The organism is Enterovirga sp. CN4-39, assembly GCF_049446235.1.
GTDB lineage: Bacteria > Pseudomonadota > Alphaproteobacteria > Rhizobiales > Beijerinckiaceae > Enterovirga.
Genome location: NZ_JBMSEF010000012.1, coordinates 110,068 through 163,315 on the forward strand (window position 1 = coordinate 110,068; position 53,248 = coordinate 163,315).

The window sequence follows — 53,248 nt, forward strand, 5'->3', positions numbered from 1 at the left end:
GTGGCCGCCGCCGCGACGCATGTCGCGTCCGAATGGACCGAGCACGCGGCCTTCTTCCCCGGCGCGGGGCGCGCGCCGGCCTGAGATCCGGCTAGCCGACCCCGCGCACGCGCGCGAAAAACTCCCCGACACCCTTCTGGAGATCGCCTGAGCCTACCGCCAGGCGGTCGGTCCATTGGACGATCGCCTCGACGGCGGCGAGATGCCGCCCCGTCGCGGCATCGACGGCGCTCATTTCCTCGCTCGCCCGCGTGGTCGTGCCGGCAACCGCCCGGATCCCCTCCGAGATGGACCGCGTTGCGGCCGCCTGCTCCTCCACCGAGGCCGCGATCGCGGTCGCGGAGACGGAGATTCCGGCCACGGCCTCCATCACGGCCCCGATCTGAGCCAGCGAACGCTGCGCCGCCCCGCGGATCGCGGCCGTCTGGCGCGAGATTTCGTGGGTCGCCTGCGCGGTCTCGTTGGCCAGCGCCTTGACCTCCTGCGCCACGACCGAGAACCCGCGACCGGCCTCGCCCGCCCGCGCCGCCTCGATCGTCGCATTGAGGGCGAGCAGGTTCGTCTGGGCCGCCACCTTGGAGATGAGCTCCACGACCGAGCCGATCTGATCGGCCGCGAGCGCGAGCTCCTCCAGGCCGTTCATGGACGTGCGGGCGTCGCCCGCCGCGTTGCGGGCCCGCACGAGGCTGTCGCCGCTCTGCTGCCCGATCTCCCCGATGGCGATCGCGAGCTGGTCGGTCGCCGCCGCGGCCGCCACGACCGTCTCCTGCGTCTCCGCCGCGGAACGCGAGGCCGAGCTCATGCGGGCCGAGGTCTCGTTGGCGACCTCCCGCATCTCGGCCGAGTTCGAGCGCAGCGCCTCGGCGGCCGAGGCGACCGCCATCACGACCTCGCGGATGGCCGGCTCGAACTCCCCGATCGCCCGCTCGACTGTCTCGCGGCGCAGCTCGGAGGCCTGGAGCGCCGCATCCTGCTGCAGCGCCATCGTCATGGCGACGTCGAAATCGAGGGCCGCCCCGACGAGGCGGGCCGCCCGGCCGAGCCTTGCCCCGCTGAACCGATGCCGTGCCTCGAGCACGCGGAGCATCGCCCCATAGACGATGTGGCGGGCGAAGAGGCGCGTCCGCGCGGAAACCTCCAGGCGCTCGTGCTCCGCCGTCATCCGGCGGCAGGATTCGACATAGGCCGCGTCGAGCCGGCCGGACAGGACGAGCGCGAGGTGATCCTGCTCCAGGCGCCGGATCGTCGGCCCGTGCCGCTCGAACAGCGCCCGGGTCGGCGGGTTGGCGAGTTCCAGCGCGACGAATTCGTCGAGGGAGGAGGCGAGAGCCGGCTCGAGCCGCGGCCAGAGGCCGGCGAGCGTGCGGAATTCGGCCTCCCCGAGCCGATAGAGCTTCAGCCGCGCGGCGAAGCTGGCAGGGAGCTCGCGCTTCTTGGCAACGTCCATGGGCAATAGGCTGCTCTCTTCGGACGACGGGGCCGCAGGGGCCCCGTCTGGGTTAGTGGCAGGGAATGGTTAATTCCGGGTGAGAGGCCTGGCGCGCACGCCGCGGTTGTGCCGGGCGCGTGCGCCTGCCAAACGGAAGCCATGCGGTTCCTCGGCATCGGCGACACCTGCGACCTCGGCGCCCTCTATGGCCGCCTGGTCGAGGATGGCCACGACGTTCGGGTCTCGATCGCGGAGCCGCTCGCGCGCGGCACCATGGCGGGGCTCGTGCCGCAGACGGAGGATTGGCGCGCCGAGCTCGACTGGGTGCGCGAGGCCGGCCCGGACGGGATCATCCTGTTCGAGAACGTCGCCAAGGGCCGCGGCGCCGTCCAGGACGAACTCCGCGCGGAAGGGTTCAACGTCATCGGCGGCTCGGCCTTCGGCGACCGGCTCGAGAAGGACCGCGCCTATGCCCAGGGCGTGCTCGCCCGGATCGGCCTGAAGGTCGCGGGCGTCTGGGATTTCGAGGCCGCCGAGCCCGCCCTCGCCTTCCTGGCCGAGCGGCCCGGACGCTACGTGCTGAAGTTCTCCGGCGAGGGGTTCGGGGCCTCCGACAACTATGTCGGGCGCCTCCGCGACGGCCGCGACGTCGCCGCCATGATCCGGGCGAGGCTGCTCGGGCGCAGCGAGGGGGCGCGCTTCATCCTCATGGAATACCTCGAGGGCGTGGAGATGGGCGTCGGCGCCTATTTCGACGGGGAGTGCTTCCTCGAGCCCGCCTGCCTGGACTGGGAGCACAAGCGCTTCTTCCCGGGCGACATGGGCGAGCTCACGGGCGAGATGGGGACGGTGGTCACCTATGACCGGACCGGGAGGTTCTTCGAGCGCACGCTGGCCCGCATGGCGCCGATCCTGCGGGAGAACGGCTATCTCGGCTACATCAACCTCAACACGATCGTGAACGACCGGGGCATCTGGCCGCTCGAATTCACCTGCCGGTTCGGCTATCCGGGCTTTGCCATCCTCGATCCGCTGCAGGAAACCTCCTGGGCCGAGCTCTTCCGCGCCATGGTGACCCGCTCCGGCACGCCGTTCCGGACGCGGCGGGGCTTTGCCGTTGGGATCGTGCTGACGACGCCCCCCTTCCCGTATATGCGCCGCGAGGTGGAGGCGCCCGTCGGCCTCCCCGTCCTGTTCGACGGCGAGCTGACGGATGCCGACCGGCGCCACTTCCACCATGGCGAGATCGGGCTCGATCCCTCGGGCAGTCTCGTGACGAGCGGCATCTACGGCTGGACGGCCGTGGTGACGGGAACGGGCGCGACGATCGCGGAAGCACGCGTCGAGGCCTACCGGCTGGCCGACCGCGTCCTGGTCCCGGACATGCGCTACCGGCGCGACATCGGCGAGAAGCTCATCGCGGGCCAGCTCGCGCAGGTGGAGGCGCTCGGCCTCCTCGATCCACCTGCCGCATAAACGGGCAGAATCGGGCGGAACCGAGTTCGCCCGGCCCGCTTATCTGGGCCGGCGCACCTGGCCCCGTGCCTTCCAGCCTCGACAGGCGCCGTCTCCTCCGGCCGGCGGCTCCGCCCGGCCTTCTGCAGGTCGAGCCAGAATGAATGCTCCTTTCGAGGCCATCGGCGTCCGGTCGAGCCAGCGGCTGCCGCTTCGCATCTCGCAGATGGGCCGGCGGGGCCGGGGCGTGATCGCGGAGGCCGACATACCGGCCGGCGCGCTCATCGAGCGCTCGCCCGTCCTGGTCATCCCGCCGGAGGACCGGAAGTCGGTCGATCCCACGATCGTGTTCACCTACGTGTTCATGTGGGAGCACGGCACGGTGGAGGAGGATCTCTACCGGCACGAGGGGCGGTCGGCCATCGCGCTCGGCTTCACGAGCCTGCTCAACCACTCCTACACGCCCAATTGCGACTTCGTCCGGCACATCGACGAACTCGCCATCGACCTCGTCGCCGCCCGCGACATCGCGGCTGGCGAGGAGCTGACGATCGACTACCAGATGACCCTCTGGTTCACGCCGGAATAGCCCAGCGCCTCGCCGCGATCAGGACTGCGCCGTCGGCCGGACGACGATGTCGCCGACATCGACCTCGGGGGGCTGCTCGATGGCAAACGCGATCGCCCGGGCGATCGCCTCCGGGGGAATCGCGATCTCCTCCATCCGGGCGCGGACCTGCGCCTTCAGGGCCGGGTCGCTCATGCTGTCGGCGAAGTCGGTTCGCACGAAGCCCGGCGAGATCCCCGTGACCCGTAGGGCGCCGCCCGCCTCCTGGCGCAGTCCCTCGCAGATCGTCCGGACGGCGTTCTTGGTCCCGGCATAGACGGCCTGCTGCGGCACGATCTTCAGCCCGGCGGTCGAGATCACGGTCACGAAATGGCCCGCGGCCTGGCGGCGGAACACCGGCAAGGCCGCCGCGATCCCATAGAGGAAACCCTTGATGTTGACGTCGATCATGGCGTCCCAATCCTCGACCCGCAGATCGTCGAGCGGCGAGATGGGACCGATGCCGGCATTGCCGACGAGCACGTCCAGCCTGCCGAAGCGCTCGCAAGCTAGGTCGACGAGGCCGGCCAGATCCTCGCGCCGCGTCACGTCGACAATCCTGTAGGCCGCATCGCCGCCTGCCTCCACGATGGCGGCAGCGAGCGCCGCCAGGCGCTCCTCGCGCCGTGCCCCGAGCACCACCTTGGCGCCTCTTGCCGCGAGCATCCGCGCGGTCGCCTCCCCGATGCCGCTGCTGGCGCCCGTGATCGCGACCACCTTGCCTGCGATGCCCGACATCGCCGCCTCCGCTTCGTTCGTCATGCCGGGATCTTGCGTCGCCACGGCCGGACGATCTATGCGCCAGACACCAGTTCTTCTGCGCGCACGTCCAGGATCGGCCATGGATCCTCTGTCCCAGGTCTTTTCCCTGCTGGATGTGCAGAGCCTCGCCACGGCGCGCCTCGAGGCCGGCGGAAGCTGGGCGCTTCGTTTCGCCGCCAAGCCCTATCTGAAGTTCAACGCGGTCCTCCGGGGACGCTGCTGGATCGAGCTGCCGGGCGTGGAGCCATGCCGGCTTGAGGAAGGAGATACGTTTCTCCTGGCGAACGCCCCGCCCTTCGTCCTCTCGACGGCGCCCGGCCTGCCGGCGATCGACGGAACGGCGCTCTTCGCCGGAAACCCCTCCGGCATCGTCCGTCACGGCGGGGACGACACGGTGCTGATCGGAGGCGGGTTCGTGTTCGGAAGCGAGGATGCGCGGCTCCTGCTCGATGCGCTGCCGCCCTTTCTCCACGTCCCGGCGCAGGAGCCCGCCGCCGCCATTCTCCGCCGCACGCTGCAGCTGCTGGACGACGAGCTCGACAGCGGCCGGATGGGCGAATCCCTGATGACGGGCCGCCTCGCCGACATCCTCCTCGTCCAGGCGCTCCGGGCGCATGTGGCCGTGAACGGGCCGGATGCGGCCGGCTGGATCGGGGCCCTGAGCGACCGCAGGATCGGCCGCGCGATCAGGCTGATGCATGAGGAGATCGGCCGACGGTGGACGGTGGACGCCCTGGCGAAGGCCGTCGGGATGTCCCGGTCCGGCTTCGCTCTCCTTTTCAGGGGCCTCGTGGGTGTTCCGCCGCTCGAATATCTCCTGCGCTGGCGGATGCAGGCCGCGCGCGCCGCCTTGAAGCGGGGCGACCAGTCTATCGCCGAGCTCGCGGCCAGCCTCGGCTACGCGTCAGAAAGCGCCTTCGGAAACGCCTTCAGGCGCGTTGTCGGCCACGCCCCGCGCCGCTACGGAGCGATGCGCCGCGCGGCGGCCGGCAGCTAAAGCGCCGGGGGCGCAAGCGCCTGAAAAAAGCCGGGAGAGCGCCCCCTCCCGGCCGGTCCGTCGGGCTGCCCGCGGCAGCCGATCCGATCAGTCGTTGTCGCGATCGCCGCGGTAATCGCCGCCGCCGCGATAGCCGCCGCGATCCCGATCCCAGTCCCGCCGACGGTCGCCATGCATGCTGCGGGTGCGCTCCAGGAGTTGCACCACGACGTCCATGCAGGCCCGGGTGGATTCGCCGTCGGCGCAACGGACCGCGATCTCCGCGCCTCCCGGCGCTTCCAGCTTGATGAAGGCGCCGCGTCCGGGGCGCCCGTCGCGTGGTCCCGGCGGGGGACCCTGGTTGTCCCCTGGCGGCGGCGGAGGCGCGCCCGGCCCTGGAGGAGGAGGCGCGGGCTGCGCCTGGGCGGCACCGGCCAGCAGGGCTGCGACCAACGCGGCGGCGAGGGTCTTCATGGGCGTCCTCCTCGAAGATGATGGCACGTCCATCAATCCCGCCGGGAGCCGGTCGTTCCGCCGGCGGATCGTCGCTCTCAACGCATGCCGACGCGCTTTTCGCGGCGGCGGTCGACCGACGATGGGATGCGCAGCGACTCCCGGTACTTCGCGACGGTACGGCGCGCGATGTCGATGCCTTCGCGCTGCAGGCGCTTCACGAGCGCGTCGTCCGACAGGATGTCCTCGGGGTTCTCGGCATCGACCAGCTGCCGGATCCGGTGGCGCACGGCCTCGGAGGAATGCGCCTCCGCGCCCGACGCGCTCGGGATGGACGCGGTGAAGAAGTACTTCATCTCGAAGGTGCCGCGGGCGGTACCGATCGCCTTGTTCGACGTGACCCGCGACACCGTCGATTCATGCATCCCGATCGCATCGGCGACCGTCTTCAGGTTCAGCGGCCGCAGGTGGGAGACGCCATGCGCAAAGAATCCGTCCTGCTGCCGGACGATCTCGGTCGCCACCTTGAGGATGGTCTTGGAGCGCTGCTCCAGCGAGCGGGTCAGCCAGTTCGCGCTCTGCAGGCATTCGCTGATGAAGCTCTTCTCCGCCTCCCCCTTCGCCTGGCGCGAGACCCGGGCATGGTAGGCTTGGTTCACCAGCACCTTCGGCAGCGTGTCGGGATTGAGCTCGATGATCCAGCTTCCATCGGGCGCGGCGCGGACGAACACGTCCGGCACGAGGGTTTGCACGGGGCCGCCGCCGAAGGCCCGCCCCGGCTTCGGATCGAGCTGGCGGATCTCGCCCAGCATCTCGGCGAGGTCGTCGTCATCGACGCCGCAGATGCGCCGGAGCGCCGCCATGTCGCGCTTGGCGACGAGGTCGAGCCGGCCGACCAGCGCCTCCATGGCCGGATCGAAACGGTTCCGCTCGCGCAGCTGGATCGCGAGGCACTCGGCGAGGTTCCTGGCCGCGATGCCGGAGGGGGAGAAGCCCTGGACGAGGCGGAGGACGCGCTCGACGTCGGCCGTCCTCACGCCGAGGTTGTCCGCCAATTGCTCGCAGGTCTCGCTCAGATAGCCGGCCTCGTCGACGGCATCGATGACGTGGCGGCCGATGAAGCGGTCGACCGCATTCGCCGTCGCCAGATCGAGCTGGCCGACGAGGTGCTCGTGCAGCGAGGGTTCGCTGGCGAGCCTCGTCGCGAAATCCGTATCCTCGCCGTCGAAGGATCCGCCCGATTTCTGCCAGGCCGGGGTAGAAAGCGTGAATGCGTCGAGCTGCTGCTCCTGCCCTCCGGGGGCGATGGGCTCGTCGAAAACGTTGTCCAGGGGCGGGGCATGGTCGCCCTCGATCTCGCCGCGGGTCAGGTCGATGTCGCCGGACCGGATGGTCTCGGCGACCTGCTGCCCGAGTTCCGCGAGGGCGAGGTCGCCGCCTCCGTCGCCGTCCCGCTCGCCGGCCTCCAGAAGCGGATTGCGCTCCAGTTCCGCCTCGACATAGCTGACGAGATCGAGATGGGAGAGTTGCAGCAGCTTGATCGCCTGCAGAAGCTGAGGCGTCATGACCAGGGATTGACCCTGGCGCATTTCGAGTCGCTGCATCAACGCCATACGTTGCCCCGACGCGCCTTTTCGGCACGGTTTTTGCTTACCTCGTTCGGTCTACTTCACGACAAACCTCAGGTCAAAGGGTCTGGAGCCCTGCCCGGCATGCGGCCCGCCGCCGCGGGCGAGCTTGCGGCGCCTCCGCCCCTCAACTAGCGCTGCGTTCCGGAAGCGCGAGGGAACGCGGACAATGCCTGAGAACATCCTTGTCGAGCGGGACGACCGGGTCGGCCGCATCACGCTGAACCGGCCGAAGGCCCTGAACGCCCTCAACTCGGCGCTGATCGGCGAACTGGTCGAGGCGCTGACGGCCTTCGATGCCGATCCGAAGATCGGCTGCATGATGATCACGGGCTCCGAGCGCGCCTTCGCGGCCGGCGCGGACATCGCCGAGATGTCCTCCCTCTCCTATCCGGCGACCTATCTGGACGACCTGTTCCGGCTGGCCGACCGGGTGGCCGAGCGCCGCAAGCCGATCGTCGCGGCGGTCGCGGGCTTCGCGCTCGGGGGCGGCTGCGAACTCGCCATGATGTGCGACGTCATCATCGCGGCCGACACGGCGAAATTCGGCCAGCCCGAGATCAAGCTCGGCGTCATGCCGGGGATCGGCGGCACGCAGCGCCTCACCCGCCTGGTGGGCCGCGCGAAGGCGATGGACCTCTGCCTCACGGGCCGCATGATGGATGCCACCGAGGCCGAGCGCTCAGGGCTCGTCTCGCGCGTCGTTCCGGCGGCCGAGCTCCTCGACGAAGCCATGAAGGCGGCCCGCACGATCGCCTCCATGTCCGTCCCCGTCGCCATGATGACCAAGGAGGCCATCAACCGGGCGGAGGAGACGAGCCTCGCTGAAGGCATCCGGTTCGAGCGGCGCGTGTTCCACGCCATGTTCGCGACCGCCGACCAGAAGGAGGGGATGGCCGCCTTCCTCGACAAGCGCCCGCCCGCCTTCAAGCACGGATGAATGCCATGAGCGCCGCCATGTCCCAGCCCGCGCCCGAGATCGCGCTCCCGACCTTCGCCGATGTCGAGACCGCCGCAAGGCGCATCGCCGGAATCGCCCACCGCACCCCCGTCATGACCTCCCGGATCGCGGACGGGAGGACCGGGGCGCAGCTTTTCTTCAAATGCGAGAACCTGCAGCGCTCCGGCGCCTTCAAGTTCCGCGGCGCCTACAACGCCATTTCCGCCCTGCCGGGCGAGCAGAAATCGCGCGGCGTCGTCGCCTTCTCGTCCGGCAACCACGCCCAGGCGATCGCCTATGCGGGCAGCCTGCTCGGGGTGGAGACGGTGATCGTGATGCCGTCGGACGCACCCGCCCTGAAGCTCGCGGCGACGAAGGGCTATGGCGGCGAGGTCGTCACCTATGACCGCTACAAGGACGACCGGGAGGCGATCGGGCGGCAGCTCGCCGCCGAGCGCGGCCTCACCATGATCCCGCCCTACGACCATTTCGACGTCATTGCCGGGCAAGGCACGGCCGCCCTGGAGCTGATCGAGGAGACGGGGCCGCTCGACCTCCTCTTCGTCTGCCTCGGCGGGGGCGGCCTCCTATCCGGCTGCGCGCTCGCGGCAGCCGCTCGCTCGCCGGGCTGCAAGGTCTATGGCGTCGAGCCCGAAGCCGGGAACGACGGCCAGCGCTCGTTCCGGGAGGGGCGCATCGTGACGATCCCCGTCCCGGTCTCGATCGCGGACGGCGCGCTCACGCCCCATCTCGGCCAGCGCACCTTCCCGATCATCCGCGAGCGCGTCACCGACATCCTCACGGTCTCCGACGAGATGCTCGTCGAGACGATGCGCTTCCTCATGGAGCGCCTGAAGATCGTCGTGGAGCCGACCGGCTGCCTCGCGGCCGCCGCGGCCCTGAACGGCCTCGTGCCCGTAGAGGGCAAGCGCGTGGGCATCATCCTGTCGGGCGGAAACGTGGACTCGCGCGTGCTGGCGCGGCTGCTGGGGTAGATCGGGCCGGGAGGGCGGAAGATGGGAAGTCCTAAGCGGCAGAATGTATCCGGAGGGCGAACCGAACTCGGCCTCTCGCTGGAGCAAGGCCTGCGAGAAGCGATCGCCCATGCCCGCGGGGAGATGCCGGCCATGCAGGTCGAGTATCCGCCCATGACGCCTGACCACATCAAGCGCGTCCGGCGGAGGCTCGCGCGTTCATCGAGGCCAATCCCGACGCGGCGGAGGCCACCCTGAGCCAGTCGCGCCACGCGGCCTGAACGATCAAAGCGCCGTCCGTCCTTGACGCTCCGCGCCGGCTTTCGTATATGGCCGGCCTTCACACCGAGATTGTGTCGATCCAGGCGCCGGGCTCGTCGGCTCGCGCGGGCTCGGCTTGAGACCATAGGATCAATCCCATGTCCCGTCGCTGCGAACTGACCGGCAAGGCCGTTCTCGTGGGCAACCTCGTCAGCCACTCGAACCGCAAGACGAAGACGCGGTTCCTGCCGAACCTCGTGAACGTCACGCTCATCTCGGACCGTCTCGGCCGCTCGGTGCGCCTGCGCATCACGGCGCATGCGCTGCGCTCGGTCGAGCATCGCGGCGGCCTCGATTCGTTCCTGGCCAAGGCGTCCGACAACGAGCTGTCGCTGCGCGCCCGCCGCCTGAAGCGCGAGATCTCCGAGAAGGCGGCCGCGGCGGCGTAACTCCGCTGCCCGATTCCGGCGCGGCGGCCAGTTCAGGCCTCGCCCGAGCGTCCCTCCAGCATCCGGCCGAATGGGCCGGCTTCCGGCTTCCGGCCTCGCGTGACTTCGAGGCCCTGAGGGCCGGGTTCCGCTGGGAGATCCCTGCCCGCTACAATATGGGCGTCGACGTCGCCGACCGCTGGGCGGCGGCCGATCCCGATCGCCCGGCCGTGATCGAGGTCCGGCCCGACGATTCGACCGACATCCTGACCTTCGGGCAGCTGCGCGAGCGATCCGATCGCCTCGCCAATGCCCTGCGCGCCCGCGGCATCGGCCCCGGCGACCGCGTCGCGGTTCTGCTGCAGCAGGGCATCGCCGTCCCGGTCGCGCATGTCGCGATCTACAAGCTCGGCGCGATCGCGCTGCCGCTCGCTTCCCTCTTCGGCGCGGACGCCCTCGCCTACCGGCTGTCGGATGCCGGCGCCAAGGCGCTGATCACGGGCAGCGCCGGGGCCGCCAAGGTCGCCACCATCCGGGACCGGCTGCCGGATCTCGGGACGACGCTCTCCATCCACGGCCCCGACGGCGCAATCGAGGGGTTCTGGGAGGCGATCGCGGCCGCCTCGCCCGATTTCGCGCCCCGCGACACCGGCGCCGACGACCCGGCGCTGATGATCTACACCTCCGGGACGACCGGGCCGCCCAAGGGCGCGCTGCATGGCCACCGGGTGCTGCTCGGCCATCTGCCCGGCATCGTGTTCACGCACGGCCTCTTTCCGCGGCCGGAGGACAGGTTCTGGACGCCGGCCGACTGGGCCTGGGCGGGCGGTCTCCTGAACTGCCTCCTGCCGAGCCTGCGCTACGGTGTGCCCGTGGTGGCCCGGAAGGTGGAGAAGTTCGACCCGGAACAGGCCTTCCGGCTGATCGCCGACCAGGGCATCCGCAACGCCTTCATCCCGCCGACGGCCCTGCGCATGCTGCGCGCCGTGCAGCGTCCGCGCGAGCGCTTCGCGTTGGAGATGCGCTCGGTCATGTCGGCCGGCGAGGCGCTGGGTGCGGAGACGGCCGCCTGGGGCCAGGACGCCTTCGGGATCCCGATCGACGAGGCGTATGGCCAGACGGAGTGCAACCTCGTCATCGGCACCTGCTCGGCGCTCGGCATCGGCAAGGGCGGCGCGACCGGAAAGCCGGTTCCCGGCCACGACGTCGCGATCATCCGGCCGGACGGGACGCCCTGCGAGCCGGGCGAGATCGGCCAGATCGCAGTGCGCCGGCCGAACCCGGTCATGTTCCTGCGCTACTGGAACAACGACGAGGCGACCGAACGGAAGTTCGTCCGCGACTGGATGACCACGGGCGACCAGGCGACCGTCGACCCGGAGGGCTACATCTCCTTCGTCGGGCGCGACGACGACGTGATCACGTCGGCCGGCTACCGCATCGGGCCTGGCGAGATCGAGGATTGCCTCCTGCGCCATCCCGCGGTGTCGCTCGCCGCCGCGGTGGGCAGGCCGGACGAGCTCCGCACGGAGATCGTGAAGGTCTTCGTGGTGCCGAAGGCCGGCTACGAGCCGTCGGAGGCCCTGGCTTCCGAGATCCAGAGCTTCGTCCGCGAGCGGCTCTCGGCGCATGCCTATCCGCGCGAGATCGTGTTCCGGCCCGACCTGCCCATCACGACGAGCGGCAAGATCATCCGCCGTATTCTGCGGGCGGAAGCCTAGCGGTTCACGACCCCGTGCCGGACCTGACCCAGTTCGCCCTGTACGCCGCCGCGGCCCTGGTGCTTGCGGTCACGCCCGGCCCCGGCATCTTCTACGTCGCTGCGCGCACGCTGGCCGGCGGTCGTGCGGAAGGCGTCGCGTCGAGCATCGGCACGGGTGTCGGCGGCCTGGTCCACGTCCTCGCGGGCAGCCTCGGCGTATCCGCCATCGTGCTCGCCAGCGCGGAGCTTTTCACCGCCTTGAAGCTGCTCGGCGCCGCCTATCTCGTCTGGCTCGGGCTTCGCACATTCCGTTCCGCCCGCCGGGAGGCCTCCACGCCTCTAGACGGCGCCCGCCCGGCCCCTGCGATCGGGCCGAAACGGGCCTTCCGCGAGGGCGTGCTCGTCGAGGCCCTGAACCCGAAGACGGCAGCCTTCTTCCTCGCCTTCGTGCCGCAATTCCTCGACCCGACCGAGGGTCACGTCGCGCTGCAATTCGTGGTGCTCGGCTTCGTCTCGGTTGCGCTGAATACGCTTGCCGACATTGCCGTCGCCTTCGCGGCGAGCGGGATCCGGGACAGCGCGTCCGCGCGTCCGGCCCTGGTCAGGCGGCTGCGGGAGGCTTCGGGCGCCGCGATGGTCGCGCTCGGCATCGGCCTCGCCTTCGCGAAGCGCCCGGCAGCCTGACCGCCAAGCGGCACCGCTCCCGGCGCGCCGCGATCCGCCAACATCGAGAGCGCCACCGCACGGCTTGACGCCCTGCGGCTCGCCGTGTATTTAACCGATCAGCTAATTAACTCATCGGTAAACTAGGTGCTCGCACAGGACCATCTCAGCTCGACCTTCTCGGCGCTCGCCGACCCGACCCGCCGCGCGATCCTGGCGCGGCTGTCGCGCGGGGAGACGAGCGTGACGGAATTGGCGGAGCCGTTCCGGATGAGCCTGCCGGCCATCTCCAAGCACCTGAAGGTGCTCGAGAAGGCCGGGCTCATCACGCGGGGGCGGGAGGCGCAGTGGCGTCCCTGCCGGCTCGAGCCGACGCCGCTGCGCGAGGTGGACGAGTGGCTCGCGCTCTACCGGCGCTTCTTCGACGACAGCTTTGACCGCCTGGGAGACTATCTCCGCGACGTCCAGGCCGCCGCGACCGACGAAACCGAAAAGGGTGGAGGGACACGATGAGTGCCGAGCTGAAGAGCGCCACGAAGCCGTTCGTTTTCTCACGCACGTTCGATGCGCCGCGCGAGCTGGTCTGGAGGGCCTGGACGGAAGCCGAACGGCTCCAGCGCTGGTGGGGCCCGAAGGGCTGCCCGGTGCAGGTCAAGCGGCTCGACCTTCGCCCGGGCGGCCTGTTTCTCTACAACATGGCCCTTCCGAACGGCGACGTGTGGTGGGGCCGCTTCGAATACCGGAGGATCGAGGCGCCCCATCGGCTCGTCTATGCGAGCGCGTTCTCCGACGAGGCGGGCAGCATCACGCGCGCGCCGTTCAGCCAGACATGGCCGCTCGAGGTCATGAGCGAGGTCACGCTCACCGAGGAGAACGGGCGCACGACGGTCCATATGCAGGGGAACCCTATCGACGCCACGGACGAAGAGATGGCCATGTTCGAGGGCTTCTTCGCCTCCATGGAGCAGGGCACTGCCGGCACGATGGACCAGCTCGCCGAGCACCTCCGGTCGGAAGCGGCCTGACGACCGCCCCAGCCTGTCGGCCATGGGGCCGGGCACCCGGCCCGGCCCAAGCGCCGCTCAGGCAGCGGCGGCTGCCGGGTTCGCGGCCTCTTCCGCGAGCTCGGACAGGAGCTGGTCGGTATTCTCCTCCTCGACCAGCGTCTCCTTCAGGAGATCGGCAACCTCGGAGAGCCCGAGCTGCTTCGCCCAGGCGAGAAGCGTCCCGTAGCGCGTGATCTCGTAATGCTCGACGGTCTGCGCGGCCGAGATCAGCCCGGCATCGATCGCCTCCGAACCGCCGAACTCCTCGATGACCTCGTCGCCTTCGGCGAGGATGCCCTGAATGGCCTGGCATTCGACGGCCTCCGGCTTCTCGCCGAGAACCCTGAAGATCTGGTCGAGCCGCTTCACCTGCTCCCGGGTCTCCTCCGCGTGCACCCGGAAGGCTCCCTTCACCTCGTCGCTTCGGGCGGCCTCCGCGAGCTTGGGCAGGCCTTTCAGGATCGCATTCTCGGCGAAATAGGTGTCCTTCAGCTGGTGCAGGAAGAGGGCTTTGAGGTCTTTGTCGGCCATGGCGGGTTTCCTTCTTTCCTGGCCAACGAAGCCTTCATCGCCACGTTCCTGCCGTCCGGTAACGGACAAAGCGCGCAAGTCGGCCGAGCATCCGGGCCGCGAACCCGTCGTCTCGAGCGGGCCTTGGCCGGAGGATCGTCATTCGGCCCCTTCGCCTACGACCCCCTCGTCCGTCCGGTCCGGGTCAGCCTCTTACTGCCGAGCCGAGTCTGCTCCAGGTCGCGGCCCATCTCGGCCCTGATCCGCTTCGCATTCCAGATCGCGGCGTCGGCACGAGCCAGCAGGTCCCCGCTCGACCATGTTCGCACGGAGGCGTTCCATCTGCCCTGAAGAACCGTCTCGGTCACATCCAGAACGTGGTGGACGAGAGCCGCGACCGAGCCGTCCTCGTTCAGGACGGGCCAGTTGATCGGGTTCCAGTAGCGCACCTCCCAGGAGCGTCCCTCCGGCTGGATGTCGTATCTCTGCAGGGGCATGACGTTCGAGCCGGCCGAGCGAAGAACCTCCTCGAAGGAGTTCGAGAGGTTCTGGACGCCGGTCGGGACGGGATCGTGCGGGCTGTCCGGGAACGCCTCGAACATCGGCCGTCCGGCCAGCGAATCCCGATGGCGCGACACGGCCCTGAGATAGGCGGGGTTCGCGTCCACGATCCGGAGATCCTGCGAAAGCACCATGACGGGAATCGGCGCCTGCTCCATCAGCCGACGCGAGACGTCCTGGGCCTGTCTCAACCGAGCTGCAGCCGAGCGGAAATTCGGTCGGTCAGAGGCATTCCCCATATGTTCCTCCTCGTCGGGCACGGCGAAGGCTCCATAAACTTCCCGCAGCGGTGAGCCCCGAAAGGAGCCCTCCCGCCGCTTCGGATCGAGGCTGCGACAGCTAACGCGCCGGCCCGGATCGCAAATCCCGCTCGGGCGTTCAGTCGAGGAACGAACGACATGGGGAGGATGGCTTGCGCATCACATCGATATCCGTCGCGCTCGTCGCGTGCGTGCTCTCGGCACCGGCCCTCGCCCAGAAGGCGCCGAACAAGTTCGACGGCAATTGGAGCGTCGAGGTGATCACCCGGCAGGGCGAATGCGACAAGGTCTATCGCTATCCGATCATCGTGCAGAACGGCGCGATCCGGTATGGCGGCCGCGAGGCCTTCAGCGCCTCCGGCGGCGTGAGCGGGAGCGGCGCCGTGAACGGCACGATCTCGCGCGGTGAGCAGCGCGCGCAGGTGACTGGCCGCGTCTCCGGCGCCTCTGGCAACGGCACCTGGAAGACCTCGACCGGCTGCTCGGGCGTGTGGAACGCCGACAAGCGCGGGTGACTCAAGGCCGTCCTCAGCCTCGGGCGCGCGGATGGGCGGCGTCGTAGGCCGCCATCAGCCGTGCCGCGTCGACCTGGGTGTAGATCTGGGTCGTCGAGAGCGAGGCATGGCCGAGGAGCTCCTGGATCGCCCGCAGTTCCCCGCCGCGCGAGAGGAGATGCGTCGCGAAGGAGTGGCGCAAGGCGTGCGGTGTCGCCTTGGCGTCGAGGCCCAGCGCACCGCGCAGGCCCTCGACGGCATATTGGATGATGCGGGGCGAGAGCGGGCCGCCCTTCTGGCCGACGAAGAGCGGCCCCTTTGCTGGCAGGTGATAAGGGCAGAGCGCCAGATATTCCTCGATCGCCCGGCGGACGGGCGGGATCACGGGCACGCTGCGCATCTTGCCGCCCTTGCCCGTGACGGTGATGGAATCGGCCGCCCCGACGGGTGCGTCCTCCCGGGCGATGCCGAGCGCTTCGGCGATGCGCAGGCCCGAGCCGTAGAGAAGCGCGATCACGGCGGCATCCCGCGCCAGCACCCAGGGCTCGCGCGCCTCGCCAGCCCGCGTGCCGGCATCCGCCATCGCGAGCGCGGCGGAGGCCGAGACCGGCTTCGGCAGGCCCTTCGCGACCTTCGGGCTGCGGATCGCCGCGAAGGCGGAGGCGGTGCCGTGCCCCTCCCGTTCGAGGTGCCGGCCGAAGGACCGGAGCGCGGCCAGCTGGCGCATCAGCGAGCGGCTCTCGATCCCGGCGCGGCGGCGATGGGCCAGGAAGGCGCGGATATCGGCCGGCTTCAGCCCGGTGATCGCGCCCGGCGAGGGCTGCTCGCCGAGATGCCCCACCAGGAAGGCCAGGAACTGCCGCAGGTCGCGCGAATAGGCCTCGACGGTCTTGGGCGAGAGCCTGCGCTCGGCCCCGAGCGCGGACAGCCAGGACGCCACGACCCGGTGAAGCGCGGGCGTTCCGGGGAGGAGCGTTCCCTCTTCTCCCCGCGTGCGGGGAGAAGTCGAGTCGCTCGGCAGAGCGACCGGATGAGGGGCGGCCGTGGAGGCAGGTCCGCTCGGTGCGGCCCCCTCACCCGGACGCCCGCTGCCGCGGGCTGCTCGACCTCTCCCCGCAGGCGGGGAGAGGTGGTGTTGCCTGTTCAACGCCGAACCGCCATGTTCACGATCTGATCACACACCTATCCTGACCGGTCCGGGTTGAGCCTTTCCGAATGACGGCGCGGGTCGCCGAGATCCTGATCCCGCTCGCGCTGGACCAGACCTACAGCTACGCCGTTCCTGACGACCTTCGCCTGGAAGAAGGCGATCTCGTCGCCGTGCCGCTCGGCCCGCGCGAGCGCTATGGGGTCGTGTGGTCGGTCCGGCCGGGAGCGGGCGACAATTTCAAGAAGGTCGCGGGCAAGTTCGACGTGCCGCCCATGCCGGCCGCGCTGCGCCGGCTGGTGGACTGGCTCGCCTGGTACACGCTGGCCCCCAAGGGCTCGGCGCTCGGCCTCGCCCTCAAGGTGCCGGTGGAGACGCCGGAGACGATCCGGGTCGGGGTCCGCCTTGCCGGCCCGCCCCCGAAACGGATCACGCCGGCCCGCGCCCGCGTGCTGGAGGCTGCCGCGGGGGGCCTCGTCCATGTGAAGCGGCACCTCGCGGAAGCCGCCGGGGTCGGGGTCGGCGTGATCGACGGCCTCGTGGACGAGGGCACGCTCAAGACCGTCGCCCTCAAGGCCGAGCCCGTGGCCGAGCGGCCCGATCCCGATTTCGTCCGCCCGGACCTGTCGGACCGCCAGCGCGCCGCCGCCGAAGTGCTCGCGGCCGCGGTCGCGACAGCGACGTCACAGGATCCTGTGACGACAGGATCACGGCATCCCGTGATCGTTGTCGACGGCGTGACCGGCTCCGGCAAGACGGAGGTCTATTTCGAGGCGATCGCCGCTGCCCTGAAGCTCGGACGGCAGGCCCTCATCCTCGCGCCCGAGATCGCGCTGACCTCGGCCTTTCTCGACCGCTTCGCCGGGCGCTTCGGCACGCGGCCGGCCGCGTGGCATTCGGGCGTATCCGGCCGGCGCCGCGAGCGCGTGCTGGCGGGCGTCGCCTCCGGCGAGGTCTCGGTGGTGGCGGGAGCGCGCTCCGCGCTGTTCCTTCCCTTCAAGGATCTCGGCCTCATCGTGGTCGATGAGGAGCACGAGGGCGCCTACAAGCAGGAGGACGGCGTCTGCTACCACACGCGCGACATGGCGATCGTGCGCGGCCGTTTCGAGAACGCGCCCGTCGTGCTGGCCTCGGCGACGCCCTCGATCGAGACGCGCGTGAACGTGCAGCGCGGGCGCTTCTCGCGCGTCGCGCTCCCGGAGCGCTTCGGCGGCCGCACCCTGCCGGACATCAAGGCGGTCGACCTCCGCCGTGATCCGCCCGAGCGCGGCACTTGGCTGTCGCCGCGTCTCGTGGAGGAAGTCCGCCGCACGACCGACGCGGGCGAGCAGGCGCTGCTCTTCCTCAACCGGCGCGGCTATGCGCCCCTGACGCTGTGCCGGGCCTGCGGGCACCGCTTCAACTGTCCCAACTGCTCCGCCTGGCTCGTCGAGCATCGCTTCCGGCGCGCCCTGGTCTGCCACCATTGCGGCCATGCGGAGCGCGTCCCGGAGACCTGCCCGGCCTGCGGCGGCGCCGAGACCGTCGTGCCCTGCGGGCCGGGCGTCGAGCGCATCGCCGAGGAGGTCGCCCGGCTTTTCCCGGAAAAGCGCCGCATCGTGCTGTCGAGCGACTTCCCGGGCGGCACGGAGCGGCTGCGGAAGGAACTGGCCGCCATCGCGGAGGGCGAGGCGGACATCGTGGTCGGGACCCAGCTCGTCGCCAAGGGCCACAACTTCCCCAACATGACGCTCGTCGGCGTGCTCGATGCCGATATCGGCCTCACCTCCGGCGATCCCCGGGCGGCGGAGCGCACCTTCCAGCTCCTGCAGCAGGTCACGGGCCGGGCGGGACGCGGATCGAAGCCAGGGCGCGCGCTCGTCCAGACCTACCAGCCCGACCATCCCGTCCTCGCGGCGCTGGTCTCGGGCGAGGCCGAGCGCTTCTACCGGGAGGAGACGGCGGCCCGGGAGGCGGCCGGCATGCCGCCTTTCGGCCGGCTTGCGGCGCTGATCGTGTCCGGCGCCGACCGGACGGAGGCGGAGGCGTTCGGGCGCAACCTCGCGCGCGTCGCCGAACCGCCCGCGGGCGTGATGGTGCTGGGCCCCGCGGAGGCGCCGCTGGCCCTCATCCGCGGCCGCTATCGCTTCCGCCTGCTCGTGAAGGCGATGCGGGAGACCAATCTCCAGGAGTATCTGCGCCAATGGCTGATCCGCGCCGGCAAGCCGCGCGGCTCGGTCCGCGTCGCGGTGGATGTCGACCCGATGAGCTTCCTGTAGAAGGAAGCGGGAGGAGTCCCGACGGAATGGCCGAGATCATCAACCTGCGCCAGGCCCGCAAGGCGCGCGAGCGCGCCGAAGCCGAGCGCGAGGCCGAGAAGAACCGCGCCAAGTTCGGCCTGACCAAGGCCGAGAAGAAGAAGCGCGAGGCCAACGACAAGCTGTTCGTGGCCCGCCACGAAGGCCACCGGCTGAAGCGGACCGATGAGCCGGATGCCGGCTGACGGCGCCGGCCTGAAGAAGCGTTCTCTCGCCATCGCGGGCCACCGCACCAGCGTCTCGCTGGAGGAGCCGTTCTGGGACGCGCTCGGCCAGCTTGCCAGGTCGCGCGGACTCTCCGTCCAGGCCCTGGTGGCGGAGATCGACCGCGGACGCGGGGAGAACAACCTGTCCTCCGCGATCCGCCTCCATGTCCTGCGGAGCTACATGGACCTCGCTGCCGCCGCTTCCAGAGGGGCGTAGGCCCCGCTCATCTTCGATTCACCATGCGGCGAACCTGCCGCGCCGGCGCCGCAATCCTTAAGGGGGCATTTATCGGCTCGCTCGAATTTGAGGGCTAGGTCCGCCCCGGCCATGCCCGGGCGGCCACGAACCGCGCGGCGGGAGCTTGCCCGCTCCGCGATGGAGCCGAAAGCGATGCGCCTGTCCTTCCTTCTGCTGCCGGCCGCCGGCCTCTCCGCCGCGCTGCTGGCGGCTTCGCCGGGCCTCGCCGCGAATACGGGCTTCGACCTCACCGGACGCTGGGCTGCCGAGGGAAAGGCCTGCGCCGAGGCCGGGCTGTTTCTCGAATTCGACGGCCGGGACATCGTGGCCCTGCAAGGTCCGGGCACGAGAGAGCGCGTCGCGGGCGATTACTCGACGGCGCTCGATGGCCGCCAGCTCCTGGTGCGCCTGACGAAGGCGGATACGCGCGAGGCCGATACCTGGAGCTTCGTGGTCGACGGCTCCGACGCGATCCGCCTGGATTCCAGCTTCTTCGCCGGAGGCGAGGATGCGGGCGGCCTGATGAAGCTGACCCGCTGCCCGCGGCCCTGATCAGCCGCCCGAAGCGGGTGCGCCGCCCTGCGCGGGCGGCCTGATCTCCACCGGAGGCGCGAGCACCGGCGAACGCGTTGCCGGCGCCTCGTGCGGCCGGTTCGCCCCACCCATGATGTGCTCGGCATCGAGCCGCGCGCGCTCCGCCTCCTGCCGCTGGCGCTCGGCTTCGAGGCGCTGGCGCTCCGCCTCTTCCCGCTGGCGCGCGAGGCGCGCAGCCTCTTCCGCCGCGGCGCGCCGGGCCCGGTCCATCTCGACGCGGGAATTGAGCCGCATCCGCTCCGCGGCATCCAGCTCGAAGGTCTCGATCCGGTCGAGCTCGCGCGCCAGCACCACCGAGGCGAGGCCGTTGGTCAGCGGCCCGACATCGATCCTGCGGGCGGCCCGTCCGACCGGACCGGCCCAGCCGAGGCTGAGATAAGGCGGCGCGCCGGACCATTTCGGCGGCAGCTCCCGGGCGGTCAGCGTGCCGCGCACGTCCAGCGTCAGGGTGCGCAGGTCGATCCCGGCGGAGCCTTGCCATGTCGCGGCATCGGATTCGGCGACGAGGGGCGACAGCCGCAGCGCACCGGACACGAGCGTCGCCTGGCCCTGCGCCTTGGTGCTCTTCAGCGGCGCGCGGTCGAGCTCCGCGGATGCGAGCGCCTGGAGGCGGGCCGGCACGAGGGTGTCGTCGCTGCGCAAGGCGCGCTGCACGGCGCGCAGGATGGCGCCGGGATCGGCGGCCGCGATCTCCAGGTTCTCGAGCTCCGCCGTGCCCGCGCCGCCGAGGCTCGCCACGATACCGGCCGGACTCTCGCCCGCGCCGCCGAAGCGGAGCGTCCCGCTGAGCCGGCCCGAGAAGGGCGGCCCGAGGAGCGAGGACAGGCTCATGCCCGCCGTGGAGCCCTCGCCCATCAGGGAGGCCCGCCCGCCCTGCCGCGCCACCGTCAGCGATCCCGTCAGGCGTCCGCCGAGCACGTTGGCCCCGAAATCGCCGATCGCGATGCCGTCGGGCGTGGTGGCGAGGGAAAATTCGGCACGGTCCGCCGTGAGCCCGCGCCCGAGTTCGGCCGTCGCGGCCCGGACGGTGACGCGGCCGCCGAAGGGCAGGTCGAGCGCCGGGCCGAAACGCTCGCTGGACCAGGCCGCATTGGAGGCAGCCGGGCGCTCCCCCTCCGCGCCGAGCGCCAGGGAGGACAGGAGCCAAGGCAGGGAGATGCGGCCGAGCAGGATCCGGCCGGACAGGTCGCGCGGCGTCGGGCCGGACAGGTCCGCCTCCACGACGCTCTCGCCGACACGGCCGGTGAGCTCGTAGCGCGGCATGTCCTGCCGCCGGCCGAGCCGCGCCCTGATCTCGGCATCGACCGGCTTGGCGAGGTCCTGGCCGAGACGCCCGAGCAGGGGGCGCAGATCCGCGGTCGAGAGCTGAGCCTCGCCGCTCTCGACCTCGTCGTCGTCGAGAGAGAGGCCGAAGCTCTCCCGCGTCGCGACCCGGAGGCCCGCGACGTCCCCGTTCAGGTCGAGCCGGAGGCGGCCCGAGCCCTCCCGCTTTCCCGCGAGTTCGAGCCGGGCCGGCCCGATCCGTCTTGCCGCGTCCGCGCTGCCGAACCAGCCCCCGGCCTCGGCCGTCGAGAGCGTGGCGCGGAGCTCCGAGATGCGGCCCTGCACCGAGGTCGCCTCCGCCTCCAGGCCGCCCCCGCCGGCCGTGCCGCTGAGCTTGGTGACGAGCGCCGGATCCCCGGCGTTCCGCGGCGTGCTCGTCACCAGGACGGCTGCCTCGAGCGGCGCCTCGCGCAGGAAGCGGGGCACGATCTCCGCGATGCCGCCCAGGGAAGCCCGGCCGACGAGGGCGATCAGGGGATCGGCCCTGCGGGCCCGCAGGCGGCCGCCGATCCGGCCGGCCCCGTCCGGCGTGATCCGGCCACGCAGGCTCGCATTCGCCCCGGCGAGGTCGGCGATCTCCAGCACGTCGATCGCGACGCCTCCATCCTCGGAGGACAGGCGCGCCGAGATGCGCCCGCCCCGCTCGCCGGCGCCGTAGCCGACATCGCGCGCATCGAGCGTCAGGCCGAAATCCATCGCCCGGCCGGCATCGAAGATGCCGGTCAGCCGGGGCAGAACGTCCAGGTCGAGCCCGCGCAGCGCGATCTGCGCATCGACGCGGCCGCGGGCGGAGGTTTCCGGTGCCGTGTATCGCACGGCGCCCGTCAGGGTGGCGTCACCGAGGCGAAGCTGGAGGTTGCGGACCGAGACCACCGTGTCCGAGGCGACGAGGTCGCCCGAGGCTTCGAGCGCCCGGCCGGCCAGGGCCTCCGCCCCGATATCCGCGATCCCGAGCCGGGCGAGATAGGAGGCCAGCCTGTCGGCCGACCGCGTCGAGAGCGCGACGCGGCCATTCGCGGCCGGTCCGCTCGCGAGCGAGATCTCTCCGCTGGCCGAAACGCGCGTCTGGCCGGGGGCCGTGAAGTCGAGCCGCTCGATGCCGAGCCGCTCCTGGGCGAGCGAAACCCGCCCCGTCACCCCGGCGAGTTCCTCCCCGGCAAGGGCGAGGCCGTCGAGCTTCAGGCCGATCTCGATCGGGACTGGCGGCTGGATGCGCGAGGCGCGGCGGCGCTCCTCGGGCGCGTCCCGGTAGGCGGCGAGAAGCGTGTCGAGATCGACGCGGCGCCCCTCCAAGTGGACGGACAGGAGGCGGTCCCCTCCATCGAAGCGGCCCGAGCCGGACAGGCGCAGCGGCGCACCGCCCTCTCCCGCCTCGACCGAGAGAGTGTCGATCACGGCGGCCGGCCCGTCCGTCTTGAACGTCGCCGCGGCCGTGTAGGGAACGGCCACGATATCGGCCGGCCCGACGACGCGCGCCGCGCCCTCGAACCGCGGCACGAGCAAGGCTCCGTCCCGTTCGAGGAACATGCGGGCATCGAGGCTGACGCGAGGCTGGCCCTCGCCTTCCGTCGAGAGCTTCAGCACCGTCGGCCCGGAGGGCGCGATCTCGCCCGTGACCAGCGTGAAGCGGGTGGAATCCACCTGCCCCTCCGCCCGCCATGGCCCGGCGAGCGATTGCGACTGGACCTGGACCCGCTCGGCATAGGCTTGGTCGGTTCGTCCCGTCCGCGGGTCGACATTGGTCAGGAGGAGCTGGCCGATCGCGAGATCCTCGAAGATCCAGCTGCGCCTCAGGGTCTCGTCCGAGAGGAGCGAACGGGGAACCCGCCAGTTGGTCCCGGTGCCGGTCGGGAGCTTGATCTCCATCCGGCGGACCTGGCTGCCCATGAACCGCACCTCGCCCGACAGCAGGGGCGTGAGGGCGATCCGCGTATCGACGGCCTGGGCGTCGAGCGAGGCGTCATGGGAGGATGCCTGCCCCATGCGCAACCGCTCCAGCGTGAGCCTAGGGATGGGCAGCAGGCGGATCTCGATGGCGCCGTCCGTGCGGACGTCGAACCCTGCCGCCCGCGACAGGACGGCATCCACATAGTGCCGCTGGCCGCGCCAATCGATGAAGGGCGGCACCGCCAGGGCCGCGACCAGCACCAGGATGATGAGCCCGGCCAGGACTGTCAGCAGGTCGCGCAAGCGGCGGCCCTCCGGGTCTTCCAGCCGGCGTCAGGCGCCCACGATCTTGCCCGGATTCATGATGTTGTCCGGGTCGATCGAGCGCTTGAGGAGCCGCATCATTTCGAGCGCGTTCTCGCCGTGCTCGGCCTTCAGATACTTCATTTTGCCTTGGCCGACGCCGTGCTCGCCCGTGCAGGTGCCCTCCATGGCGATGGCACGCTCGACGAGCCGATGCATGAAGTCCTCCGCCATCTTCACCTCGGCCGGATCGTCCATCATCACGAGCGGCATGACGTGGAAGTTGCCGTCGCCGACATGGCCCGCGATGGGCGCGATCATCCCATGCTCCTGGATGTCGCGCTTCGTCTCCGCGAGGCACTCCGCGAGGCGCGAGATCGGCACGCAGACATCGCTCGCGACGCCCTTGGCGCCGGGCCGAAGCCCGAGCGAGGCCCAGTAGACGTCGTGCCGCGCCTGCCAGAGGCGCGTGCGGTCCTCGGCGCGGGTGGCCCATTCGAAGCCGCCGCCGCCGAACTCCGCGCAGATCTCGCCGAACCGCTCCGCCTGCTCGGTGACGCCCGAATTGGTGCCGTGGAACTCGAAGAGCAGCAGCGGCGACTCGGGCATGGTCAGCTTGGAATAGGCGTTTACGGCCCTGACCTGCACCTCGTCGAGCAGCTCGATGCGGGCGATCGGCAGGGCGGACTGGATGGTGGCGATCACCGCATCGCAGGCATCCTTCACGCTCGGGAAGGAGCAGATGCCGGCCGAGATCGCCTCCGGGATTCCCTGCAGGCGAAGCGTGATCTCCGTGACGATGCCGAGCGTGCCCTCGGCGCCGACGAAGAGCCGCGTCAGATCGTATCCGGCGGAGCTCTTCTTGGCGCGGCTGCCGGTCCTCACGATCGCCCCGTCCGGCGTCACGACCGTGAGGGCCAGCACGTTGTCCTTCATCGTGCCGTAGCGGACGGCGTTCGTGCCGGAGGCGCGCGTCGCCACCATGCCGCCGAGGGACGCGTCGGCGCCGGGATCGATGGGGAAGAACAGCCCCGTGTCGCGCAGCTGCTCGTTCAGCTCCTTGCGGGTGATGCCGGGCTCGATCACGCAATCGAGGTCCTCCGGATGAACCGCGACGAGCCGCTTCATCAGGCTCGTATCGACGGACACGCCGCCGAACGGCGCGTTGAGATGGCCCTCGAGCGAGGTTCCCGTCCCGAACGGGATGACCGGCACCTTCCGGGCCGCGCAGAGACGGACGATCTCCGCCACTTCTTCCGTGGTCTCGGGCAGCACGACGATGTCGGGCGGCTGGTTCTCGAGCCAGGTGGTCGTGTGGGCGTGCTGCTGGCGCACCGCCAGGCTGGTCACCACGCGATTGCCGTAGCGGCTGGTCAGCTGGCCGGTCAGCTCCGCGATCGTCTCCGCGTCGGGGCGCAGGCGCTGTGCTGGCCCAAAAGAGGTCGTGGCGTTCATTGTCGAGGCGATCCGGACGAAGGCTTGCCTGTCGGCATAGCCTGCCGGGAGCCTAGCAGACGTGGCAGGGGCGCAACACTGTCCCATTCCGACGCGGAACGCGGTGCCGCGACGTGCCCGCGGTCACTCTCGGCTTGGCGTCGCCGCCGCGATGGTGTTGAGGGAATCGACCAGGAGGAACACGTGTCGCCGGCCGAGGAGCCCGTCTTCGTTTTCGCCCCGTACGTCGCATCGCCGGTCCGGGTGGAGCCCGGCTGGATCGACTATAACGGCCACATGAACATGGCCTATTACCATGTCCTCTTCGACCGGGCCGTGGACGAAGCCTTCGAGGTCGTGGGACTCGGGGCGGAATACCTGAAGGCGCGCAACGCTTCCTATTTCACGGCCGAGCTGCACACCGTCTATGTGCGCGAACTTCCGGCCGACGCGGTGACCCGCACCACGGTCCGCATCGTCGATTTCGACCAGAAGCGCATCCACGCCTATTTCGAGTCGCATCACCTCGCCGAAGGCTGGGTCGCGGCCACCTGCGAGCAGCTCTTCCTGCATGTCGACATGGAGACGCGGCGGGTCGCGCCCTTTCCGGACGACATCCTGCAGAAGCTCGCGGCCGTGAAGGCGCGCCACGACTGCCTGCCGCGCCCGCCCGGCCTCGGCCGCTCGGTCGGCATCAAGGCGGGGCGGGCGGGCGCCAGCAATGCGCCATCCGTCACCAGCCCGGATCAGATCGGATAGGCTGTCACGAGGCTGGCCGCACTCCCTGGAGAACTCTGCAACCAAACGGAGCGGATATTCGGCCTCTTCCCAGAGGGTGTAGTGAGGGGCCCTTCGAAGATGAACTTCGAACCGTGCTGCGTCTCGGTCCGGGTGACGGTCCCGCCCGTGGCGTGATCTCGATCAGAGCGCGCGCCAGTGCGGGCGCATCGGAGACCGCGAAGCCCTGACCGAGAAAGAAGACGGCCTTGGGCCCGCCCACCGGGTGATCGGGATCGAGAAGGTAGCGAAGGAGCTTCGTCGCGCTGACTGCAAGTTCGGGCGGCCGCTCGACCACCTCGCTCAGGCCGGACGCAGATCGCCGGCGGGAACGGTCGCGAGTGCCCCCCTGAGGCTCCCTGAATTCAACCTCGTAGGCTTGCCCGTCGCCCCAAATGCCGACGATCGCGCCGGTGGAGCCCGCGGGCTTGATGACCCCGCTGTCCGTGTGTGCCGGTCGCAGGAGAACGACCATCGTCAGTTCGGGAAGAACTGCCGACGGCGCCTTGCGAACGAACATCACGTCATCGGTCGGCCGTGCTTTCGCAGTCGCGGACATGAAGCCACACCCGGCTCACTTGAACGCGTCGATCTTGCGAGCCGGCCGACCCGGGGTCAAGAACGCGGCGGGACGCGTCAGCGCACCGGGACCGCGATCGGCGGCGCGACGACGATCGGCGCGGTCGCGCGCGAACTCTCGTTGCGCAGCGAGTTGATCTCGAACTGGTTCTGCTGGGTCTGAATGCGCGAGCGGCTCTGCGCATCCAGCGAGCGGTTGATCGCGCCCGCCTGGGCCTCCGAGCGGCTCGTCTCGGGCAGACGCTCGATCTGCGCGAGGGCTGGGGTCGCGCCGGCAAAACCCGCTGCCAGCGTCATACCGATGATGGCCATTCTCATGATGCTCTCCTGAGCGGGTGACCTCGTGCCTATATGGGGCTAAACCCGCCTCGCCCGCACGGGTTCGCGGCGAAATCCCACAGGTACGGTCGCAGGCGCGACCCTGCGCGCCTCGACGGCGTTCGCGATTTGATCCAGAGATGAGACGATGAATCGCGCCAGCGCCCTCCCCGCGCCCGACTTCGTCGAGCCGCAATCGGACGAGCCCCGCCGTCCCTCCATCTCGGAGCGGGCCCGGGCTGCCGTCGCGCCACCCTCCGCCGGGCCCGGCGGATATCTCGGCGGCCTCAACCCCGAGCAGCGCCAGGCCGTGGAGGCCACGGAAGGTCCCGTGCTCGTGCTGGCCGGCGCCGGCACCGGCAAGACGCGCGTGCTCACGACCCGCATCGCGCACCTGATCGCGACCGGGAAGGCGTGGCCTTCGAACATCCTCGCCGTGACCTTCACCAACAAGGCCGCGCGCGAGATGAAGGAGCGCATCGCGGCGCTGGTCGGGCCGGCGGGCGAAGGCATGCCCTGGCTCGGCACGTTCCACGCCATCGGCACCAAGGTCCTGCGCCGCCATGCCGAGCTCGTCGGACTGCGCTCCGACTTCACGATCCTCGGCGTCGACGACCAGCTCCGGCTGCTGAAACAGGTGATCACGGCGGACGGGATCGACGAGAAGCGCTGGCCGGCGCGCGCCCTCGCCTCCTTCATCGACGGCTGGAAGAACCGCGGATTGCAGCCGAAGGAGGTGCAGCCCGGCGAGGCCGCCTCCTTCGCCAACGGCCGCGGGGCGTCCCTCTACGCCGCCTACCAGGAGCGGCTGAAGACGCTGAACGCCGTCGATTTCGGCGACCTCCTGCTCGAATGCCTGCGGCTCTGGCGCGACAACCCCGACGTGCTGGACCAGTATCACCAGCGCTTCCGCTACATCCTGGTCGACGAGTACCAGGACACGAACGTCGCGCAGTATCTGTGGCTGAGGCTGCTTGCGCAGGCGCGGAAGAACCTCTGCTGCGTCGGCGACGACGACCAGTCGATCTATGGCTGGCGCGGCGCCGAGGTCGACAACATCCTGCGCTTCGAACACGACTTTCCGGGCGCGACCGTGATCCGCCTGGAGCGCAACTATCGCTCGACAGGCCACATCCTCGCGGCCGCCTCCGGGCTCATCGCCAAGAACCAGGACCGCCTCGGCAAGACGCTCCACACGGAGGACGAGCCGGGCGACAAGGTCACGGTCACGGGCGCGTGGGATTCGGAGGAGGAGGCGCGCCTCATCTCGGAGGAGATCGAGGCGATCCAGGCCCGCAAGGAGAGCCTGGCTCAGGTCGCCGTGCTCGTCCGCATCTCGGCGCAGATGCGCGAGCTGGAGGACCGCTTCGTCCAGCTCGGCCTGCCCTACCGGGTGATCGGCGGCCCGCGCTTCTACGAGCGGGCCGAGATCCGCGACGCCCTCGCCTATCTCCGGGCGACCGCGCAGCCTGCCGACGACCTCGCCTTCGAGCGCATCGTCAACGTGCCGAAGCGGGGCCTCGGCGAGGCCTGCCTGCAGCAGCTCCACGCTCATTCACGCGCCGCCCGCGTGCCGCTGATGCAGGCCGCCCGCTATCTCGCCGAATCCGACGAGATGAAGCCGAAGCCCAGGAAGGCCCTGCGGGACCTGATGGCCTCGTTCGACCGCTGGCGCTCCCTCATGGACCGGACCTCGCACCACGACCTCGCGGCGCAGATCCTGGAGGAATCCGGCTACACGGACATGTGGCAGAAGGAGAAGTCGGCCGATGCGGCCGGGCGGCTCGACAACCTTAAGGAGCTCGTCCGCTCCATGGAGGAGTTCCCGGACCTCGCTTCGTTCCTGGAACACATCTCGCTCGTCATGGACGCGAACGAGACGGAGGGGCAGGACCGCGTCTCCATCATGACGCTGCATGCCGCCAAGGGGCTCGAATTCGACACCGTGTTCCTGCCGGGCTGGGAGGAAGGGCTGTTCCCGAACCAGCGCGCCCTGGACGAGAGCGGCCGCGCCGGCCTCGAGGAAGAGCGCCGTCTCGCCCATGTCGGCCTGACCCGGGCCAGGAAGCGGGCGAAGATCTACTTCGCCACGAACCGGCGCGTGCACGGGCTCTGGAACACGACCGTGCCCTCGCGCTTCATCGACGAGCTGCCGGAACAGCATGTCGAGGTGACGGACGCGCCCGCCGCCTATTCGGCCGGCCGCTCCTCGCGCTTCGAAGGCATGACGCCCTTCGGATCGAGCTATGCGACGCCGGGCTGGCAGCGCGCCCAGGCGCGCGCCAATGCGGGCGGCGGGTTCGGCTCGAGCCAGTGGACGCAGGCCGCCGGCATCGCGGACGAGGACAGCCGCGGCGGTTTCTCCGACGGCGGCTATTCAGGCCGCTGGGGCGATGGCGGTGGGCGCTCCCGCTACAACGAGGGCTTCGGCACCTCGTCCAGAGGGGCCCGCAAGGGCCCGGGCGGGCGCGGCGGCCCGATGCTGATCGAGGGCGAGATCCTGGCGAAATCGACCGGCGCGCCCTCGGCCTACGAGATCGGCCAGCGCGTGCTGCACATGAAGTTCGGCCCCGGCACCGTGGCTGCCATCGACGGCAACAAGCTCACGGTCGATTTCGACAAGGCCGGACGGAAGATGGTGCTGGACAGTTTTGTGGAGCGGTCGGGGTAGATCAGAGATGATCCGTGCTGACCGATAGCCGCGACATCATCTCTCGTCTCAGGAAGGAAGGGTTCACGCTGATCTCGACGCGTGGATCGCATCACAAGTTCTTCAATCCGAGTACTCGCCGGACCGTGATCGTTCCGCACCCGAAGCGGGACGTTCCCATCGGCACGGTCCAGAGCATATACAGGCAGGCGGGCTGGTCCCGGGATTGAGCAGCAATGCCCCACTACATCGCCCTGATCCATAAGGATCCGACATCCTGCTTCGGCGCCTCATTTCCCGACGTCCCCGGCGTCGTGGCCGCGGGCGACACGCTCGACGAGGTCATCGAGCAGGCGAGCGAGGCCCTCGCCTTCGCGGCCGAGGACTGGGAGGAGTTGACCGGCCACTCTTTCCCTCGCCCCCGTACACTCGACGCGCTTCGGACGGATAGTGAGTTTATTTCTGAGAGCCAGGATGCAGTCGTCGCCGCGATCCCGTTTCTCGCTCCTGTCCGGGATGCAGCCTAGAAGCCACGCACTTCAGCACGGCCGCGGCCGCTAACGGCTGCATTTCGCGGGCGCTAAGCCGGCCTCGTCCGGAGCAGCCCCGAGCCCCAGCGCCATGCGGGGGCGAGGAGGAGGCTGGTGATCGGGATGAGGGCTGCGCCCACCGCGAGGCCGACCACGCCCGAACCGGCTGCCGTCACGATCCACTCGACGGCCCCGCCGATCGCCGGGACGGCATGCCCGGCGATCTCCGCCAGATGGTGGATGAAGTGGCCGATCGCCGTGAGGCCATATTCCTCGAGGCCATGCACCAGGATCCCGCCGCCGACCCAGATCATGGCGGCGGTGCCGACGATCCCGAGGACCTTCAGGAACACGGGCATGCCGCGGACGAGCATGCGGCCCACCGCGCGGGAGATGCGGCCGAACACGGATGGCGAGGTGTTCGCGGCGAGCACCACCCCGGCATCGTCGGCCTTCACGATGAGGGCGACGCCGCCATAGACGGCGACCGTGATCCCGATGGCGACGACGGCCAGCACGACCGCCCGCATCACGATCCCGCCTTCCGGGATGGCCGCGAGCGTGATCGCCATGATCTCGGCCGAGAGGATGAAATCCGTCTTGATGGCGCTGGCCACCTTCTGCTCCTCGAGCGTCTTGGCGTTCACGGCGATCGGCGTGAGTTGCGCCTCGTGGGCATCGGCCTCATGCGGGAAGAGCGCCTCGAAGACCTTTTCCGCCCCCTCATAGGCCAGGTAGGCGCCGCCCAGCATCAGGAGCGGGGTGATCGCCCAGGGCGCGAAGACGCTGAGGGCGAGCGCCACGGGCAGGAGGATCAGGAGCTTGTTCTTCAGCGACCCGACCGCGATCCGGCCGACGATCGGGAGTTCGCGCGCCGCCGAGAAGCCGACCACATAGCGCGGCGTGACGGCCGCATCGTCGATGACCACGCCTGCGGCCTTTGCGCCTGCCTTGGCGGCCTGCCCCACCACGTCATCGAGCGATGCCGCCGCGACCTTCGCCAAGGCGGCCACATCGTCGAGAAGCGCAATCAACCCGATGCTCACGAGACCTCCTTCAGCGCGGCTGCGGCAGGCTAGCGCAAGCGGACGGGCCGGTCTCGGCCGCGCCCGCTGCCGAGCCATCCCCGCTTCCTATCCGGCCGCGTCCTGCAGTAAGCCTGACGGATGGCGGACGTTCCTGTTCTGGACGACGTAGATAGCGCCCGGAGCGACGGCGAGCACTTCGGGCGGATGATCGGCCAGGAGACCGCGGCCGGGATGTTGCGTGACGATGTACCGGATGCCGAGCTGACGGGGATCGGCGTGGACGGCGTGACGGCCATCCTCCGGCGTGCCCAGACGCTCGCCGATTCCGGCCTCTCCCAGGAGATTGTCGAAGCCTGGACGGAAGCCGCGAGCGAGGCTTTCAACGAGGAACTGGAACGCGCCGCAGCACTTCTGAAGACGACGGGCACGCGTCACTGATCCGGCGGACGCGCCCGCCCTTGCCGCAAGCGCCAGGTCCAAGGGCTTCGGGATCACCCGACTTTTCCCAGCCGACGCCGCCACCCTTGACCCTCCCATGATTGGAAGGGCCACATCGGCGGCAACAGAGGGCATGGTCATGGCTCACGCGCACCATCACGGCGCCACAGAGGGTTCAATCAGCGGCGGCAAGCCCGCTCCCGCGCCGTCCGGCTGCTGCGGCGGACATGATGACGCGCACGACCATGGTGCGGGCCATCATCATGAGCCGGCCGCCCAGGCCGGCAAGGTGAAGGACCCGGTCTGCGGGATGTGGGTCGATCCGCATACGGCCAAGTACCGGGCGGAGCATGACGGCCACCCCTATTACTTCTGCTCTGCCGGCTGCCAGGCGAAGTTCACCGCCGACCCGGAGCGCTACCTGACGCCGCAGGAGAAGGCGGCCGCCCCGGTACCACCGGGCACGATCTACACCTGCCCGATGCATCCGGAGATCAGGCAGGAGGGGCCGGGCTCGTGCCCGATCTGCGGCATGGCGCTGGAGCCGCTCCTGGCCACGGCGGAAACGGGGCCGAGCCCCGAGCTCGTCGATTTCAAGCGCCGGCTCTGGATCGGCCTCGCCCTCACGATCCCCGTCTTCGTGCTGGAGATGGGCGGGCACCTCTTCGGCCTGACGCACCGGCTCGGGCAGCAGACATCCAACTGGATCCAGCTCGTGCTGGCGACGCCGGTCGTGCTCTGGGCGGGCTGGCCGTTCTTCGAGCGCGGCTGGCGCTCCATCGTCAGCCGCAACCTCAACATGTTCACCCTGATCGCCATCGGGACGGGCGCGGCGTGGCTCTACAGCCTGGTTGCGACACTCGCGCCCGGCCTTTTCCCGGAGGCCGTGCGCACGCCCGATGGCGCCGTGCCGGTCTATTTCGAGGCGGCGGCCGTCATCACGGTGCTCGTCCTCCTCGGGCAGGTGCTCGAGCTGCGGGCGCGCGACAGCACCGGCAGCGCCATCCGGGCGCTGCTCGACCTGTCGCCCAAGACGGCCCGCCGCCTTCGCCCGGACGACACGGAGGAGGAGGTGCAGCTCGACGCGGTAATGGTCGGCGACAGGCTGCGCGTCCGCCCGGGCGAGAAGGTGCCGGTCGACGGCACTGTGCTCGACGGCCGCTCCTCCCTGGACGAGTCCATGGTCACGGGCGAGTCGATGCCGGTCACCAAGACCGCCGGGGCGCATGTCATCGGCGGGACCGTCAACCAGAGCGGCGCTCTGGTGATCAAGGCCAACCGGGTCGGGCGCGAGACGATGCTCGCCCGCATCGTCCAGCTCGTGGCCGATGCCCAGCGCTCGCGCGCGCCCATCCAGCGTCTCGCCGACCAGGTCGCGGGCTGGTTCGTGCCGGCCGTGATCGCGGTGGCGCTGCTGGCCTTCGCGGCCTGGTGGTTCTTCGGTCCGGAGCCGCGCCTCACCTATGCGGTGCTGGCGGCCGTCGCGGTCCTGATCATCGCCTGCCCCTGCGCCCTCGGCCTCGCGACGCCCATGTCGATCATGGTCGGCGTCGGGCGAGGCGCGGCGGCCGGCGTGCTCATCCGCAATGCGGAAGCGCTCGAGCGCATGGAGAAGATCGACACGCTGGTCATCGACAAGACGGGGACGCTGACCGAAGGCAAGCCGGCCGTGACGGCCATCGTGCCGGCCGCGGGCATCGACGAGGCGGAACTGCTCCGGCTCGTCGCCAGCGTGGAGCGGGCGAGCGAGCATCCGCTGGCCCGGGCCATCGTCGAGGCCGCGTCCGCCCGGAAGCTCCAGCTCGCGCCGGTCTCCGATTTCGAATCCCCCGCCGGCAAGGGCGCGGTCGGCACCGTCGAGGGGCGGCGGGTCGCGATCGGCAATGCCGGCTTCCTGCACGAGCAGGGAACGGAGGCGGCGGGCCTCGCAGAGGAGGCGGAGCGCCTGCGCCGCGACGGGGCGACGGCGATCTTCGCGGCGATCGACGGCGTGCTGGCCGGGACCCTGGGCATCGCCGACCCGGTCAAGGCGACGACCCCCGGGGCGCTCGCGGCGCTGCGGAAGGAGGGCATCCGGATCGTCATGCTGACCGGCGACAACTGGACCACCGCCAAGGCGGTCGCGGCGAAGCTCGGGATCGACGACGTCGAGGCGGAGGTGCTGCCGGACGGGAAGGCCGCCGTGGTGGACCGCTACAAGGGCGAGGGCAAGGTCGTCGCCATGGCGGGCGACGGGGTGAACGATGCCCCGGCGCTGGCTGCCGCCGATGTCGGGATCGCCATGGGGACGGGAACGGATGTCGCGATGGAAAGCGCCGGCGTGACGCTGCTCCGGGGCGACCTCACCGGCATCGTCAGCGCCCTCCGCCTCTCCCGGGCGGTGATGCGCAACATCCGGCAGAACCTCTTCTTCGCCTTCATCTACAACGGGGCGGGCGTGCCGATCGCGGCCGGCGTGCTCTATCCGGCGTTCGGGCTCCTGCTCTCGCCGGTGATCGCCGCGGCCGCGATGGCGCTCTCCTCGGTGAGCGTCATCGGCAATGCGCTGCGGCTGCGAAGCCTGGATCTCGGAGCGCGCTGAGGGGATCAGGCCGGGATTAGCGGAAGGACGTGGTTGTCCCAGGCTTCCCGGCCGAGCACCTGGGCGCCGAAGCGGGAGAGGTCCCGGTTGCCCGCTCCGGCCAGGTATGTGCCGCCGTGGCCGGAGGTGACGACGAAGAGCTCGGAGGCGCCGAGGCCTGGCGCGGCTGCCGCGAGGCCGCAGACGTCCGGCAGCTTCCGGCGGCCGAGATACCGGCCGCTGGCCCGCTCCCAGAACGCGACCGTGCCCCCCTTCGGTGAGGTCGCCGCGACGATGCGCTCGGAGCCGCTCAGCGCGACGGAGCCGACATAGTTGTCGAGCGCCGCGAGATCGTCCTCCGGCATCTCGAGGAAACGGGCTCGGCCGTCCGGATCGAAGAGACCGACGAGCAGAGGACCCTCGTCCGGGGCGCCTTCCCACTGGCAGGCGAAGGCCGCCTGCCCGTCCGGCGCGATCGCGAGGTGGCGGATGCTGAGGCCGCGCAACTCCGGCCCGAGTTCGACGACATGGCGAGGCTCGCCGCCCTTGAGGTCCACCACGGCGAGGCTCGGCCGCATGGTCTCGGGGTTCAGGATCTCGCGCCCGGTCTCCGGCTGCGTGCGAGTCCCGCCATTGGCGACCAGCATCGTGCCCGCCGGCAGCAGGCCGAGATCATGCGGCCCGAGGCCGTGGGTCGGCATCTCGCCGACCCGGACATACCCGGCACTCGCGTCGTAGATGCCGAGCACCCCCTGCCCGCTCGCGATGTCGTTCTCCGTCGCGTAGAGGAGCCGCCCATCCGGCGAGTAGGCGCCGTGGCCGAAAAAGTGCCGGCCGGGGGGCGAGGTGACCACCCGCCGGACCTCGCCCGTTCTCCGGTCGATGATCGCCGCCCAGTTGCCGGGCCGGCGGGCGAAGACGACGATCTCGGCCGCGTTCGGCCGGGCCGTGGCATCGTGGCCGCGGTCCGGCAGGCGCGTCGAGAAGAGGAGCCGCCCGTCGAGGTCGAAGGCGTTCACGGCCGCCCCGTCCCGCTCGGAGGTCGGCATGGCGGCCGAGATGAAGACCGGCGGCGCGGCTCCCGCCCGGGCGGTCCCGGCCCCGAGGCCGGAAGCGAGCGTGGCGCCGAGCTGCGCCAGGAAGGTGCGCCGCTCGATCATCTCAATCCCCGTCCTGGCTGTTGAAGCCGATCGTCACGTCGAGGCCCTCCGACAGGGCAGGCCCCGACACCTCCCGGGCGGAGCCGACTGCGTCGCGCAGGAGGACGAGGCGCATCCGCCCGGCCCGGTCGGCGGCGAGCTGCCCGATCGGGACGGGCTGCCCGGCAAGGCCGTCGGCGAGCGAACGCGCCGTGGCGAAGCCGGCCACCGCGCCCGGCAGGCGCTCGTCGTCATGCGCGAGCGCCGCCCGGATGAAGGCCTCGGCGGCCTCCAGGTTGATCTGGATGGCCCGCAGCGAGCGGCCGGAGCGCCAGCCCTCCGCCAGGAGCGGGCGCGTCTCGTCCGGATCCTTGCCCAGCACGGTGTTGATCTTCGCGTCCTGGATCACCTCCAGGGTCGCGAGGTGGTCGGTCGCGAGGCGCGTCAGGTTCTCCCGCGCCTCGTCGGGGCTCGCCTTTTCCCAGCGGGCGAGTTCGGAGCCCGTCCAGGCCGCCAGCACCTCGTTCGCGATCCGCTCGAGGCCCTCCGCGATGGCGAGGCCAAGTTCGCGCCGGCGCGCCCCGGCCGGCGAGGAGGCCGAGAGCTCCCGGGCCGCAGCCGCGGCGCCGCCCTCTCTCTCGCCATAGAGGAGGCGCTCCAGCGCGGTCAGGCCCTGCCCGGCGACGCTCGCCCGCCGCAGGCGCTCGGGCGTGATCGGCTCCTCCCCGGCGAGAAGGGATGCCAGTGCCCGGCTCACGGCATTCCGGCGCTCGGGCCAATGCGCCATGCGCTCGTAGCGATTGTCCTCGGCGATCGGGCCCGAGCGGATATCCTCGGCGGCCGACCAGGCGTCTGCAGCGCCCTGGTAGGCGGCTTTCACGCCATCCGTGCCCGAACCGGGATTCGCCCGGAACGCGCGCCAGGCGGCGGCCTGCCGGCCCATGGCGTCGGCCAGCGCCCGGTACTGCGGAATGACCAGCGCGCGGGCGATGTGGAGGGAGATGTCGCGCTGGGACCTCTTGGCGGTTTCCTGCGCCAGGGACCGCCCGGAAGGCAGGAGAGCCATGGCGCCGAGCAGCGCGAGGGCGCCACGGCGGGTCGAAAGGCCGGTCTTCGTCATAGGGAGCTCACGAAGGCGAGAAGGCGCTCGCGATCAAGCGGCGAGAGCGCACGAAAGCGGGCGCGGGCCGAAGCGGCCTCGCCGCCGTGATGCGCGACGGCGTCGGCGACCGTCCGGGCGCGCCCGTCATGGAGGAGGCCGGCGCCGCCGGCGATCGTCCCGGAAATGCCCCAGAGGGGTGCCGTGCGCCACTCGGTGGGTGCGACACCGGGCTCGGTGGCGCCGCCATCAAGCTCCGGGCCGAGATCGTGCAGGAGGAGGTCCGTATAGGCCGACACAGCCCCCCTTGCGGACGGCAGGCTCGGCCTGTGGCACATGGCGCAACCGATGGCCTCAAAGAGCGCGGAGCCGGCCGGATCCGCGGCCTTGGCCTCCGGGGCGGGCCTCGCAGCCAGGAAATGGGTCAGGAGGTCGACGAGCTCCGCCGCGATCTCCGGCTTGCCGTACTCCGCGCCCGTTGGTGCGGCGAGGCATGCCGGCTGCGCGGGTGTGCAATCGCCAGCCGGCCTGTTCCGGCCCGGCGTGGACATGCCGAGGTCGAGCTCGAAGGCCGCCTCGACCTGCTCGGCGAGCGTCGGCAGCGATGCCTTGAGGCCGAACCGTCCGAGCCGGCGGCTTCCGTCGGGGGCGGAGAGCCAGTTCGGCCGGCCGCGGATTCCGTCCGGGCTGCGGCCCTGCTCGTCCGCAATCGCCAGGATGGCGCTCTCGGGCACCTGTTCGAGAAGGCCGAGGCCGGACAGGGCGGGAGCGAGCCGGGCCCCGACACGCGTCGTCGGTGCGATCGGCCCATAGGCGAGGTCCCGCGCCGCGTAGCCGGAACCGGACCGGACCGCCCGCCCCTCCCCCGGCACGCCGGGTAGGCCGGATGTCTGGAGCTGCACCCCATAGACCGGATCGGGCCGCCCCTCCCGGTCGGAGAGACGAAGCACGAGGTTCTCGCCCAGCACGACCCCCGCCTCGTCCAGGCGGACGGGCTGGCGGGCCATGCCGCCATGGCAGGCGAGGCAGGAACGGGCATTGTGCAGCGGCCCGAGGCCGTCATTCGCGCGCGTCGAGGAAGGTGCGGGAACCCAGGCCCGCTTGAACAGGGCCGCACCGATGGCCCTGTCGAGGTCGCCTGCCGCGCCGGCTGCCGCGGCAGCGAGGCACAAGGGGATGAGCAGCGCGGCGGCGGACAGGCGCCGCATCAGGCCACCCTCAGATAGCCCATCATGCCGTATTCGAGGTGCTCCAGGATGTGGCAATGGAGCATCCAGTCTCCGGGCGCCGCCGTGAACGCCACCTCGACCCGCTCGCGCGGATTGATAAGGACGGTGTCGGCGAGATGCCGCGGCATCGCCTTCTGCCGCGAATAGGACAGCACCTCGAATGTGTGCCCGTGAAAATGGATCGGGTGCGGATGGGGCGTCGTGTTGATCCACTCGGCCAGGTAGGGCCGGCCGGCAACCAGCCCGCCGAGGGGCGGGGGCAGCGCGGCGTTCGGGCCTGCGGGCCATGGCACCTTGTTGATCGCCCAGAGGCTCGTGTCTTTGACGCAGAGATTGTCCAGCAGGACCTTGGCGAGCGGGTCGCCAGGCGGCAGCCCGGCCGCGATCTCGGCCGCCGCGTCCTGGCCCGAGCTTGCCCCGAAGGTGAAGCTCAGGCGCTCCGCCGCGCCCGGATCGGCGGGCCGCGGCATCACGGAGGCATAGAGCGGCCGGGGCTCGAAGGCCGGGCGCCCGAGACGCGGGCCGGCAGCCGTCAATTCCGCCGCGAGCCATGGTTCGGCCGAGCCGTAATCCATCACCCGCAGCCTCTCCCCGGCGCGTGCGGGGGCCTGGATCAGGAGATCGGCCCGCATGGCCGGGCCGAGCCGCCAGACGCCATCCTGGAGGTCGTTGAGGGAGACGGGCTGCAGCGCCTGGCCGTCCGTGGCGATCAACGCCGCTTCGCCGCCCTCGACGCCGAGCTGCAGGATGCGCGTGGGGTCGACGTTCAGCACCCGCAGGCGCACGAGTCCGCCCGTCGGCACGCTCGCCCGCATGGGACCGGCCTGCCCGTTCGTCCCCCGCACCGTGCCGAAGGTGCCCGCGCGCCCGGCCCCCTCCTTCGTCTCGAAGGGAAGAAAGGAGCCGTCATCGTCCAGCCGCCAATCCTTGACGGCGAGGACCAGGTCGGAATCCGCATAGCCGTCCGGGGCGTCGCCCTCGACGATCAGCACGGCCATGAGGCCGCGGCCGGACTGGCCGGATTCGTCGCAATGCGGATGGAGGAAGAACGTCCCCGCATCCTCCAGCGGGACGTCGTAGGCGAAGCTTTCGCCCGGCTGCACGGGCGGCTGGGTCAGGTACGGAACGCCATCCATGCCGTTCGGCACCCGGATCCCGTGCCAGTGGATGGAGGTGTGGACGGGCAGCCGATTCTCCAGCCGCGCCCGGATGCGGTCGCCGACCCGGGTCCGGATCACCGGTATGACGGGCTCCCCCGGGCGACCGAAGGACCAGAGCCGGCTTTGCGGCCGGCCGGGCCCCAGCACGGCGCCCTCCCGCTCGGCCGCCACGAGCGTCATCTCGTGCGTGCGGGCCGGAAGACCGGACGGGGGCCGGACGGGAAGGCCGCCGAGGCGGTCGTCGGCAGCGGCCCGCACGGTCCGGACGAAGGGCGCGGCGCAGAGGGCCGCTGCCGCCGCCGCACTCCCTCCCAGGAGCCCCCTCCGGGTCAGCGGCTTCGGCAAAGGGCGCTCCGCGCGGGGCAAGGTCAGTGCTTCTTTCCGACCTTGCTCGGGTCGTCGAGGCTGTCCGAGTTGCCGACCGAGATCTTGAGGCCGAGCTTGGCGACCACCGCCTCGACGGCGCGGGTCTGCGCGATGAGGGCGTCGATCGCCTCCTGGATGATGCGGTTTCCTTCGGCGTTGCCCTCGCCGATCATCTGGTCATAGGCCTCGGTACCGGCATCCGCCCGCGCCTTGATGGCCATGAGCTTCTCGGAGGCGGTCTTCATCGCGGCCTCCAGGCGCTGCGCCTCCTCGGGAGCCTTGGCGGCGGCGAGCTGCAGGATAGAGGGGCCTTCCACGACCGTGCCGTCCGGCCGGGCGTAGCGGCCGTGGACGATCGCCACCATGCCGACCTGGTCGTACCAGTGCGAGTTGTGGGTGTTGTCGGCGAAGCAGTCGTGCTCCTCCTCCGGATCGTGGAGGATGAGGCCGAGCTTCATGCGCTCGCCCGCGAGTTCGCCGTAGGAGAGCGAGCCGATGCCGGTGAGGATCGTGGCGAGCCCGCTATTCTCGTCCTGCTTGGCGAGATCGGCCGCGGCCTTGCCGCCCGGGGCCCAGAGCTTCGCCATCGCCCCGACATCCTCCACCAGGAGTTCGGTCGCGGCCTTCAGATAGTCCCGCCGGCGGTCGCAGTTCTTGTTGGTGCAGGCCTTGAGCGAATAATCCGTCGCGGGCCGCTTGCCGGCCCCGGGGCCGGTTCCGTTGAGGTCCTGGCCCCAGAGGAGGAACTCGATCGCGTGATAGCCGGTCGCGACATTCGCCTCGACGCCGCCCGCCTCGTGCAGGCGCTCCAGCAGCTTCTTGTCGATCTTGCTCGCATCGATCTGGTTGCGACCGACCCGGATGCGCTTGTTGGCGATGATGTTGGCGCGGAACAGCGGGTTGTCGTCGGAGCTCTCGCCGTAGCTCCCGGTGTCGACGTAATCGATCAGCCCCTCATCCAGCGGCCAGGCGTTCACCTTGCCCTCTAGCTCGTCGACCGCCTTGTTGCCGAAGCGGAACCCCTCCGTCTGCTGGTAGGGCACGCGCGCCTTGAGCCAGGCCTCGCGGGCGGCCTTCAGGGTGTCTTCCGTCGGGTTCGCCAGGAACGCGTCAATGCTCTTCTTGAGGTCGCGCGTTCCCTGGGCGGCGTCGTCGTACATGGCACGCGCGATCGCCACATAGGTGCCGAGCACCGCCTTAGGCTCGGGCGCCTGTGCGATGGCGGGGGTTCCACAGGTCGCCGCCACGACGGCAGCGAGACATAAGCGACGCACAAGGCCCACGATTTGCTCCCCAAGGTCTCAGTTCGGCAGACGGTCGTCTCAGATCTCACGGGCGAAGTTTTGCCCGCGTCGCGTCGAACTGGCCCCGTCCGTTGCACTCCGGCGGCAAGCGGGTCAAGTCAAACGGGCACTCTCGCGTCCAACTGCTACAATCCGCCCCGCGATATCCAAGTAGCTCCACGCCACAACTCAGACCTGCACCTGCATAGATTGTATTTTTTCTAATCAAAAATCTAAGGTGCGCGCCGGATCTACAGAACGCGACCAAGTCGGGCTGCCGTCGCGACGACGGGGCCGCCGCGATGCGGGCGTCTTGCGTCCCGTGCCGGCTTGGCGGATGTCTGGGCAAACGGAGCAGCGGCCGGCCCAGAGCCCCCGCGGAGGAAACGATGGCGTCCTACGAGTACAGGCCGTTTCCCTACCGGCTTGCGCCCGAACTCGACGGCGCGGCGGGGGAATACCCGGTGGCGATCGTCGGGGCCGGCCCCGTCGGGCTCTCGGCCGCGATCGACCTTGCGCTGCGCGGGGTGCAGAGCGTGGTCCTCGACGACAACGACGTCGTGTCGGTCGGAAGCCGCGCGATCTGCTGGGCGAAGCGCACGCTCGAGATCTTCGACCGCCTCGGCGTCGGGGACCGCATGGTGGCGAAGGGCGTGACCTGGAAGCTCGGCCGCTTCTACCATGGCGACCGGGAGATCTCCTCGATCGATCTTCTGCCGGAGCCCGGCCACAAGATGCCGGCCTTCATCAACCTGCAGCAATACTATGTCGAGCAGTACCTGGTCGAGCGCGCGGGGGATTTTCCCGACCTGATCGACCTGCGCTGGAAGAACAAGGTGACGCGGGTCGAAGCATCGGCCACCGGCGTCAGCCTCGGCATCGAGACGCCGGACGGCCCCTACGGATTGCAGGCCGAGTGGGTCATCGCCGCGGACGGCGCCCGCTCCCCCATCCGGAAGGTCCTCGGCCTGGAGCTCGTGGGCCAGCTCTTCGAGGAGCGCTTCCTCATCGTGGACGTCCGGCTGCCGGCGGAGCGTCCGAACGAGCGGCATTTCTGGTTCAAACCGACCTTCGACCCGGGCGAGAGCGTGCTCGTCCATCGCCAGCCGGACGACGTCTACCGGGTCGATTTCCAGCTCGGGCCGCATGCCGATCCCGAGGCGGAACGGGCCCCGGACCGCGTCAGGGCGCGCGTCGAGGCCGTGTTCGGGAAGGGCGTCGAGTACGAGCTCGAATGGGCGTCGGTCTACATGTTCAGATGCGCCCGGCTCGACCGTCTCGTGCATGGCCGCGTGATCTTCGCCGGCGACAGCGCCCACGTGGTCTCGCCCTTCGGGGCGCGGGGCGGGAATGGCGGCATCCAGGACGTCGACAATCTCGCCTGGAAGCTGGCGCTCGTGGTCGAGGGCAAGGCGCAACCGGAGCTCATGGCGAGCTACGACGAGGAGCGCGGACGCGGGGCCGACGAGAACGTCCTGAACTCCGCCCGTACGACCCGCTTCATGACGCCCAAGACGGCGGTCGAGCGCGCCTACCGGGACGCCGTCCTGGCGCTCGCCGCCGAGCATCCCTTCGCCCGCAGCCTCGTCAATGGAGGCCGCCTCTCCCGGCCCTGCCTGCTCGACGGCTTTGTCCTCCAGACCCCGGACGAGACCCGCCTCCCCGAGATGACGCGGCCCGGGGCCATCTGCCCGGACGCGCCGATGGAGGACAGCGAAGGCCGGAGCTGCTGGCTTCTCGGGGCGCTCGGCGATGGCTTCACGGCGATGGTCTTCGTGGACGGCGAGGAGCGCGACCCGCAGACCTGGCCGACCCTCCCGCCGGAGATGCGTCTGCTCGCCATCGCGCCGCGAGCACTCGGGCGAAGCGCGCTCGCCACCCTCGTCGATGCCGAAGGGATTGCGCGGGAGCGGTATGGCGGAAGGCCCGGCGTGACCTACCTCATCCGGCCGGACCAGCATATCGCGGCACGGTTCGCCGGCTTCGACCCCGTAGCGCTCCAGCGCGCCTATGCCCGGGCGACGGGCCACCTCGACGAGCCGGCGAGGGCAGCGGCATGACGTCCGGACCAGCCACTCCCTTCGGCGGACAAGGGGACGAGCTCTACGAGGCCCTCATCGATGCCCATGCGGGTCTCGACCCCGAGCAGAGCCTTGCCCTCCACGCACGTCTCGTCCTCCTGCTCGCCGGCGAAATCGGGGATTCGGAGCGGGTGCTTACCCTGATCGCGCGGGCGAGGGACTCACTAGGGGCACCAGAGAACGGGAGCCGGGAACCCTAGACAAATTGAGGAGTTGTGCGCCTTTGCGGTCATCGATCAACATCGCACGCGCGTGAACCAGCAAGTCCCCGACAGCCGCGACCCGAGCCTGCTCAGCGAGGAACGCTACCGGCTGCTCGTCGAGGCGGTGACCGACTACGCCATCTACATGCTCGACCCGAATGGCTTCGTGTCGAGCTGGAACCGCGGCGCGCAACGCTACAAGGGCTACACCAGGCAGGAGATCCTGGGGCAGCATTTCTCCCGCTTCTACACCGAGCAGGACAAGGCGACCGGTCTGCCGGCGCGCGCGCTGCGGACCGCCCGAGAGGAAGGACGCTTCGAGCAGGAGGGCTGGCGCGTCCGCAAGGACGGCACCCTCATGTGGGCGCATGTCGTCATCGACCCGATCCGGAACGAGGACGGCGTTCTCCTCGGCTACGCCAAGATCACCCGCGACATCACCGAACGGAAGGCCACGGAGGACGCCCTCCGCCAGAGCGAGGAGCGCTTTCGCCTGCTCGTCCAGGGCGTGCACGACTACGCCATCTACATGCTCGACCCCGAGGGTCGCGTGGCGAACTGGAACACCGGCGCCCAGCGCTTCAAGGGCTACGAGGAAGAGGAGATCGTCGGCCAGCACTTCTCCCGCTTCTACACGGAGGAGGACCGGCTCTCGCGACTGCCCTGGCGCGCGCTGGAGACCGCCGCCCGGGAAGGACGCTTCGAGCAGGAGGGCTGGCGCATCCGCAAGGACGGCACCCGCTTCTGGGCGCATGTCATCATCGACGCGATCCGGGACAAGGACGGCAAGCTGATCGGCTTCGGCAAGGTCACGCGCGACGTTACCGAGCGCCGGGCCGCGCAGGAGGCGCTCGAGGAGGCCCGTGCGCGCTTCGTCCAGGCGCAGAAGATGGAGGCGATCGGCCAGCTGACCGGCGGTGTCGCCCACGACTTCAACAACCTGCTCGCGGTCGTGCTCGGGAACCTCGACCTCGCGCGCAAAAAGCTGCCCCCCGACCCGAAGCTGCAGCAGCTCATCGAGAACTCGATCCAGGCGGCCGAGCGGGGCGCGACGCTCACGCGCCGCATGCTGGCCTTCGCGCGACGGCAGGACTTGGAAGCGGCTCCCGTCGATGTCCCGACGCTCGTGCGGGACATGGCGGACCTTCTTCAGCGCTCGATCGGCCCGAGCATCACGATCGACACGCAGTTTCCGCTGCGGCTGGCGCCCGCGCTTGCAGACGCGAACCAGCTCGAACTGGCGCTCCTCAACCTGACCGTGAATGCGCGCGACGCCATGCCCGAGGGAGGGGCGATCATCATCTCCGGGCGGGAGGCGGAACTCGCCCTCGGCAACAAGGCCGGCCTTCGCCCCGGCCGCTATGTCTGCCTGTCGGTCAAGGACAGCGGCGAGGGCATGGACGAGCAGACGCTGGCCCGCTCCATCGAGCCGTTCTTCACCACAAAGGGCGTCGGCAAGGGCACGGGTCTCGGTCTCTCCATGATCCACGGCTTTGCGGATCAGTCGGGCGGGGGCCTCGTCCTGGAAAGCACGAAGGGCAAGGGCACCACGGCGGAGATCTGGCTGCCCATCGCGCAAGTGGCGAAACCCGAGGATACAGAAGACGAGCCGGCCGGGCCTGCCGCGTCACCGAACCAGAAGAAGCTGACCATCCTGGTGGTGGACGACGACAGCCTCGTCCTGATGAACACGACGGCGATGCTGGAGGATCTCGGCCACGAGGTGTTCGAGGCCAATTCCGGCGAGCAGGCGCTTCGGATCCTGCGGCGCCAGCATCGCGTAGACCTCGTCATCACGGACCAGCTCATGCCGGGCATGACCGGCCTTCAGCTGGCGGAGGAGGTGCAGAGGATCTCGGCCGGCGTGCCGATCATCCTGGCGACCGGCTATGCGGATCTGCAGAACGAGCCCAGCATGCCGGTCACGCGGCTCAGCAAGCCGTTCCTGCAACGGGACCTGGCCCGGGCCGTCGCGGCAAGCGTCGCCGGGGAGCCCGCCCAGGTGCTTGCCTTCCGGACGAAGTAGCGGCGGGCGGCGAGACGCCGACCGCCAGTATCGGGACTCGCGGCGGGCATGGGCTGCCCGCCACGGTCTGGCGCGACGCTGCGCGGGTTCCGGCTTATCGGCTCAGTTCGCCACCGCGCCCGCCGCCTTGAGGACCGGCGTCCAGCGGGCGACCTCGCTCTCGACCAGCTTCTGCAGCGCCTCGGGGCCGCGATCCGCACCCTCGGGAATGACGCCGCCGAGATCGAGCAGGCGCTTGCGCGTGTTCTCGTCCGACAGCGACTTGTTCAGGGCATCGACCAGCTTCGCGCGCACGTCCTGCGGCAGGCCCTTGGGCGCGAAGACGGCATTCCAGGCCGAGACCTCGTAGCCGTCGAGCCCGGCCTCCTTCGTCGTCGGGACGTCGGGGAGCGCCGGCGAGCGCTGCGGGGTGGCGATGGCGTAGGCCTTGATCGTGCCGCCGGTGACCTGCGGAGCCACGTTCACGATCTGGTCGGTCATGAAGTCGACCTGCCCCGACATGAGGTCGTTCAGGGCCGGCCCGGTGCCGCGATAAGCCACCATGGTCGGCTTGACGCCCAGGACGGAGGTGAAGAGCACGCCGGTGGAATGCGAGACCGAGCCGACGCCCGCATGGGCCATGTTCGTCTTGGTGTCGTTCGCCTTCACGTGCGCCAGGAAGGCCTTGAGGTCGGCAGCCGGGTAGTCCTTCTTGGCCACGATGACGATGGGGGTGCCGGCCGCCATGCCGATCGGGTCGAAGCTCTTGGCCGGATCGTATTTCAGGTTTGGGTACAGGGCCGGGGCGGCGCCGTGGGTACCCATATGCCCCATCATGATCGTGTAGCCGTCCGGCGCAGCCTGCGAGGCCCGCGTGATGCCGGTCGTGCCACCGGCGCCGGCGACGTTCTCCACCACGACCTGCTGGCCCAGCGTCCGGGACATGTGATCGCCGACGATGCGCGCGACGACGTCGGTGGGCCCGCCTGCCGCGAAGGGCACGATCATGGTGATCGGACGCTGCGGATAGGTCTGCGCCGCGGCGGCGCCAACCGTCAGACCGAGCGCCGCGGCAAAAGTGAGAAGTCGCTTCAAGGATTCCTCCCGTGTGAAAGGGTCTTCTCGTCGGAAGATCTTGCATCCGCAAGGCTGGGCTGCCGGCCCCCGCCTCCGTCTTTGGGCTGATGCAAGCCGGCGCGGCGCAGGAACTGAGGCCCGCCGCAAGAGGCCGGGGACGAAGCAGAGCTCCGTCCCCGGCGGGAGACGATCAATCCTCGACGAAGACTTCGTCGCGGCTTTTCCGGATCGATGGCAGCAGCGCGAGCACCAGCATCACGACGGCGATGACCAGCAGCGCCAAGGAGAGCGGACGCTCGACGAAGGTCATCATGTCGCCGCGCGAGATGATGAGCGCGCGCCGGAGGTTCTCCTCCATCAGCTTGCCGAGCACGAAGCCGAGGAGCAACGGCGCGGGCTCGAAGCCGAACTTGATCAGGCAGTATCCGATCAGCCCGAAGAACGCGATGAAGAACACGTCCGTAGGCAGCGAGTTGATCGAGTAGATGCCGACCGAGCAGAACATCAGGATGGCCGGGAACATCAGCCGGTAGGGCACCTTCAGGAGGCGCACCCAGAGCCCGATCATGGGCAGGTTGATGATCAGCAGCATGAGGTTGCCGACCCACATGGAGGCGATCATCCCCCAGAACAGGTTGGCGTTCTTGGTCATCACCTGCGGGCCCGGCACGATGCCGTGGATCGTCATGGCGCCCACCATGAGGGCCATGACGGCATTCGGCGGGATGCCGAGGGTCAGCAGGGGGATGAACGAGGTCTGCGCGCCGGCATTGTTGGCGCTCTCGGGCCCGGCCACGCCCTCGATGGCACCCTGCCCGAACCGGCGGGGATCCTTCGCGAGCTTCTTCTCGACCGTGTAGGACGCGAACGGGCCGAGGACCGCGCCGTTTCCGGGCAGGATGCCGAGGATGCCGCCGATGAAGGTGCCGCGCACGATCGGCTTCGCGGAATCCTTCAGGTCCTGCATGCTCGGCAGGAGGCGTCCGATCCGCTGCTTGACCACGTCGCGAACTTCGGTGTGGTCGAGGTTGCGGAGGATTTCCGCGACGCCGAAGAGCCCCATCGCGAGGGTCGCGAAGTCGATGCCGTCCGACAGGAACTGCATGCCGAAGGTCATGCGCTCCTGCCCCGTCTCGAGGTCGGTGCCGACCGTTGAGAACAGGATGCCGACCAGGATCATGGCGATGGCGCGCAGGATCGAGCCGCGCGCCAGGACGACGGCGAAGACGAGGCCCATCACCATGAGCGAGAAGTACTCGGCCGGCCCGAAGATCAGCGCGAGCCGCGTCAGCGGGGCGCCGACCGCCGCGATGAAGACCGTGGCGACGCAGCCCGCGAAGAAGGAGCCGATCGCCGCGATGCCGAGCGCGACGCCCGCCCGGCCGCGCTTGGCCATCTGGTGACCGTCGAGCGTCGTGACGACGGCCGTCGCCTCACCCGGGATGTTCACCAGGATGGCGGTGGTCGAACCGCCGTACTGCGCGCCGTAATAGATGCCGGCGAGCATGATGAGGGCGCCGGTCGGATCGAACTTGAAGGTGATCGGCAGCAGCATCGCGATGGATGCCACCGGGCCGACACCCGGCAGCACGCCGACGAGGGTGCCGACGAGGCAGCCGACGAAGCAGAGCAGGATATTCAGCGGGATCGGCACGACGCCGAGCCCGGGAATGTCGACCGGGATCAGCCCGAAGACGGTGCCGAAGCCGAGGCTGAGATTTGCGAGAAGGTCGCCCATCAAACGGGTCCAGTCACGAGAAGAGGGCCGGGGCGAACATCAGACCGTGCCCGCATGCTCGTCGGGCACGACGTCGATCGGCTCGTGAGCCGGGCGGCGCCGGTGGGTCGCGAGGAAGATCCCGAAGGCGAGCACGGCGAGGCCGAAGGCCGTCGCGCGCAGCCGCCCCTCGCTCGACCAGCCGGACGGGTACAGGTCGGCAAAGGTCTGTGGATACATCGGGATCGGCAGGTTCAGGAGGTCCCCGAACAGCAGCATGCAGAAGCAGGTCAGCGCGAGAGCGAGGATCACCAGGTCGCGAAACCGCGCCTCCGCGGTTGCGAAACCGGCAATCATCATGGCGATCGGGCCTGCTCCGAGAAGGCCAAGCTGCGGAACGGGCAGCGGACCGAGCGAGAAACCCCGGATCGTCATCCCGAACCACACGATGGCGATGCCCACGAAGACGGGCCCCCGCAGGCTGAACGCCTCGAGGGGGGCGCCATCATGCGTGAAGCCGATGACGACCAGGGCCAGTCCGCAGAGGCCAACCCCCACAGCGAGCCATCTCGGCAGCATGGCCGGGCCCATGGCGCGGAGGGTGCCTTGCGGCAGGTCGCTCGTCAGCCAGAGCGCAAACAGCGCCAGTGCGACCAGCACCAACCCGGACACGAGACTCTGGGGGCCGCGTATGACGCCGCGCCCCGCCGGGCTGCGGTCAGCTCCAGCATGCATGAATCTTCCTCCCAAAAGGCGGACCGGCCGCCTGTTGTGGCGTTCTCGAAGTGAGGTTGATGCACAGTCGCCGCGACGCGATCAAGTGCGCCGCGCCGCAAAAGTGCCTCAATCCAGTTTAGCGCCAGACGCTTTGACGACCTGCGCCCACTTCCCGTGCTCGGCCCGAGTGTAGGCCATGAGCTCGGCCGGGCTCATGATTTTCATCTCGCCGCCAAGTTCCGCAAACCGGCGTTTCAGGTCCTCGCCCTCGAGGGCTTTTCTCACCTCGGCATTCAGCTTGGCCACGATCTCTGGCGGGGTCCCCTTCGGCGCGTAGAGGGCGAACCAGCTCGAGGCTTCGAAGCCCGGCAACCCGCTCTCGGCGAGCGTGGGCACGTCAGGGAGCGCCTGGGAGCGTTGGGCCGAGGTGACGGCCAGCGCCCGCAGATTGCCGGCCTTCGCCTGCTCGATCGAGGAGGGAAGGTTGTCGAACATCACGTCCACTTGGCCGCCCACCAGGTCGTTGATGGCCGGGCCCGAGCCCCGATAGGGCACGTGAGGCATCTCGACGCCGGCCATCTGCTTGAACAGCTCGCCCGAGAGATGGATCGAGGTGCCGTTCCCGGACGAGGCCATGTTGAGCTTCCGCGTCGAGGCCTTCGCCTCCGCGATGAACTCCTGAACGGTCGTTGCCTTCACGTTCTTCGGATTGACGACCATCAGGTTCGGCACTCCGGCCGCGAACGCCACGCCCTCGAAATCGGTGAGCGGGTTGTACGGCATCTTCGAATAGAGGCTCGCATTGATGGCATGCGTGCCCACGGTGCCCATGACGAGGGTGTAGCCGTCGGGTGCGGATTTCGCGACGGCATCCGTCCCGATATTGCCTCCCGCGCCGCCGCGATTGTCGATGATGAATTGCTGGCCGAGCGACTGGCTGAGCTTGTCGGCGATCAGACGGGCGAAGATGTCGGTCGTCCCCCCGGCCGCGAACGGCACGACGACGCGGACCGGCCGGCTCGGATAGGTCGCCTGGGCGAGGGTCGGGCCCGAGAGGCCGAGCGCCATGGCAATGCCGAGGGCGGCGGATGCAAGTTTCTTCATGAAGGGGTGTCCTCCGTGGCGCCGATGGCGGCCTGCTTGGGCGCGCCTTTAACAGAGGCTTATGCCCGGTTCGAGGGCAAGAGCCGCTCGGCGAGGCTTGCATCGCGCGACCGCACGTCACATTCCTCAGCATTGCGAGAACCTGGGCGGCAGCTTTGGGCGAACCCTTCAAGAACCTGGCCTGGGACGATTTCCGCCTGGTGAAGGCCATCGCGGAGGCCCGCGGGCTGGCCGGTGCGGCAGCCGATATCGGCGTCAACCATTCGACGATCTTTCGGCGCCTCGGACAGCTCGAGGAAGCGCTCGGCACCAAGCTCTTCGAGCGGCATCGCTCGGGCTATGCCGCGACACCGGCCGGGGAAGAGATGGCGGCGCTCGCCGTGAGACTCGACGCCGACATCACGTCCTTCACGCGCCGCCTCGTCGGGCGGGAGATCGCCGCCTCCGGCGAGCTTCGGGTCACGACCAACGACTCGCTGCTGGTCCACCTTCTCACGCCCATCTTCGCGCGGTTCCGCGCGCAGCATCCGGCAGTGCAGCTCGATGTCGTGCTCGCGAACCAGGCCCTGAATCTGTCGAAGCGCGATGCGGACGTCGCGATCCGGGCGACGGACGATCCGCCGGAAACCCTGGTCGGCCGGCGCGCGGCGACGATCGCCTGGGCGCTCTACGGCCGCCGCGACGAGTTCGACGGCTCGTCCCTCGATCTCGCTACCCTTACGGCCACGCGGAACTGGGTCTCGCTCGGCGAGAACCTCTCCCACGTGAAAGCCGTGCGGTTCCTCCGCCGGGAGGTCTCGCCGGAGCAGATCGTCTATCGCGTGAACACGGTCCTCGGCCTCGCAGAGGCGGTGGAGGCCGGCATCGGAATCGGGCACCTCCCCTGCTTCATCGGCGACGGCCGGGCCGACCTCGTGCGCCTGGCGCCGCCGGTCGCGGATTTCTCGGCCAGCCTCTGGCTTCTGACCCACCCGGACCTGCGCCAGTCGCCGCGGGTGCGGGTCTTTCTCGACTTCGTCTCCGCCGCCATCGCGGCGCGTCGTCCCGAGATCGAAGGGCTTTCTCGGCACGGGCGGGACACAGCGGATCCGGCAGAAACCGCGCAGACCTGAAAAGATCACCTTGCGTACCCGCAAGATCTCGCCCCTCGCCTCCGCGCAGCGGGCCGGCTAGCTCTGGCAGAGCTAGACGGGAGAACACGATGACCAAGATCCTGGTTCTTTATTACTCGAGCTATGGCCACATGGAGCAGATGGCCTACGCGGCGGCCGAGGGCGTGCGCGAAGCGGGCGCAGAGGCAGTGGTCAAGCGCGTGCCCGAGCTCGTGCCGGATGAGGTCGCGCGGCAATCCCACTTCAAGCTCGACCAGGCGGCGCCGATCGCGACCGTGGCGGAGCTTCCCGAATACGACGGCATCATCGTCGGCGTCCCGACCCGGTTCGGCCGCATGGCGTCCCAGATGTCGAACTTCTGGGACCAGGCAGGCGGCATCTGGGCAACCGGCAAGCTGACCGGCAAGGTGGGCAGCGTCATGTCGTCCAGCGCGACCCAGCATGGCGGGCAGGAGACGACCCTGTTTTCAGGGATCACGAACCTCCTGCACTTCGGCATGATCATCGTCGGCCTGCCCTACTCGTTCCAGGGACAGATGACGCTGGACGAGATCGTGGGCGGAGCCCCCTATGGTGCGACCACCATCGCGGGCGGCCAGGGGCAGCGGCAGCCGAGCCAGATCGAAAAGGACGCCGCGCGCTTCCAGGGCAACCTGGTCGCGGAAACTGCGGCGAAGCTGAGGGGCTGAGCCAGTCGCGGCCGATCCGAAGCTCGGCCCGGGTGCCAGCCCTGGGCTTTGCCGGACCCCTTCCGCCGTTCTGATGAGATCCTGCGGCATCCCGGTCCAGCCACGCTGATCGAGCGCCGCTGGATCGAGGGCCGGCCTGCTGGCCTGCCCTCTTCCCCCGCCGATCCGTCCGGCGGGGCAACGGCACGGCTTGCGAGCCGGCCGGTATCGTGCCGTCGCTCAAGCCCCGCGCGGCTTGAGGCGGGCGTCGCCTCCCACAGGCCGCGAGCTATTCCTGCCTCGCCTTCCCCCAGGCTTCGTTTCGCGTCCCGAAATCAAGCTGCCGCAGGCTGCGTCGTCAGACGCAACAGACCCGACATGATTGTATGAACATGACGGAAGCCTGGCAGGAGAAGGTCCTCGGGCGAATTCGACCCCGCTTGGAATCGTGAGCGGTCCGCCCTTCGGCGGCCCGCCCCTGCAGAATCGTCCGGCCGGCCGTCCGACACCATCCGGCGCGTCGCTGAAGTAACGAAGGACATGATACGGAGGCGAAACGGCCGGTCTTGAATAGAGGCTGGCCGGCGAGCGCCGCTTCCTGAGCAGGGTTGATGGAACACGATACGACGCTTCTTCTCACGATCTCCCTCGGCCTCCTGCTGGCCTTCGTGCTTGGTTTCGCGGCCGCGCGTCTGCGCCTGCCGCCCCTCGTCGGCTATCTGCTGGCCGGGATCGCGATGGGGCCGTTCACGCCCGGCTTCGTGGGCGACGCGGCCCTGGCGGGCCAGCTTGCCGAAGTGGGCGTCATCCTCCTCATGTTCGGCGTCGGGCTTCACTTCTCACTCGAGGATCTCCGCGCGGTGCGGGGCGTCGCCATCCCCGGCGCGGTCGGGCAGATCGTCCTCGCGACGGCGATCGGCGTCGCCGTCTCGATGGCCTGGGGCTGGCCCTTCGGGGGCGCGCTGGTGTTCGGGCTGTCCCTCTCCGTCGCCAGCACGGTCGTCCTTCTGAAAGCCCTGGAGGAGAGGAACGCGGTTGGCGGAGTGAATGGCCGCATCGCGATCGGCTGGCTGATCGTCGAGGACCTCGTGATGGTCCTCGCCCTGGTCCTGATCCCCGCCTTCGCGGGCACCCTCGGCGGCAACCTGGAGGGGGCGAGTTCGACCTGGGATGCCCTGATCAGCCTCGCGACCACGATCGTGAAGGTGGGCGTCTTCCTCGCCATCATGCTCCTGATCGGCCCGCGCGTCCTTCCTCCGCTTCTCAGGGAGGTCGCGCGGCTCGGCTCGCGCGAGCTCTTCACTCTAGCGGTCCTGGCCGCCGCACTCGGGATCGCCCTCACGGCCGCCAAGCTTTTCGACGTGTCGTTCGCGCTCGGGGCCTTCTGCGCGGGCGTGGTTCTCGCAAAATCCGAATACAGCCACAGGGCGGCAACGGAATCCCTCCCCCTGCAGGACGCCTTCGCGGTCCTGTTCTTCGTCTCCGTCGGGATGCTCTTCGATCCCTCCGTGCTCATCCGGGAACCCGCGGCCGTTGCGGCCACCCTCCTCATCATCGTACTGGGCAAGACCGTCATCGCCATGGCGATCGTCATGATGCTCGGCTATCCGGCGGGCACGGCCGCCATGGTCGGAGCCAGCCTCGCGCAGATCGGCGAATTCTCCTTCATCCTCGCCGGCCTCGGCATCTCCCTGCAGCTGATGCCGTCGGTCGGGCGGGATCTCATCCTGGCCGGCGCGATCCTGTCGATCCTGCTGAATCCCTTCGCGTTCCGGCTCGTCCACCCGCTCGGCCAGTGCCTGACCGTCCTGCCGGGGCGCCTGCTCGGGAAGGCCCAGCGGCAGCTCAAATTCGCGCGGCTCGAGCGCAGGCTCGAGGAGGAGCAGGCCGCCGAGGCTGCCGCGCAGACCCGCTCCTCCCTGACTTCGGCGGAGGTTGCGGACCGATTCCCGATCTTCGAACGGTTGCCGCCTGAGGCCAGGACCGAGCTCGCGTCCCTGTTCGTCCCCATCCACGCTTCGCCGGGGGACAGGCTGGTCAGGAAGGGCGATGTCGCGGACGAGATCTTCTTCATCGAATCGGGCGAGGTCGAAGTCTCCCTTCCCGGGCGAACGGTCCGCCTCGGTCCGGGAGGCTTCTTCGGCGAGATGGGAGTTCTGCTTGGTCTCTCCCGGACGGCCGACGTCACGGCGATCGACTTCTGCGACCTGCAGGCGCTGAGCCGGCGGAACCTGCTGCGGTTTCTCGACGACCACCCGGAGCTGACGAGCGTGATCGGGGGCGTCGCCGAGCGACGCTCGCGAGAGAACCGCAATCGCGTCGCCTGAGGCCACAGCTCTCCGCCCCGCGGTTGGTCGGCCGCGAGAGCCCAAATGGCGCGGAAGCGGCTCGCAGGGCCTCGCCCTCCCGAGCAGAACCCGTACCCCACCGGCGCGGTGCGGGTGCCTACAGGTTGCGTGTTGCGGGTCTCAACCGTTCGGCCGCAGCCCCGGCGGCGGCACAGCGAGCGAGTCGCCGCGCCGGCCCCGTTCCCCTCCCCTACTGCCCGAAGCTGCAGCCGTATTGAGATGCGACGCAGAGGACGGCCTTTCGGGCGTCCCGGGTCGCCCAGGCGCCCCGCGACAGACGCAACTTTGGTGGGCCGAGCACTGGCGGCGCGAGCGGCGGCAGCCCGTGAGCTGGTCAGGGTAGGGCCGCTGCCTCGACGTGCTTCGTGGGTCTGGAACGGCAGAAAGCCCGCCGCGCGTGAGCGTGGCGGGCTTTTTGGGTTTGGTTGCGGGGGTTGGATTTGAACCAACGACCTTCAGGTTATGAGCCTGACGAGCTACCG

Annotated in this window: 49 protein-coding genes and 1 pseudogene (1 of these 50 cut by a window edge); 28 read left to right on the forward strand and 22 right to left on the reverse strand. The window is 69.9% G+C overall.

Going from position 1 to position 53,248, the window contains the following annotated elements; all coding sequences use genetic code 11:
- Positions 1 to 84 carry the 3' end of a hypothetical protein gene (locus tag ACO2SS_RS19185; protein WP_423279372.1) on the forward strand. Its footprint begins 228 nt before the window's first position, so only the last 84 of its 312 coding nucleotides appear in the window; its start codon lies beyond the left edge, outside the window; the stop codon is at positions 82 to 84.
- Between the two features lie 7 nt (positions 85 to 91).
- On the opposite strand, the gene ACO2SS_RS19190 is transcribed toward ACO2SS_RS19185, so the two are convergent.
- A complete protein-coding gene (locus tag ACO2SS_RS19190; RefSeq protein ID WP_423279373.1) occupies positions 92 to 1,447 on the reverse strand; it encodes a methyl-accepting chemotaxis protein in 1,356 nt (451 codons plus the stop codon).
- Positions 1,448 to 1,588: 141 nt separating this feature from the next.
- Between ACO2SS_RS19190 and ACO2SS_RS19195 the strand changes: the two genes are divergently transcribed.
- Together ACO2SS_RS19195 and ACO2SS_RS19200 are read left to right on the forward strand one after the other, a co-directional pair.
- Positions 1,589 to 2,905 (forward strand): hypothetical protein, encoded by a 1,317-nt coding sequence (locus ACO2SS_RS19195; RefSeq protein WP_423279374.1) that lies wholly within the window; start codon positions 1,589 to 1,591, stop codon positions 2,903 to 2,905.
- A 139-nt stretch (positions 2,906 to 3,044) separates the two neighbouring features.
- On the forward strand, positions 3,045 to 3,473 hold the full coding sequence (locus ACO2SS_RS19200; protein ID WP_423279375.1) for an SET domain-containing protein-lysine N-methyltransferase: 429 nt from the start codon (positions 3,045 to 3,047) through the stop codon (positions 3,471 to 3,473).
- An 18-nt stretch (positions 3,474 to 3,491) separates the two neighbouring features.
- Here the strand turns inward: ACO2SS_RS19200 and ACO2SS_RS19205 are convergent, their stop codons facing one another.
- A complete protein-coding gene (locus ACO2SS_RS19205) occupies positions 3,492 to 4,229 on the reverse strand; it encodes an SDR family oxidoreductase (RefSeq protein ID WP_423279427.1) in 738 nt (245 codons plus the stop codon).
- Between the two features lie 103 nt (positions 4,230 to 4,332).
- Between ACO2SS_RS19205 and ACO2SS_RS19210 the strand changes: the two genes are divergently transcribed.
- A complete protein-coding gene (locus tag ACO2SS_RS19210) occupies positions 4,333 to 5,250 on the forward strand; it encodes an AraC family transcriptional regulator (protein ID WP_423279376.1) in 918 nt (305 codons plus the stop codon).
- Between the two features lie 87 nt (positions 5,251 to 5,337).
- On the opposite strand, the gene ACO2SS_RS19215 is transcribed toward ACO2SS_RS19210, so the two are convergent.
- Positions 5,338 to 5,703, reverse strand: coding sequence for a hypothetical protein (locus ACO2SS_RS19215; protein ID WP_423279377.1), 366 nt, complete (start codon positions 5,701 to 5,703; stop codon positions 5,338 to 5,340).
- 77 nt (positions 5,704 to 5,780) lie between these two features.
- Positions 5,781 to 7,295, reverse strand: coding sequence for an RNA polymerase factor sigma-54 (rpoN, locus tag ACO2SS_RS19220; protein WP_423279378.1), 1,515 nt, complete (start codon positions 7,293 to 7,295; stop codon positions 5,781 to 5,783).
- A 184-nt stretch (positions 7,296 to 7,479) separates the two neighbouring features.
- On the opposite strand from rpoN, the gene ACO2SS_RS19225 reads away from it, so the two are divergent.
- The 7 genes from ACO2SS_RS19225 (at position 7,480) to ACO2SS_RS19255 (ending at position 13,303) form a co-directional block, all read left to right on the forward strand.
- Positions 7,480 to 8,250, forward strand: coding sequence for an enoyl-CoA hydratase (locus ACO2SS_RS19225; protein WP_423279379.1), 771 nt, complete (start codon positions 7,480 to 7,482; stop codon positions 8,248 to 8,250).
- Positions 8,247 to 9,245: a threo-3-hydroxy-L-aspartate ammonia-lyase gene (locus ACO2SS_RS19230; RefSeq protein WP_423279380.1), complete on the forward strand. Its 999-nt coding sequence runs from the start codon at positions 8,247 to 8,249 to the stop codon at positions 9,243 to 9,245. The genes ACO2SS_RS19225 and ACO2SS_RS19230 overlap by 4 nt, the downstream gene beginning before the upstream one ends.
- Positions 9,246 to 9,643: 398 nt before the next feature.
- Positions 9,644 to 9,934: a 50S ribosomal protein L28 gene (rpmB, locus tag ACO2SS_RS19235; RefSeq protein WP_423279381.1), complete on the forward strand. Its 291-nt coding sequence runs from the start codon at positions 9,644 to 9,646 to the stop codon at positions 9,932 to 9,934.
- Positions 9,935 to 10,089: 155 nt separating this feature from the next.
- Positions 10,090 to 11,634, forward strand: coding sequence for an AMP-binding protein (locus tag ACO2SS_RS19240; protein WP_423279382.1), 1,545 nt, complete (start codon positions 10,090 to 10,092; stop codon positions 11,632 to 11,634).
- 14 nt (positions 11,635 to 11,648) lie between these two features.
- Positions 11,649 to 12,299, forward strand: a complete 651-nt coding sequence (locus tag ACO2SS_RS19245; protein ID WP_423279383.1) for a LysE family translocator — start codon at positions 11,649 to 11,651, stop codon at positions 12,297 to 12,299.
- A 126-nt stretch (positions 12,300 to 12,425) separates the two neighbouring features.
- The gene (locus ACO2SS_RS19250; RefSeq protein ID WP_423279384.1) at positions 12,426 to 12,791 is read left to right on the forward strand and encodes an ArsR/SmtB family transcription factor; all 366 of its coding nucleotides are present in this window, start codon (positions 12,426 to 12,428) and stop codon (positions 12,789 to 12,791) included.
- On the forward strand, positions 12,788 to 13,303 hold the full coding sequence (locus ACO2SS_RS19255) for an SRPBCC family protein (RefSeq protein ID WP_423279385.1): 516 nt from the start codon (positions 12,788 to 12,790) through the stop codon (positions 13,301 to 13,303). Before ACO2SS_RS19250 ends, ACO2SS_RS19255 begins: the two co-directional genes overlap by 4 nt.
- 57 nt (positions 13,304 to 13,360) lie before the next feature.
- On the opposite strand, the gene ACO2SS_RS19260 is transcribed toward ACO2SS_RS19255, so the two are convergent.
- Positions 13,361 to 13,855 (reverse strand): ferritin-like domain-containing protein, encoded by a 495-nt coding sequence (locus ACO2SS_RS19260; protein WP_423279386.1) that lies wholly within the window; start codon positions 13,853 to 13,855, stop codon positions 13,361 to 13,363.
- Positions 13,856 to 14,010: 155 nt separating this feature from the next.
- Positions 14,011 to 14,586, reverse strand: coding sequence for a PAS domain-containing protein (locus ACO2SS_RS19265; protein WP_423279387.1), 576 nt, complete (start codon positions 14,584 to 14,586; stop codon positions 14,011 to 14,013).
- A gap of 221 nt (positions 14,587 to 14,807) precedes the next feature.
- Between ACO2SS_RS19265 and ACO2SS_RS19270 the strand changes: the two genes are divergently transcribed.
- The gene (locus ACO2SS_RS19270) at positions 14,808 to 15,170 is read left to right on the forward strand and encodes a hypothetical protein (RefSeq protein WP_423279388.1); all 363 of its coding nucleotides are present in this window, start codon (positions 14,808 to 14,810) and stop codon (positions 15,168 to 15,170) included.
- A gap of 13 nt (positions 15,171 to 15,183) precedes the next feature.
- Here ACO2SS_RS19270 and ACO2SS_RS19275 read toward each other — a convergent pair whose 3' ends face one another.
- Positions 15,184 to 16,170, reverse strand: a complete 987-nt coding sequence (locus ACO2SS_RS19275; protein WP_423279428.1) for a tyrosine recombinase XerC — start codon at positions 16,168 to 16,170, stop codon at positions 15,184 to 15,186.
- Between the two features lie 194 nt (positions 16,171 to 16,364).
- On the opposite strand from ACO2SS_RS19275, the gene ACO2SS_RS19280 reads away from it, so the two are divergent.
- From ACO2SS_RS19280 to ACO2SS_RS19295, 4 genes are all read left to right on the forward strand, one after another.
- Positions 16,365 to 18,554 carry a primosomal protein N' gene (locus ACO2SS_RS19280; protein WP_423279389.1) on the forward strand — a complete coding sequence of 730 codons (2,190 nt, stop codon included), beginning with the start codon at positions 16,365 to 16,367 and terminating at the stop codon, positions 18,552 to 18,554.
- Positions 18,555 to 18,580: 26 nt separating this feature from the next.
- Complete coding sequence (locus ACO2SS_RS19285) at positions 18,581 to 18,778, forward strand: DUF4169 family protein (RefSeq protein ID WP_423279390.1); 198 nt, start codon at positions 18,581 to 18,583, stop codon at positions 18,776 to 18,778.
- Positions 18,768 to 19,016, forward strand: coding sequence for a ribbon-helix-helix domain-containing protein (locus tag ACO2SS_RS19290; protein WP_423279391.1), 249 nt, complete (start codon positions 18,768 to 18,770; stop codon positions 19,014 to 19,016). The genes ACO2SS_RS19285 and ACO2SS_RS19290 overlap by 11 nt, the downstream gene beginning before the upstream one ends.
- A 174-nt stretch (positions 19,017 to 19,190) precedes the next feature.
- A complete protein-coding gene (locus ACO2SS_RS19295; RefSeq protein WP_423279392.1) occupies positions 19,191 to 19,589 on the forward strand; it encodes a hypothetical protein in 399 nt (132 codons plus the stop codon).
- On the opposite strand, the gene ACO2SS_RS19300 is transcribed toward ACO2SS_RS19295, so the two are convergent.
- Together ACO2SS_RS19300 and ACO2SS_RS19305 are read right to left on the reverse strand one after the other, a co-directional pair.
- Positions 19,590 to 23,144, reverse strand: coding sequence for an AsmA family protein (locus ACO2SS_RS19300; RefSeq protein WP_423279393.1), 3,555 nt, complete (start codon positions 23,142 to 23,144; stop codon positions 19,590 to 19,592). It abuts the gene before it with no gap.
- A 30-nt stretch (positions 23,145 to 23,174) separates the two neighbouring features.
- On the reverse strand, positions 23,175 to 24,599 hold the full coding sequence (locus ACO2SS_RS19305) for an FAD-binding oxidoreductase (protein WP_423279394.1): 1,425 nt from the start codon (positions 24,597 to 24,599) through the stop codon (positions 23,175 to 23,177).
- A 183-nt stretch (positions 24,600 to 24,782) separates the two neighbouring features.
- On the opposite strand from ACO2SS_RS19305, the gene ACO2SS_RS19310 reads away from it, so the two are divergent.
- Positions 24,783 to 25,337 carry a thioesterase family protein gene (locus tag ACO2SS_RS19310; RefSeq protein ID WP_423279395.1) on the forward strand — a complete coding sequence of 185 codons (555 nt, stop codon included), beginning with the start codon at positions 24,783 to 24,785 and terminating at the stop codon, positions 25,335 to 25,337.
- Here ACO2SS_RS19310 and ACO2SS_RS19315 read toward each other — a convergent pair.
- From ACO2SS_RS19315 to ACO2SS_RS19325, 3 genes and pseudogenes are all read right to left on the reverse strand, one after another.
- Positions 25,325 to 25,438: a hypothetical protein gene (locus ACO2SS_RS19315; RefSeq protein WP_423279429.1), complete on the reverse strand. Its 114-nt coding sequence runs from the start codon at positions 25,436 to 25,438 to the stop codon at positions 25,325 to 25,327. The genes ACO2SS_RS19310 and ACO2SS_RS19315 overlap by 13 nt on opposite strands.
- A 68-nt stretch (positions 25,439 to 25,506) precedes the next feature.
- Positions 25,507 to 25,914 (reverse strand): annotated as a pseudogene (locus tag ACO2SS_RS19320) (hypothetical protein); the annotation flags it as partial.
- A gap of 77 nt (positions 25,915 to 25,991) precedes the next feature.
- A complete protein-coding gene (locus ACO2SS_RS19325; RefSeq protein WP_423279396.1) occupies positions 25,992 to 26,252 on the reverse strand; it encodes a hypothetical protein in 261 nt (86 codons plus the stop codon).
- Between the two features lie 148 nt (positions 26,253 to 26,400).
- Between ACO2SS_RS19325 and ACO2SS_RS19330 the strand changes: the two genes are divergently transcribed.
- The 3 genes from ACO2SS_RS19330 to ACO2SS_RS19340 are packed head-to-tail and all read left to right on the forward strand — an operon-like array spanning position 26,401 to position 29,429.
- On the forward strand, positions 26,401 to 28,923 hold the full coding sequence (locus ACO2SS_RS19330; protein WP_423279397.1) for an ATP-dependent helicase: 2,523 nt from the start codon (positions 26,401 to 26,403) through the stop codon (positions 28,921 to 28,923).
- 14 nt (positions 28,924 to 28,937) lie between these two features.
- Positions 28,938 to 29,132 (forward strand): type II toxin-antitoxin system HicA family toxin, encoded by a 195-nt coding sequence (locus ACO2SS_RS19335; RefSeq protein ID WP_423279398.1) that lies wholly within the window; start codon positions 28,938 to 28,940, stop codon positions 29,130 to 29,132.
- A 6-nt stretch (positions 29,133 to 29,138) separates the two neighbouring features.
- Positions 29,139 to 29,429 (forward strand): type II toxin-antitoxin system HicB family antitoxin, encoded by a 291-nt coding sequence (locus ACO2SS_RS19340; protein ID WP_423279399.1) that lies wholly within the window; start codon positions 29,139 to 29,141, stop codon positions 29,427 to 29,429.
- Between the two features lie 53 nt (positions 29,430 to 29,482).
- On the opposite strand, the gene ACO2SS_RS19345 is transcribed toward ACO2SS_RS19340, so the two are convergent.
- A complete protein-coding gene (locus ACO2SS_RS19345; RefSeq protein WP_423279400.1) occupies positions 29,483 to 30,478 on the reverse strand; it encodes a DUF808 domain-containing protein in 996 nt (331 codons plus the stop codon).
- A 120-nt stretch (positions 30,479 to 30,598) separates the two neighbouring features.
- On the opposite strand from ACO2SS_RS19345, the gene ACO2SS_RS19350 reads away from it, so the two are divergent.
- Positions 30,599 to 30,898, forward strand: coding sequence for a hypothetical protein (locus tag ACO2SS_RS19350; RefSeq protein WP_423279401.1), 300 nt, complete (start codon positions 30,599 to 30,601; stop codon positions 30,896 to 30,898).
- 133 nt (positions 30,899 to 31,031) lie between these two features.
- Positions 31,032 to 33,479, forward strand: coding sequence for a heavy metal translocating P-type ATPase (locus tag ACO2SS_RS19355; protein ID WP_423279402.1), 2,448 nt, complete (start codon positions 31,032 to 31,034; stop codon positions 33,477 to 33,479).
- A gap of 5 nt (positions 33,480 to 33,484) precedes the next feature.
- On the opposite strand, the gene ACO2SS_RS19360 is transcribed toward ACO2SS_RS19355, so the two are convergent.
- Genes ACO2SS_RS19360 through ACO2SS_RS19380 form a run of 5 tightly spaced genes read right to left on the reverse strand, consistent with a single transcriptional unit; the run spans position 33,485 to position 39,725 of the window.
- A complete protein-coding gene (locus tag ACO2SS_RS19360; RefSeq protein WP_423279403.1) occupies positions 33,485 to 34,618 on the reverse strand; it encodes a DUF1513 domain-containing protein in 1,134 nt (377 codons plus the stop codon).
- 1 nt (position 34,619) lies between these two features.
- Complete coding sequence (locus ACO2SS_RS19365; RefSeq protein WP_423279404.1) at positions 34,620 to 35,717, reverse strand: imelysin family protein; 1,098 nt, start codon at positions 35,715 to 35,717, stop codon at positions 34,620 to 34,622.
- Positions 35,714 to 36,904, reverse strand: coding sequence for a di-heme oxidoredictase family protein (locus ACO2SS_RS19370; protein WP_423279405.1), 1,191 nt, complete (start codon positions 36,902 to 36,904; stop codon positions 35,714 to 35,716). Before ACO2SS_RS19370 ends, ACO2SS_RS19365 begins: the two co-directional genes overlap by 4 nt.
- Positions 36,904 to 38,430, reverse strand: coding sequence for a multicopper oxidase family protein (locus tag ACO2SS_RS19375; protein ID WP_423279406.1), 1,527 nt, complete (start codon positions 38,428 to 38,430; stop codon positions 36,904 to 36,906). Before ACO2SS_RS19375 ends, ACO2SS_RS19370 begins: the two co-directional genes overlap by 1 nt.
- Positions 38,431 to 38,453: 23 nt before the next feature.
- Positions 38,454 to 39,725 carry an imelysin family protein gene (locus tag ACO2SS_RS19380; protein WP_423279430.1) on the reverse strand — a complete coding sequence of 424 codons (1,272 nt, stop codon included), beginning with the start codon at positions 39,723 to 39,725 and terminating at the stop codon, positions 38,454 to 38,456.
- A gap of 398 nt (positions 39,726 to 40,123) precedes the next feature.
- On the opposite strand from ACO2SS_RS19380, the gene ACO2SS_RS19385 reads away from it, so the two are divergent.
- From ACO2SS_RS19385 to ACO2SS_RS19395, 3 genes are read left to right on the forward strand one after another with little or no spacing between them, the layout of a single operon-like run.
- Positions 40,124 to 41,794: an FAD-dependent oxidoreductase gene (locus ACO2SS_RS19385; protein WP_423279407.1), complete on the forward strand. Its 1,671-nt coding sequence runs from the start codon at positions 40,124 to 40,126 to the stop codon at positions 41,792 to 41,794.
- Complete coding sequence (locus ACO2SS_RS19390) at positions 41,791 to 42,015, forward strand: DUF2783 domain-containing protein (protein WP_423279408.1); 225 nt, start codon at positions 41,791 to 41,793, stop codon at positions 42,013 to 42,015. Before ACO2SS_RS19385 ends, ACO2SS_RS19390 begins: the two co-directional genes overlap by 4 nt.
- 52 nt (positions 42,016 to 42,067) lie before the next feature.
- Entirely contained in the window at positions 42,068 to 44,044 is a 1,977-nt protein-coding gene (locus tag ACO2SS_RS19395) for a PAS domain S-box protein (RefSeq protein WP_423279409.1), read from the forward strand.
- 102 nt (positions 44,045 to 44,146) lie between these two features.
- On the opposite strand, the gene ACO2SS_RS19400 is transcribed toward ACO2SS_RS19395, so the two are convergent.
- From ACO2SS_RS19400 to ACO2SS_RS19415, 4 genes are all read right to left on the reverse strand, one after another.
- Positions 44,147 to 45,118 carry a tripartite tricarboxylate transporter substrate-binding protein gene (locus tag ACO2SS_RS19400; protein ID WP_423279410.1) on the reverse strand — a complete coding sequence of 324 codons (972 nt, stop codon included), beginning with the start codon at positions 45,116 to 45,118 and terminating at the stop codon, positions 44,147 to 44,149.
- 172 nt (positions 45,119 to 45,290) lie between these two features.
- A complete protein-coding gene (locus ACO2SS_RS19405; RefSeq protein ID WP_423279411.1) occupies positions 45,291 to 46,838 on the reverse strand; it encodes a tripartite tricarboxylate transporter permease in 1,548 nt (515 codons plus the stop codon).
- 39 nt (positions 46,839 to 46,877) lie between these two features.
- Complete coding sequence (locus tag ACO2SS_RS19410) at positions 46,878 to 47,552, reverse strand: tripartite tricarboxylate transporter TctB family protein (protein ID WP_423279412.1); 675 nt, start codon at positions 47,550 to 47,552, stop codon at positions 46,878 to 46,880.
- A gap of 108 nt (positions 47,553 to 47,660) precedes the next feature.
- A complete protein-coding gene (locus ACO2SS_RS19415; protein ID WP_423279413.1) occupies positions 47,661 to 48,638 on the reverse strand; it encodes a Bug family tripartite tricarboxylate transporter substrate binding protein in 978 nt (325 codons plus the stop codon).
- A gap of 155 nt (positions 48,639 to 48,793) precedes the next feature.
- Here ACO2SS_RS19415 and ACO2SS_RS19420 point away from each other — a divergent pair, with 155 nt between their 5' ends.
- The 3 genes from ACO2SS_RS19420 (at position 48,794) to ACO2SS_RS19430 (ending at position 52,745) form a co-directional block, all read left to right on the forward strand.
- The gene (locus ACO2SS_RS19420; protein WP_423279414.1) at positions 48,794 to 49,750 is read left to right on the forward strand and encodes a LysR family transcriptional regulator; all 957 of its coding nucleotides are present in this window, start codon (positions 48,794 to 48,796) and stop codon (positions 49,748 to 49,750) included.
- 89 nt (positions 49,751 to 49,839) lie between these two features.
- Positions 49,840 to 50,439, forward strand: coding sequence for an NAD(P)H:quinone oxidoreductase (wrbA, locus tag ACO2SS_RS19425; RefSeq protein ID WP_423279415.1), 600 nt, complete (start codon positions 49,840 to 49,842; stop codon positions 50,437 to 50,439).
- A 590-nt stretch (positions 50,440 to 51,029) separates the two neighbouring features.
- The gene (locus tag ACO2SS_RS19430) at positions 51,030 to 52,745 is read left to right on the forward strand and encodes a cation:proton antiporter (RefSeq protein ID WP_423279416.1); all 1,716 of its coding nucleotides are present in this window, start codon (positions 51,030 to 51,032) and stop codon (positions 52,743 to 52,745) included.
- The last annotated feature ends 503 nt before the right edge of the window (positions 52,746 to 53,248 follow it).

Excerpts from the sequence above, each read along its gene's own strand:
- ACO2SS_RS19280 (WP_423279389.1), top strand. The coding sequence starts at position 16,365 with ATGACGGCGCGGGTCGCCGAGATCCTGATCCCGCTCGCGCTGGACCAG.
- wrbA (WP_423279415.1), top strand. The coding sequence starts at position 49,840 with ATGACCAAGATCCTGGTTCTTTATTACTCGAGCTATGGCCACATGGAG.
- ACO2SS_RS19305 (WP_423279394.1), bottom strand. The coding sequence starts at position 24,599 with ATGAACGCCACGACCTCTTTTGGGCCAGCACAGCGCCTGCGCCCCGAC.
- ACO2SS_RS19225 (WP_423279379.1), top strand. The coding sequence starts at position 7,480 with ATGCCTGAGAACATCCTTGTCGAGCGGGACGACCGGGTCGGCCGCATC.
- ACO2SS_RS19240 (WP_423279382.1), top strand. The coding sequence starts at position 10,090 with ATGGGCGTCGACGTCGCCGACCGCTGGGCGGCGGCCGATCCCGATCGC.
- ACO2SS_RS19350 (WP_423279401.1), top strand. The coding sequence starts at position 30,599 with ATGGCGGACGTTCCTGTTCTGGACGACGTAGATAGCGCCCGGAGCGAC.
- ACO2SS_RS19330 (WP_423279397.1), top strand. The coding sequence starts at position 26,401 with ATGAATCGCGCCAGCGCCCTCCCCGCGCCCGACTTCGTCGAGCCGCAA.
- ACO2SS_RS19360 (WP_423279403.1), bottom strand. The coding sequence starts at position 34,618 with ATGATCGAGCGGCGCACCTTCCTGGCGCAGCTCGGCGCCACGCTCGCT.
- rpmB (WP_423279381.1), top strand. The coding sequence starts at position 9,644 with ATGTCCCGTCGCTGCGAACTGACCGGCAAGGCCGTTCTCGTGGGCAAC.
- ACO2SS_RS19190 (WP_423279373.1), bottom strand. The coding sequence starts at position 1,447 with ATGGACGTTGCCAAGAAGCGCGAGCTCCCTGCCAGCTTCGCCGCGCGG.
- ACO2SS_RS19200 (WP_423279375.1), top strand. The coding sequence starts at position 3,045 with ATGAATGCTCCTTTCGAGGCCATCGGCGTCCGGTCGAGCCAGCGGCTG.
- ACO2SS_RS19430 (WP_423279416.1), top strand. The coding sequence starts at position 51,030 with ATGGAACACGATACGACGCTTCTTCTCACGATCTCCCTCGGCCTCCTG.
- ACO2SS_RS19340 (WP_423279399.1), top strand. The coding sequence starts at position 29,139 with ATGCCCCACTACATCGCCCTGATCCATAAGGATCCGACATCCTGCTTC.
- ACO2SS_RS19255 (WP_423279385.1), top strand. The coding sequence starts at position 12,788 with ATGAGTGCCGAGCTGAAGAGCGCCACGAAGCCGTTCGTTTTCTCACGC.
- ACO2SS_RS19385 (WP_423279407.1), top strand. The coding sequence starts at position 40,124 with ATGGCGTCCTACGAGTACAGGCCGTTTCCCTACCGGCTTGCGCCCGAA.
- ACO2SS_RS19205 (WP_423279427.1), bottom strand. The coding sequence starts at position 4,229 with ATGTCGGGCATCGCAGGCAAGGTGGTCGCGATCACGGGCGCCAGCAGC.
- ACO2SS_RS19215 (WP_423279377.1), bottom strand. The coding sequence starts at position 5,703 with ATGAAGACCCTCGCCGCCGCGTTGGTCGCAGCCCTGCTGGCCGGTGCC.
- ACO2SS_RS19390 (WP_423279408.1), top strand. The coding sequence starts at position 41,791 with ATGACGTCCGGACCAGCCACTCCCTTCGGCGGACAAGGGGACGAGCTC.
- ACO2SS_RS19285 (WP_423279390.1), top strand. The coding sequence starts at position 18,581 with ATGGCCGAGATCATCAACCTGCGCCAGGCCCGCAAGGCGCGCGAGCGC.
- ACO2SS_RS19365 (WP_423279404.1), bottom strand. The coding sequence starts at position 35,717 with ATGACGAAGACCGGCCTTTCGACCCGCCGTGGCGCCCTCGCGCTGCTC.
- ACO2SS_RS19290 (WP_423279391.1), top strand. The coding sequence starts at position 18,768 with ATGCCGGCTGACGGCGCCGGCCTGAAGAAGCGTTCTCTCGCCATCGCG.
- ACO2SS_RS19295 (WP_423279392.1), top strand. The coding sequence starts at position 19,191 with ATGCGCCTGTCCTTCCTTCTGCTGCCGGCCGCCGGCCTCTCCGCCGCG.
- ACO2SS_RS19415 (WP_423279413.1), bottom strand. The coding sequence starts at position 48,638 with ATGAAGAAACTTGCATCCGCCGCCCTCGGCATTGCCATGGCGCTCGGC.
- ACO2SS_RS19355 (WP_423279402.1), top strand. The coding sequence starts at position 31,032 with ATGGTCATGGCTCACGCGCACCATCACGGCGCCACAGAGGGTTCAATC.
- ACO2SS_RS19260 (WP_423279386.1), bottom strand. The coding sequence starts at position 13,855 with ATGGCCGACAAAGACCTCAAAGCCCTCTTCCTGCACCAGCTGAAGGAC.
- ACO2SS_RS19405 (WP_423279411.1), bottom strand. The coding sequence starts at position 46,838 with ATGGGCGACCTTCTCGCAAATCTCAGCCTCGGCTTCGGCACCGTCTTC.
- rpoN (WP_423279378.1), bottom strand. The coding sequence starts at position 7,295 with ATGGCGTTGATGCAGCGACTCGAAATGCGCCAGGGTCAATCCCTGGTC.
- ACO2SS_RS19210 (WP_423279376.1), top strand. The coding sequence starts at position 4,333 with ATGGATCCTCTGTCCCAGGTCTTTTCCCTGCTGGATGTGCAGAGCCTC.
- ACO2SS_RS19410 (WP_423279412.1), bottom strand. The coding sequence starts at position 47,552 with ATGCATGCTGGAGCTGACCGCAGCCCGGCGGGGCGCGGCGTCATACGC.
- ACO2SS_RS19325 (WP_423279396.1), bottom strand. The coding sequence starts at position 26,252 with ATGAGAATGGCCATCATCGGTATGACGCTGGCAGCGGGTTTTGCCGGC.
- ACO2SS_RS19370 (WP_423279405.1), bottom strand. The coding sequence starts at position 36,904 with ATGCGGCGCCTGTCCGCCGCCGCGCTGCTCATCCCCTTGTGCCTCGCT.
- ACO2SS_RS19230 (WP_423279380.1), top strand. The coding sequence starts at position 8,247 with ATGAATGCCATGAGCGCCGCCATGTCCCAGCCCGCGCCCGAGATCGCG.
- ACO2SS_RS19195 (WP_423279374.1), top strand. The coding sequence starts at position 1,589 with ATGCGGTTCCTCGGCATCGGCGACACCTGCGACCTCGGCGCCCTCTAT.